This is a genomic window from Mameliella sp. AT18, assembly GCF_028807275.1.
Taxonomy (GTDB): Bacteria; Pseudomonadota; Alphaproteobacteria; order Rhodobacterales; family Rhodobacteraceae; genus Antarctobacter; species Antarctobacter albus.
Genome location: NZ_JARAMO010000062.1, coordinates 1 through 54170, shown reverse-complemented (window position 1 = coordinate 54170; position 54170 = coordinate 1). Strand labels below are relative to the sequence as shown.

57 protein-coding genes, 1 tRNA gene and 1 pseudogene (1 of these 59 running past the window's edge) are annotated in these 54170 nt (G+C 65.4%); 32 read left to right on the top strand and 27 right to left on the bottom strand.

Annotated features, from left to right (window positions below):
- Positions 1–1571, bottom strand: partial view of an isoleucine--tRNA ligase gene (gene ileS, locus PVW46_RS07990; RefSeq protein WP_069209126.1) — the 5' portion only. The gene continues 1378 nt to the left of window position 1, outside the view; 1571 of the gene's 2949 nt are visible here — the first part of the coding sequence; the start codon lies at positions 1569–1571; its stop codon lies beyond the left edge, outside the window.
- A 411-nt stretch (positions 1572–1982) separates the two neighbouring features.
- Here ileS and PVW46_RS07985 point away from each other — a divergent pair, with 411 nt between their 5' ends.
- Entirely contained in the window at positions 1983–2303 is a 321-nt protein-coding gene (locus PVW46_RS07985; RefSeq protein ID WP_069209125.1) for a hypothetical protein, read from the top strand.
- A gap of 160 nt (positions 2304–2463) precedes the next feature.
- Positions 2464–3657, top strand: a complete 1194-nt coding sequence (locus PVW46_RS07980) for an FAD-dependent oxidoreductase (protein ID WP_069209124.1) — start codon at positions 2464–2466, stop codon at positions 3655–3657.
- Between the two features lie 55 nt (positions 3658–3712).
- Here PVW46_RS07980 and PVW46_RS28740 read toward each other — a convergent pair.
- From PVW46_RS28740 to PVW46_RS07955, 6 genes and pseudogenes are all read right to left on the bottom strand, one after another.
- Positions 3713–3964 (bottom strand): annotated as a pseudogene (locus tag PVW46_RS28740) (CBU_0592 family membrane protein); the annotation flags it as partial.
- Positions 3965–4067: 103 nt separating this feature from the next.
- Entirely contained in the window at positions 4068–4775 is a 708-nt protein-coding gene (locus PVW46_RS07975; RefSeq protein ID WP_083242265.1) for a VIT1/CCC1 transporter family protein, read from the bottom strand.
- 83 nt (positions 4776–4858) lie between these two features.
- Positions 4859–7624 carry a DUF2339 domain-containing protein gene (locus PVW46_RS07970; protein WP_274575511.1) on the bottom strand — a complete coding sequence of 922 codons (2766 nt, stop codon included), beginning with the start codon at positions 7622–7624 and terminating at the stop codon, positions 4859–4861.
- Between the two features lie 97 nt (positions 7625–7721).
- Entirely contained in the window at positions 7722–8732 is a 1011-nt protein-coding gene (locus PVW46_RS07965; RefSeq protein ID WP_069211530.1) for a YcjF family protein, read from the bottom strand.
- Positions 8729–9202, bottom strand: coding sequence for a GNAT family N-acetyltransferase (locus PVW46_RS07960; RefSeq protein WP_232786192.1), 474 nt, complete (start codon positions 9200–9202; stop codon positions 8729–8731). The genes PVW46_RS07965 and PVW46_RS07960 overlap by 4 nt, the downstream gene beginning before the upstream one ends.
- Complete coding sequence (locus PVW46_RS07955; protein ID WP_069211529.1) at positions 9199–10614, bottom strand: YcjX family GTP-binding protein; 1416 nt, start codon at positions 10612–10614, stop codon at positions 9199–9201. Before PVW46_RS07955 ends, PVW46_RS07960 begins: the two co-directional genes overlap by 4 nt.
- A 198-nt stretch (positions 10615–10812) precedes the next feature.
- Here PVW46_RS07955 and truA point away from each other — a divergent pair, with 198 nt between their 5' ends.
- Positions 10813–11580: a tRNA pseudouridine(38-40) synthase TruA gene (gene truA, locus PVW46_RS07950; RefSeq protein ID WP_069211528.1), complete on the top strand. Its 768-nt coding sequence runs from the start codon at positions 10813–10815 to the stop codon at positions 11578–11580.
- Between the two features lie 54 nt (positions 11581–11634).
- On the opposite strand, the gene PVW46_RS07945 is transcribed toward truA, so the two are convergent.
- From PVW46_RS07945 to PVW46_RS07935, 3 genes are all read right to left on the bottom strand, one after another.
- Positions 11635–12432, bottom strand: coding sequence for a phytanoyl-CoA dioxygenase family protein (locus PVW46_RS07945; RefSeq protein WP_069211527.1), 798 nt, complete (start codon positions 12430–12432; stop codon positions 11635–11637).
- Positions 12433–12496: 64 nt separating this feature from the next.
- Entirely contained in the window at positions 12497–13018 is a 522-nt protein-coding gene (locus PVW46_RS07940; protein ID WP_274575501.1) for a hypothetical protein, read from the bottom strand.
- Complete coding sequence (locus PVW46_RS07935; RefSeq protein WP_274575499.1) at positions 13015–14664, bottom strand: hypothetical protein; 1650 nt, start codon at positions 14662–14664, stop codon at positions 13015–13017. The genes PVW46_RS07940 and PVW46_RS07935 overlap by 4 nt, the downstream gene beginning before the upstream one ends.
- 101 nt (positions 14665–14765) lie before the next feature.
- Between PVW46_RS07935 and PVW46_RS07930 the strand changes: the two genes are divergently transcribed.
- Positions 14766–15908 (top strand): amidohydrolase, encoded by a 1143-nt coding sequence (locus PVW46_RS07930; RefSeq protein ID WP_069209910.1) that lies wholly within the window; start codon positions 14766–14768, stop codon positions 15906–15908.
- A 56-nt stretch (positions 15909–15964) separates the two neighbouring features.
- On the top strand, positions 15965–16405 hold the full coding sequence (gene ybiA / locus PVW46_RS07925) for a riboflavin biosynthesis intermediates N-glycosidase (RefSeq protein ID WP_069209909.1): 441 nt from the start codon (positions 15965–15967) through the stop codon (positions 16403–16405).
- A 2-nt stretch (positions 16406–16407) separates the two neighbouring features.
- Here the strand turns inward: ybiA and PVW46_RS07920 are convergent, their stop codons facing one another.
- Entirely contained in the window at positions 16408–17445 is a 1038-nt protein-coding gene (locus PVW46_RS07920; protein WP_069209908.1) for a zinc-dependent alcohol dehydrogenase family protein, read from the bottom strand.
- A gap of 21 nt (positions 17446–17466) precedes the next feature.
- A complete protein-coding gene (locus PVW46_RS07915; RefSeq protein ID WP_069209917.1) occupies positions 17467–18447 on the bottom strand; it encodes a membrane dipeptidase in 981 nt (326 codons plus the stop codon).
- Here PVW46_RS07915 and PVW46_RS07910 point away from each other — a divergent pair.
- The 3 genes from PVW46_RS07910 (at position 18446) to argF (ending at position 21966) form a co-directional block, all read left to right on the top strand.
- The gene (locus tag PVW46_RS07910) at positions 18446–19567 is read left to right on the top strand and encodes an acyl-CoA desaturase (protein WP_274575496.1); all 1122 of its coding nucleotides are present in this window, start codon (positions 18446–18448) and stop codon (positions 19565–19567) included. The genes PVW46_RS07915 and PVW46_RS07910 overlap by 2 nt on opposite strands.
- 217 nt (positions 19568–19784) lie before the next feature.
- Positions 19785–20966: an aspartate aminotransferase family protein gene (locus tag PVW46_RS07905; protein WP_069209906.1), complete on the top strand. Its 1182-nt coding sequence runs from the start codon at positions 19785–19787 to the stop codon at positions 20964–20966.
- Between the two features lie 73 nt (positions 20967–21039).
- Positions 21040–21966 carry an ornithine carbamoyltransferase gene (gene argF, locus PVW46_RS07900; RefSeq protein ID WP_069209905.1) on the top strand — a complete coding sequence of 309 codons (927 nt, stop codon included), beginning with the start codon at positions 21040–21042 and terminating at the stop codon, positions 21964–21966.
- Between the two features lie 73 nt (positions 21967–22039).
- Here argF and hrpB read toward each other — a convergent pair whose 3' ends face one another.
- A complete protein-coding gene (gene hrpB / locus PVW46_RS07895) occupies positions 22040–24499 on the bottom strand; it encodes an ATP-dependent helicase HrpB (protein ID WP_069209904.1) in 2460 nt (819 codons plus the stop codon).
- Between the two features lie 110 nt (positions 24500–24609).
- Between hrpB and meaB the strand changes: the two genes are divergently transcribed.
- The 4 genes from meaB (at position 24610) to PVW46_RS07875 (ending at position 27091) form a co-directional block, all read left to right on the top strand.
- Positions 24610–25590 carry a methylmalonyl Co-A mutase-associated GTPase MeaB gene (gene meaB, locus PVW46_RS07890; protein ID WP_069209903.1) on the top strand — a complete coding sequence of 327 codons (981 nt, stop codon included), beginning with the start codon at positions 24610–24612 and terminating at the stop codon, positions 25588–25590.
- Positions 25591–25815: 225 nt separating this feature from the next.
- Positions 25816–26103, top strand: a complete 288-nt coding sequence (rpmB, locus tag PVW46_RS07885; RefSeq protein WP_043136807.1) for a 50S ribosomal protein L28 — start codon at positions 25816–25818, stop codon at positions 26101–26103.
- Positions 26104–26208: 105 nt separating this feature from the next.
- Positions 26209–26556, top strand: coding sequence for a hypothetical protein (locus PVW46_RS07880; RefSeq protein WP_069209902.1), 348 nt, complete (start codon positions 26209–26211; stop codon positions 26554–26556).
- 43 nt (positions 26557–26599) lie between these two features.
- Positions 26600–27091: a copper chaperone PCu(A)C gene (locus tag PVW46_RS07875; protein WP_069209901.1), complete on the top strand. Its 492-nt coding sequence runs from the start codon at positions 26600–26602 to the stop codon at positions 27089–27091.
- Positions 27092–27123: 32 nt separating this feature from the next.
- Here the strand turns inward: PVW46_RS07875 and PVW46_RS07870 are convergent, their stop codons facing one another.
- Entirely contained in the window at positions 27124–27822 is a 699-nt protein-coding gene (locus PVW46_RS07870) for an NAD-dependent deacylase (RefSeq protein ID WP_274575494.1), read from the bottom strand.
- A gap of 46 nt (positions 27823–27868) precedes the next feature.
- Here PVW46_RS07870 and PVW46_RS07865 point away from each other — a divergent pair, with 46 nt between their 5' ends.
- Positions 27869–28318 carry a low molecular weight protein-tyrosine-phosphatase gene (locus PVW46_RS07865; protein WP_069209899.1) on the top strand — a complete coding sequence of 150 codons (450 nt, stop codon included), beginning with the start codon at positions 27869–27871 and terminating at the stop codon, positions 28316–28318.
- Here the strand turns inward: PVW46_RS07865 and PVW46_RS07860 are convergent.
- A complete protein-coding gene (locus PVW46_RS07860) occupies positions 28309–28488 on the bottom strand; it encodes a CTP synthetase (RefSeq protein WP_069209898.1) in 180 nt (59 codons plus the stop codon). The genes PVW46_RS07865 and PVW46_RS07860 overlap by 10 nt on opposite strands.
- 140 nt (positions 28489–28628) lie before the next feature.
- Between PVW46_RS07860 and PVW46_RS07855 the strand changes: the two genes are divergently transcribed.
- Together PVW46_RS07855 and PVW46_RS07850 are read left to right on the top strand one after the other, a co-directional pair.
- Positions 28629–29492, top strand: coding sequence for a DUF1353 domain-containing protein (locus tag PVW46_RS07855; RefSeq protein ID WP_069209897.1), 864 nt, complete (start codon positions 28629–28631; stop codon positions 29490–29492).
- Between the two features lie 93 nt (positions 29493–29585).
- Positions 29586–29864 carry a hypothetical protein gene (locus PVW46_RS07850; protein WP_043136631.1) on the top strand — a complete coding sequence of 93 codons (279 nt, stop codon included), beginning with the start codon at positions 29586–29588 and terminating at the stop codon, positions 29862–29864.
- A 15-nt stretch (positions 29865–29879) separates the two neighbouring features.
- On the opposite strand, the gene PVW46_RS07845 is transcribed toward PVW46_RS07850, so the two are convergent.
- From PVW46_RS07845 to PVW46_RS07830, 5 genes are all read right to left on the bottom strand, one after another.
- Positions 29880–30203, bottom strand: coding sequence for a hypothetical protein (locus tag PVW46_RS07845; RefSeq protein WP_069209896.1), 324 nt, complete (start codon positions 30201–30203; stop codon positions 29880–29882).
- Positions 30204–30422: 219 nt separating this feature from the next.
- Positions 30423–31109, bottom strand: a complete 687-nt coding sequence (locus tag PVW46_RS07840) for a hypothetical protein (protein ID WP_139132329.1) — start codon at positions 31107–31109, stop codon at positions 30423–30425.
- A complete protein-coding gene (locus PVW46_RS28735; protein WP_083242341.1) occupies positions 31072–31641 on the bottom strand; it encodes a Panacea domain-containing protein in 570 nt (189 codons plus the stop codon). Before PVW46_RS28735 ends, PVW46_RS07840 begins: the two co-directional genes overlap by 38 nt.
- Positions 31634–33439 carry a translation elongation factor 4 gene (gene lepA, locus PVW46_RS07835; RefSeq protein WP_043136640.1) on the bottom strand — a complete coding sequence of 602 codons (1806 nt, stop codon included), beginning with the start codon at positions 33437–33439 and terminating at the stop codon, positions 31634–31636. The genes PVW46_RS28735 and lepA overlap by 8 nt, the downstream gene beginning before the upstream one ends.
- A 164-nt stretch (positions 33440–33603) precedes the next feature.
- Positions 33604–34224, bottom strand: coding sequence for a hypothetical protein (locus tag PVW46_RS07830; protein ID WP_069209894.1), 621 nt, complete (start codon positions 34222–34224; stop codon positions 33604–33606).
- 196 nt (positions 34225–34420) lie between these two features.
- Here PVW46_RS07830 and PVW46_RS07825 point away from each other — a divergent pair, with 196 nt between their 5' ends.
- From PVW46_RS07825 to PVW46_RS07815, 3 genes are all read left to right on the top strand, one after another.
- On the top strand, positions 34421–34612 hold the full coding sequence (locus PVW46_RS07825; RefSeq protein WP_069209893.1) for a hypothetical protein: 192 nt from the start codon (positions 34421–34423) through the stop codon (positions 34610–34612).
- A gap of 334 nt (positions 34613–34946) precedes the next feature.
- On the top strand, positions 34947–35744 hold the full coding sequence (locus PVW46_RS07820; protein WP_069209892.1) for a Hint domain-containing protein: 798 nt from the start codon (positions 34947–34949) through the stop codon (positions 35742–35744).
- Positions 35745–35910: 166 nt separating this feature from the next.
- Positions 35911–36264 carry a hypothetical protein gene (locus PVW46_RS07815; RefSeq protein WP_043136648.1) on the top strand — a complete coding sequence of 118 codons (354 nt, stop codon included), beginning with the start codon at positions 35911–35913 and terminating at the stop codon, positions 36262–36264.
- 9 nt (positions 36265–36273) lie between these two features.
- Here PVW46_RS07815 and cuyB read toward each other — a convergent pair whose 3' ends face one another.
- From cuyB to hisD, 3 genes are read right to left on the bottom strand one after another with little or no spacing between them, the layout of a single operon-like run.
- On the bottom strand, positions 36274–36939 hold the full coding sequence (gene cuyB, locus PVW46_RS07810; RefSeq protein ID WP_043136651.1) for a cysteate racemase: 666 nt from the start codon (positions 36937–36939) through the stop codon (positions 36274–36276).
- Positions 36936–37946, bottom strand: coding sequence for a D-cysteate sulfo-lyase (gene cuyA, locus PVW46_RS07805; RefSeq protein WP_069209891.1), 1011 nt, complete (start codon positions 37944–37946; stop codon positions 36936–36938). The genes cuyB and cuyA overlap by 4 nt, the downstream gene beginning before the upstream one ends.
- Before the next feature lie 3 nt (positions 37947–37949).
- The gene (gene hisD, locus PVW46_RS07800) at positions 37950–39263 is read right to left on the bottom strand and encodes a histidinol dehydrogenase (RefSeq protein ID WP_274575487.1); all 1314 of its coding nucleotides are present in this window, start codon (positions 39261–39263) and stop codon (positions 37950–37952) included.
- Positions 39264–39328: 65 nt separating this feature from the next.
- Here hisD and PVW46_RS07795 point away from each other — a divergent pair, with 65 nt between their 5' ends.
- Entirely contained in the window at positions 39329–40294 is a 966-nt protein-coding gene (locus tag PVW46_RS07795) for a LysR family transcriptional regulator (protein ID WP_069209889.1), read from the top strand.
- 147 nt (positions 40295–40441) lie between these two features.
- Here PVW46_RS07795 and PVW46_RS07790 read toward each other — a convergent pair whose 3' ends face one another.
- The 3 genes from PVW46_RS07790 to PVW46_RS07780 are packed head-to-tail and all read right to left on the bottom strand — an operon-like array spanning position 40442 to position 42356.
- On the bottom strand, positions 40442–41206 hold the full coding sequence (locus tag PVW46_RS07790; RefSeq protein WP_069209888.1) for an alpha/beta fold hydrolase: 765 nt from the start codon (positions 41204–41206) through the stop codon (positions 40442–40444).
- Between the two features lie 46 nt (positions 41207–41252).
- A complete protein-coding gene (locus PVW46_RS07785; protein WP_043136660.1) occupies positions 41253–41966 on the bottom strand; it encodes an NUDIX hydrolase in 714 nt (237 codons plus the stop codon).
- Positions 41967–41975: 9 nt separating this feature from the next.
- Positions 41976–42356 (bottom strand): DUF983 domain-containing protein, encoded by a 381-nt coding sequence (locus PVW46_RS07780; RefSeq protein ID WP_043136818.1) that lies wholly within the window; start codon positions 42354–42356, stop codon positions 41976–41978.
- 230 nt (positions 42357–42586) lie between these two features.
- Here PVW46_RS07780 and PVW46_RS07775 point away from each other — a divergent pair, with 230 nt between their 5' ends.
- From PVW46_RS07775 to PVW46_RS07760, 4 genes are all read left to right on the top strand, one after another.
- Positions 42587–43165: an EF-hand domain-containing protein gene (locus PVW46_RS07775; RefSeq protein ID WP_139132328.1), complete on the top strand. Its 579-nt coding sequence runs from the start codon at positions 42587–42589 to the stop codon at positions 43163–43165.
- Between the two features lie 84 nt (positions 43166–43249).
- Positions 43250–43837, top strand: a complete 588-nt coding sequence (locus PVW46_RS07770) for an RNA polymerase sigma factor (RefSeq protein WP_069209887.1) — start codon at positions 43250–43252, stop codon at positions 43835–43837.
- Positions 43830–44204 (top strand): hypothetical protein, encoded by a 375-nt coding sequence (locus PVW46_RS07765; protein WP_069209915.1) that lies wholly within the window; start codon positions 43830–43832, stop codon positions 44202–44204. The genes PVW46_RS07770 and PVW46_RS07765 overlap by 8 nt, the downstream gene beginning before the upstream one ends.
- 3 nt (positions 44205–44207) lie before the next feature.
- Positions 44208–44741, top strand: a complete 534-nt coding sequence (locus tag PVW46_RS07760) for a periplasmic heavy metal sensor (RefSeq protein WP_052244224.1) — start codon at positions 44208–44210, stop codon at positions 44739–44741.
- Positions 44742–44757: 16 nt separating this feature from the next.
- Here PVW46_RS07760 and PVW46_RS07755 read toward each other — a convergent pair whose 3' ends face one another.
- Complete coding sequence (locus tag PVW46_RS07755) at positions 44758–46200, bottom strand: diguanylate cyclase (RefSeq protein WP_069209886.1); 1443 nt, start codon at positions 46198–46200, stop codon at positions 44758–44760.
- 133 nt (positions 46201–46333) lie between these two features.
- Here PVW46_RS07755 and PVW46_RS07750 point away from each other — a divergent pair, with 133 nt between their 5' ends.
- The 9 genes from PVW46_RS07750 to PVW46_RS07710 all read left to right on the top strand — a co-directional run.
- Complete coding sequence (locus PVW46_RS07750; protein WP_069209885.1) at positions 46334–46618, top strand: DUF3572 domain-containing protein; 285 nt, start codon at positions 46334–46336, stop codon at positions 46616–46618.
- Entirely contained in the window at positions 46615–47322 is a 708-nt protein-coding gene (locus PVW46_RS07745) for an HAD family hydrolase (protein ID WP_043136670.1), read from the top strand. The genes PVW46_RS07750 and PVW46_RS07745 overlap by 4 nt, the downstream gene beginning before the upstream one ends.
- A gap of 83 nt (positions 47323–47405) precedes the next feature.
- Positions 47406–48980 (top strand): trimethylamine methyltransferase family protein, encoded by a 1575-nt coding sequence (locus PVW46_RS07740; RefSeq protein WP_043136672.1) that lies wholly within the window; start codon positions 47406–47408, stop codon positions 48978–48980.
- A gap of 111 nt (positions 48981–49091) precedes the next feature.
- Positions 49092–49694, top strand: coding sequence for a heme NO-binding domain-containing protein (locus PVW46_RS07735; RefSeq protein WP_043136831.1), 603 nt, complete (start codon positions 49092–49094; stop codon positions 49692–49694).
- Complete coding sequence (locus PVW46_RS07730; RefSeq protein WP_069209884.1) at positions 49691–50689, top strand: GGDEF domain-containing protein; 999 nt, start codon at positions 49691–49693, stop codon at positions 50687–50689. The genes PVW46_RS07735 and PVW46_RS07730 overlap by 4 nt, the downstream gene beginning before the upstream one ends.
- A 60-nt stretch (positions 50690–50749) precedes the next feature.
- A tRNA-Gln gene (locus PVW46_RS07725) sits at positions 50750–50824 on the top strand.
- A gap of 147 nt (positions 50825–50971) precedes the next feature.
- Positions 50972–52093, top strand: a complete 1122-nt coding sequence (locus PVW46_RS07720) for an aminodeoxychorismate synthase component I (RefSeq protein WP_069209883.1) — start codon at positions 50972–50974, stop codon at positions 52091–52093.
- On the top strand, positions 52051–52698 hold the full coding sequence (locus PVW46_RS07715) for an aminotransferase class IV family protein (RefSeq protein ID WP_069209882.1): 648 nt from the start codon (positions 52051–52053) through the stop codon (positions 52696–52698). Before PVW46_RS07720 ends, PVW46_RS07715 begins: the two co-directional genes overlap by 43 nt.
- A gap of 564 nt (positions 52699–53262) precedes the next feature.
- A partial coding sequence (locus PVW46_RS07710; protein ID WP_274575474.1) for an NAD(P)H-dependent oxidoreductase subunit E occupies positions 53263–54170 on the top strand: 908 nt, incomplete at its 3' end.

Here is a 54170-nt window from a genome sequence, read left to right as displayed (position 1 = left end):
ACGCCCCAGGCGCGCTGGCGCGACAGGACCCAGTCGGGCCGCGCCTCGATCATGGAGTACAGCCGGTTGCGCCCGGTCTGCGGTGTCCATTTGACCAGCTTGTCGATGCTGGTCAGGGCGCGTTCGCGGATCGTCTTGCCATAGGTGTCCTGACCGTCGCCGACCTCGCGGTCGATGGCGGCGAACCATTGCGGCGTGTTGCGGTAGATCACCGGCGCCTTGGAGCGCCAGGAATGCGGATAGCTGTGCGTCATCCGCCCGCGCGCGATCAGCCCGCCGACCTCGACCAGCTTGTCGATGACGGCGGTGTTGGCCTTGCCTTCCTTGCCCTTGGCGGTGATGACCTCCAGCCCCTTGAACAGCGGCACATGGGGCAGGAACTCGCCCGCTTCGCCGATGTTGTGGGTCATCCGGTCCATCCAGCCGCGCTTGACGAAGGCGTCATAGTCCTCCTGGCCGTGGCTGGGCGCGGTGTGGACAAAGCCGGTGCCGGCCTCGTCGGTGACGTGCTCACCATCGATCATCGGCACGTCGTAGTCCCAGAAGTCCTCGCCGCCCTCGACGCCCCGGAAGGGGTGGGCGAGGGTCAGCCCGGCCAGCTCGTCAGCGGACACATCGCGGACACGGGTCCATTGTCCGTCGGACAGGCGGGCCTTGGTCAGCACCTCTTCGGCCAGTGCATCGGCCAGAAGATAGGTATCGCCCACCTTGACCCAGCACTCCTCGGGCGTGCCCGTGACCTCGTAGAGGCCGTAGGAGATCGCCGGGTTGTAGGCGACTGCCTTGTTCGAGGGGATGGTCCAGGGGGTGGTTGTCCAGATCACCACGCGGGCGGACAGCAGGTCCGTGTCCATGCAGGCGCCGGTATTCGGGAAGTCCGCTGCGGAGACAACATCGAACGGCACCCAGATCGTGTGCGACTTGTGATCGTGGTATTCCACCTCGGCCTCGGCCAGGGCGGTCTTTTCCACCGGCGACCACATCACCGGCTTGGACCCCTGGTAGAGCGTCCCGTTCATCAGGAACTTCTGGAACTCTTCCGCGATCACCCGCTCGGCGTGAAAGTTCATCGTCAGGTAGGGATCGACCCAGTTGCCGGTCACGCCCAGGCGCTTGAACTCCTCGCGCTGGATGTCGATCCAGCCCTCGGCGAACCTGCGGCATTCCTGGCGAAAGTCGACAACGTCGACCTCGTCCTTGTTCTGGCCCTTCTCGCGGTACTTCTGCTCGATCTTCCATTCGATCGGCAAGCCGTGACAGTCCCAGCCGGGGACGTAACGCGCGTCGCGGCCCATCATCTGCTGCGAGCGGACGATGAAATCCTTGAGGACCTTGTTCAGCGCGTGGCCGATGTGCAGGTGGCCGTTGGCATAGGGCGGACCATCGTGCAGCGTGAAGGCCGGTCGGCCCTCTTTCTCGCGCAGGCGGTCATAGACGCCGATCTTTTCCCAGCGGGCCAGCCAGTCGGGTTCGCGCTTGGGCAGGCCGGCGCGCATGGGGAAATCGGTTTTCGGCAGGGACAGCGTGGTCTTGTAGTCGGGCACTGTCGTTTCGGTCGTGTCGGCGCACATTTGTGGCGTCCTTTGAATCACTGGTGTCGGTCAGGATGTTGGGGCGGCGCGACGTCTCATACGCCTTGTCCCGGCGGCTCGTATCCTCAGAGCGCCGGGCATGTAATTCGAATGATGAACACATGGTACGTCATCTTGCGCGCCTTATAGGCCCGCCGCGCGGGCGCGTAAAGTGGGCAGGCATCGGCGGGAACCTGCGATGCCGCCCTGCAGCATGGGCGGGAAACGGCTGTCTGGTGACATCCTTGGGTTGTATCCGCCGGAACCCGCCGAGGCGACTCTGCCGTTTCGGCGGGCCTTGACCGATCCGGCTTCTCGTCGGGATCGGCGGGTTTTCCGGGCGCGTAGCTTCCCCATCTTGTGACATAGGCGCCGGCCACTCCCGGCGCGCCAGGAGTAAAGGAAAGCCAGATGACACATCAGACGACAGACCCGTACCTGCGACAACACGAAGCCCGCTATTCGCCCGAAGAGCGCATCGACGATCGCCTTGCCAGTTCGCGCCGTTCCGGTGGGTCGGCACTGGGCATCCTGGTCGCCCTGTTGGTCGGCCTCGGGGTCGTGGCGCTGATCGCTTACGGCTCGGGTTCGACCACGACGCCGGTCGATCCGGCGGCCATTGATCCTGCAGGGGCGCCGACGGCGATGGACCCGACCCTGGGCGCCGCCGCGCCCGAGGCAGAGACAAACGCGCCCATCGCTCCGACGGAACCGGCGGTTCCCGCCGAATGAACCCGCCCGGGCGGGTGGCAGCGCCCGGGGCCGGCATTACCGGTCCCGGGCTTCTTTGCGTCAGTCGCCGCGGTTTGCAGGAAATTCAGGCCTCCTGCGGCAGTGCGCCGCTTGCGCTGTCGTGCCTCTCCGGGCTTCCCTGTCGGTTGGGAGGGGCGGCATGTCCAGAAAACTCGACATCGCGATCGCCGGAGCCGGAATGGGGGGCCTGGCGGCGGCCACGGCGCTGCGGCAGTCCGGCCACGACGTGACCGTCTTCGACCAGTTCGAGGCGCCCGCGCCGGTCGGTTCGGGGCTGGTAATGCAGCCGGTGGGCCTGGACGTCCTGGAACAGCTGGGCGCCTTGCCCGCAGCGATGGCCAAGGGCAACCGCATCCACCGCATGTTCGGCCACGAGGCCAACAGCGGGCTCCCTGTGCTTGACGTGGCCTATGACGCGCCGGGTGTGCCCCGGTTTGGCCTGGCGATCCACCGGGCCGCCCTGTTCCAGGCATTGTTCGACACCGCTATGGCGTCCGGTGCGCGGCTGGAGCCCGGGCATCGCGTCACCGGTGAAAAGGACGGCAAGCTGTTGTTCGAGAATGGCAGCGCAGGTCCTTTCGATCTCATCGTGGATGCCACCGGCGCCGGTTCTCCGCTGTCGCCGATGCGCGCCCGGCCGCTGGGCTACGGCGCACTCTGGGCGACGGTCAACTGGCCGGACAGGACCGATTTGCCACGCAACGAGCTGCGCCAAGCCTATCGCCGCGCCGACCGGATGATGGGCGTCCTGCCGGTGGGGGCCGTTCCCGGGCAGGAGGGATTTCGCAGCGCGATCTTCTGGTCTCTGCCGTCCGGCAGTCATGCGGCCTGGCTGGACCGAGGTCTGGAGGACTGGCAGGCCGAGGCCGTGGCGCTCTGGCCTGATTTCGCGCCCTTCATCAGCCAGATCACCGATCCGGGCCAGATGACGATGGCGCGCTACGCGCATGGTACCTTGAGGCGCCCCTTTCGCGAGGGCGTTGTGCATATCGGCGATGCGGCACATCGCGCCAGCCCGCAGCTGGGGCAGGGGGCGAACATGGCGCTTCTGGATGCCTGGGCCCTGGCGCAGGCTCTGAAGCTGGCACATGATGACCTGCCGCTGGCCGCGCTGACCTATGCCCGGGCGCGGCGCTGGCACGTTCGCAGCTACCAGTTGATGAGCCGGCTTTTCACGCCGCAGTACCAGGGCGACAGCCGCCTGTTGCCGATCCTGCGCGACAGGGTGCTGTACCCGATGTCCACGCTGAAACCGATTCAGGGTATCCTGACGCGGCTTGTCTGCGGGGACCTTCTGCCGCCGTTCGGTTCTCTCGCGCCTCCCGAAGCGTGACGCGCCTTGCCCGGGCAGCCTCTGCCCGGCGGTCGGATCCCCTGCGTACCAGGCGCAGGACAATGGCCGCGATGCCGATGCTGATCCAGAACACCTGGATCAGGGCCGAGGCCAGGTTGAATTCATGGCTGAGGCCGATCAGCACCAGCGACGCGGCCGCCGTATTGCCGACGAAATAGGTCAGACAATCCCCGGTCACCAGCCGAAAGCTGAGCGCCGCGTACACGCCGACATAAAGGAAGAACCCGCAGAGGCCGATGGCGCGAAAGATGTCCTCTGGCTCGGCGGTGGACAGGAAATCGATCATGGGAAAAAGGGTCCGGGCAAATGGGAAAGGGCGGAAACAATAGCGCCATCCTGTGCCGGACTCCCGTTTGGCGCGAGTGAGGTATACCCGACTTCCCTGCCGGCTACCCGAACAAGGAACCGACCCAGTAGGCGATCCCCGCGGCCACGCCGCCGATGGCCAGCGTCTCCAGCCCCGACCGCCACCAGGGGGCCAGCGACCAGATGCTTTTCAGCGATCCGATGGCAAAGAAGGTCACCAGCGTCAGCACGCTGGCCACCGTGAACCCATGCGCGAGCCCGATCAGGAAGGGCAGGAGTGGCACGGCGCCCGCCACCAGGAAGGCGCCGAATGTCACCAGCGCGGCGCGCATTGGATGCGGATCGACAGAGCCGATGCCGTACTCGCCTTCCAGCATGGTCTCGATCCAGATCTGGCGGTTCTTCGCGATCTGCTCTACCGCGTCGTCGAGCGTTGCGCCTGACAGGCCTTTCTGGCGCAGGATCTCGCGCAGCTCGCGGCGCTCTCCATCCGGGTAAAGGCGGATATGGCGTTCCTCGACCTGGCGCAGGCGCAGCTTGTTGTCGCGGTCGGCCTTGGTGGCCGAGAAGTTCCCGGCGGCCATCGAAAACCCGTCCGCCAGCACGTTGGCCAGCCCAAGCGCCACGATCACGAAGGGCGATAGCCCGGCGCCCGCCACGCCTGCGACGATGGCAAAGGTGGTTACACACCCGTCGATGGCGCCATAGACCGCATCGCTCAGGTCGCCACGGCCCGGCGGGTGGGCCAGGCGCTCGGCGATCTCGCCTTCGGAATGGCCATGTTCCGGCAGGTCCATGTGCCCGCTCTCCCTCGTTCGGCCCCTCTTGGTTGGCGCGCCCGACGCCTGCGGTCAAGGGCGCGGGCGTCGCACCCTCAGGCTTCGGGCGTCGGTGTGGCGCGGGTCTGTGCCCAGCGGTTGACCCATGCCAGCCCCGCCAGCGACAGGCCCAGCAACAGGAAGGAAAACACCCTGACCAAGCCCGCCAGTCCCGAGATGTCGATCAGAAAGACCTTGGCCACGGCCAGCGCGATCACGGCGACGCCGGCCCGGCGCAACCCGTCAGAGCTGCGCGCCAGCGACTGGTAGAACAGCCCGGCCCCGGCCAGCAGCAGGCCGACGGTATAGCTGTACAGCTCGCCGTCGGTGATGCCGTTGGCGGTGTGCATCAACGTGCCGCCCTGCCAGGCGTGGCGGATCACCAGTCCCAGCCACAAGAGCGCCAGGAGAGCACCGGGCGCGCCGATCACCACGCGCAGCCAGCGCCGCAGGTGGGTCAGCCGAAGGGCGCCCGCCAACAGAACCGCCGCCGGCAGCAGGTAGGCCGGAATCAGCGTGTTCACCCCGATCAGGCCGTGTACCACCTGTTCTTCGAAGAGCGGGTTGCCCAGGGTTACCCCCAGCGCGACCCAGATCAGCGACACCAGGCCAAAGACAGCCGCCAGCCCGGCGCGCAGCCAGCGCAGCGCGTCGCCCGCCTTCAGGCGTTCCAGCTGGGCCAGCGCGGTGCCGATCCAGATCGTCGCATAAAGACCCAGCGCCCAATGCGCCTCTTTCGGGACGTGGCCCACGTAGGCCTCGATGGCGTGATACAGCGTCAGGCTGACCGTCATGCCGCCCACCGACCAGGCGGCGCTTTCCAGGAAGACCTGCGCGCGGGGGCGTAGCCGGGACTGGCCCAGCATCAGCGCGCCCAGCAGGGCCGTGAGGGTTCCGCCATAGGCGGCCAGCATCTCCAGCACCGGCGCCTCCAGCGCCCAGGGGAGCCCCGGCTGGATCAACAGCCGATAGCCCAACGCCAGCACGCCCGCCGCGACAAAGCCTGTCATCTGTGGCAGGTCGAACCGCCGGTCCAGCGCGGTGGCGCTGACCACGACAGCCGCCAGTGCCAGCGTAAGGGCGGCATCGGTCAGCAGGACGGTCAGGGCAAAGGCGATGCAGGCCAGGGCCGAAACCGTGGCCAGGGCGGGCCGCAGCCGGTCCCCGGGGTCGGCCTGGGCAAACCGCGCCGCCTTGGCCACCATCAGCCCCGCCAGTGCCAGAGCGTGAAGCGCCCAGGGCCAGGCGCCGATCATCATCGCCGGGTGCCAGCCGAATTCCAGCGCCAACCCCGCAAGCGGGGCGATCAGGGCCGCGACCGCGGCCCAGGCGGCGTGGCCCCCGGGTTGCAGGCTGCGCCAGGCCGCAGCCAGCCCCGGTAGCACCGCTGCCAGCAGGATCAGCGTGAAATCCATCAGCATCCGCTGTTCGGTCAGCTCTTGCCCGGCGATGAACCGCGCTGTCAGCACGTCTTGCGCGGGGGCGTTCAGATCCGGCATTCCGATCAGCGCAAGAAGGGTCAGAACCGGCAGTGCCACCAGTTCCTGCAAGGCGGGCGCTCCGCGTGACCACAGCGTCAATGCCACGGCCAGGCCCGAGGCCAATGCAAGAGACAACCGCCAGGTCAATGCGCTTTCAGGCGCGGCATGGACGAGGATCGCGCAGGCCGCTGCCAATGTGCCGAGGGCCAGGATCAGCGGAAAACCGGGCCGTCCGCGAGCGCCGGTCTCCAGCACGGATTGCACGAGGCCGGGTCCCTCATGGTCGGGTGCCAAGCCGCGCGAAGGAATCAGCAGGACCATGATCACCAGCGCGACGCCAAAGGCCGCGAAGCCCGCCATCATCGCCTCACCGCCCGACGTCGCCAGCAGCAGCCCGGCGCCCAGCGCCAGCACCACCGACAGCACGCTGACCCAGGCCCAGCGACGCAGCGTGTCGATGCCCAAGCCCATGCCTGCGAGCAGGCCGAAGTAGACCAGGAACCACTCGGGCGCGTCGTTTTGTCCACCGACGACAAAGGGGGCGCCCATGCCGCCGATCAACCCGATGGCGGCCAACAAGGGGCCATGCCGCCAGCCCAGGACCAGCCCGAACAGTGCGACGCCGAACAGCGCCGACAAGGCGAAACCTGGCCCGACGAGGTCATACAGCAGCCGCGCCGCAAGAATGCCGCCCATCAGCGAGACGAGGCCCGCGCCCGACAGCACGGAGGGCAGGTAGACGGTCGAACTGCTTTCGTCGTCGCCGAACCGCCGTCGGATGGTCTCTCCTCCGGCGATCAGGGCGGCGCCGAACACCAACGCCGCGATCACGCGGGCGGTGGGCGTCAGCAATCCGGTTTCGATCCCGTATTGGACCAGGAAGATCCCGGCCAGCGACAGCGAGACGGCGGCAATGGCGTAGAACCAGTTTTCCTGCAGCCAGCGGCCCAGCCGGTCAAAGGCCGAGGGTGCGGCCGGGGAAGGCGCGGAGGGGCGGGGGGCTTCGGTACGGGCGGGCGCTGGCGGCAGAGCGGGGGGACTTGCCGGGGCCTGTTTCGCGGGCGCCTTGGGGGCCTCTCCGGGCGCGGGCGACAGGTTGGCCGGCTGCGGTGTGGCGGATCGGGCTGCATCCCGCGGCGCGCTGGCGGACACAGGCGCGGGCCTTGGCCGCTCTGTCGGGGCTGGACGGGTGGTTTGCGCAAGGCTGCGTTCCAGGTCTTGCAGGCGGGCCTGCAAGGCGCGCACCTCGCGGCGCGTGCGGACCTGCATGACGACCGTGACGATCACCACGATGGGCAGAGCCAGCAGGCCCAAACCCAGAATAACGAGTAGCGCTTCCATCCGTCGACGGTCTCCGATGTCTTCGGTCGCGCAGTCTAGGACGGGGGGCCGGCGCTGCACAGGTCCGGAATGCCGGACCCCGCGCAAGCCGGCCGTGTCACCCTTTGTCCTGCATCACGAGGCCGCTAAGCGAGCTGCGGATGATCGCCCGGACCGAGGGGCGTTTGCCCTTGCCGAAGGGCAGGGGGCGGCAGACCTCCATCGCCGCGACGCCGACGCGTGCGGTCAGGGCGCCGTTGACCATCCCCTCGCCAAAGCGCCGCGACAGCTTGCCCAGCAGGCCGCCGCCCAGGATCGGCTCCAGCATGTCGTCGCCCACCGCCACGGCCCCCGTGGCGACAAGGTGGGACATCACCGCCCGCGTCAGCCGCCAGCTGCCCAGCGTGCCCGAGCGCCCGCCGTAGATCTCGGCGATCCGGCGGATCATCCGCAGGTTGGCGGTCAGCGCCGCCACCACGTCGGCCAGCGCCAGCGGCACCAGTGCCGTCACGGTCGCCACTTGCCGCGCCGCTGCCTCGACCTCGCGCCGCGCCGCCGTGTCCAGCGGAGCGAGCAGCGAATCCTCGGCATGGGTCAGAAGGCCGGAGGCGTCGAATATCTCGTCGCGCCGGGATTTCAGCTTGTCCCGCCCCCAGCGCGTGTCTTCGCGCCCCTTGTAAAGCGTCACCAGGTCGTCGGTCAGCTTGCGCGCCCCGGCCAAGTCCTCGTCGGCCAGGGCGGTTTCGGCAGCGTGGTGCAGGGCGTCGATCCGTGCAAGTCGCGAGAAGGCCGCGATTTCCTTGATGATGATCATCAGGCAGACAAGCCCGAAAGCGGCGAAGAGCGCGGACACGGCCCAGCCGAGCATCGCGTTGCTGGCGATCAGATCGGTTACAAAGCGCCAAGCCGCGATGGAAACGAGCGTGCCCACCAGCGCCAGCAGCAGCCGCCAGAACCAGCGCGCCAGCGGCGACGGATCGCGCGTGGCCAGCGCCGCGACGGTGGTCATGGCGGCCCCCTCTGGCGGGGGCAGGTGCGGTTCGGGGACGGGGGGCGCTTCGGACGGGCTGGGCGTTGCGCCGTCGTCGTCGAGGTCGATCAGGACGGGACCCTTGGGGTGCTGGCTCATGTCACAGGCTCCTGCAGGGCGCCCGCATCGCGGCGCCAGAGGTAATGGATGTCGGGCAGGCCTTCTTCGTTGTCGCCATCGGTGCGACCCGTCTCGGCAAAGCCGTGGCGCAGGTAAAAGCGCTGCGCGCCCGCGTTCTGCTGAAATGTCCAGAGTTCCAGCCGGTCGGCGCGAGCCTTGGCATGGTCCAGCAATGCGCTGCCCAGCCGCCGCCCCTGCGCCCAGCCCGCCACGAAAAGCGCGTGGATTTCAGACCCCTCGCGGGCGAGGAACCCCGCAACCTCCGGCCCCAGCTCTGCCACTGTGACCCAGCCGCGATCAATCAGCGTGCCCGCGTGCGAGATGTCCTGCGCCGCCGAATGCAAGCGCGGTTTCCATGCGCGGGCCTCGACCGCCTCTGTGATCATCGCGCCAAGCCGTCCGGCATCGCCCGGGTCCGCTGCGCGCAGGGTAATCGTTTCGGCGGTCACAGCCGATCCCCAATCAGGAATTGTGCCGCGCGGTCCAGCCGGATGTGCGGCGGGCCTTCGCCGGGTTTCAGGGTCAGCGGCGCTGGGGCGAAATTCATCACCGAGTAATCCTGATCGAGCCATTTTTCCGCCCCTTCGCGGGCGCTGCCCAGCAGGTGCGTCGGATCTTCCGGCAATTCACCGGGGTAGAAGGCCGCCTGCTTGCCACTGTCCATCAGGGTGCCGCGCACGCAGGGCAGTTCGCTGCCCTGATGGGGCATCATCTGTTCCGTCGTCGCGCGCAGGGCGGCGATGGACATGGCCTGCGTCTCGGCCCCGGCAAAGCGCGCTCGGTCGCGCGCCTCGCGGGTCAGGGCCTCCATGATGCCGGTCAGGCGACCGTGTTGCAGATGGTGCAGGTGATCGGCCTTGGTGGCGGCAAACAGGATCTTTTCCACCCGCTTGCCCATCAGCAGGTTGGTCAGAAAGGCATTGGTGCCGGGGCGGAAGGCGGTCAGGATCTCGGCGAGGGTGCGGCGCAGGTCCTCCATCGCGCGCGGCCCGGCATGGATGGCGCCAAGCGCATCCACCAGCACGATCTGCCGGTCGATGCGGCTGAAATGGTCGCGGAAGAAGGGTTTGACCACGCGCGACTTGTAGCTGTCATAGCGCCGTTCGAATTCGCGGTAGAGCGAGCGGCGTGGCGCGCCACTGACCGCAGGCAGCGGCGCAAAGGTCAGCACGGGCGAGCCTTCCAGTTCCCCGGGAAGAAGGAACCGTCCCGGCGAACAGTCGGAAAATCCGGCGGCGCGGGCGGCGTGCAGGCTTTGTGTATAGGCCTCCGAAAGTGCGCGGGCGCGGGTTTCGTCCAGTTCGGCGCTGCCGTCTTCGGCCCGTATCCGGTCCAGCGTTTCCGGGCCGCCGGGACGAAGCTCCAGCCGTTCCAGCATGTCCTGGGACCATTCGGCATAGGATTTGTCCATCAGCGAGAGGTCCAGCAGCCATTCGCCGGGGTAATCGACGATATCGAGGTGCAGGGTGCGCGGCCCCTGCAGGCCCGCCAGCAGTCCGGCGGGCCGGATTTTCAGCGACAGACGCAGTTCCGACACGGCGCGGGTGCTGTCCGGCCAATGCGGCGTGCGGGCGGTCAGGGCGCCCAGGTGGGTTTCGTAGTCGAAGCGCGGCAGCGTGTCGTCGGGCTGGGGCTGCAGAAAGGCCGAGAGGATGCGCTGTTCGCTTTCGGCCACCAGTTGCGCCATGCGGGCGCGGTCCATCAGGTTCGCCACCAGCGAGGTGATGAAGACGGTCTTGCCCGCCCGGGACAGCCCGGTGACGCCCAGCCGGAGGGTCGGTTCGAAGAAGGTTTCCGACAAGGTGCCGGTGACATTCTCGACGCTCCGGGTGAGCGTGTCGGCGATGGCGCCAATGACCATGAGTTCCGGGCCTTTCCCTTCGGTTCGGATGCGAACTTAGTCATTGCCGCGGTGCGGGGCCAGAGGCGGACAGGGGGAATGTGGGCAATGTTGCGCCCCGCGCGCGGCGCGTCTCCCACGCGCCCATCCCCGTCTTGCCGCGCGCGGGACAGCCCGGCGGGATTGCCCTTGGTCCGGTGTACGGCTAGGAGGCGCGTCATGCCCAGGTATGCGCTTTTGGTGGAATATGACGGCCGTCCCTTCGCGGGTTGGCAGCGGCAGGCGGATCAGCCTTCGGTTCAGGCAGCCATCGAGGCGGCGCTGGCCCGGCTGGAACCGCGCGACCATACCATCGCCGCCGCAGGGCGCACCGATGCCGGGGTGCACGCACGCGGGCAGGTGGCCCATTGCGACATGGACAAGGACTGGGATCCCTTTCGCCTGTCCGAGGCGCTGAACTTTCACCTCAAGCCCGCACCGGTGGCGATCCGCGCGGCATCGGCCGTCTCCGATGACTGGCACGCACGGTTTTCAGCGGTCGAACGGCGCTACCTGTTCCGGCTGTTGATGCGGCGGGCGCCCGCGACGCTGGAGGCGGGGCAGGTCTGGCGGGTCAACCACGAGCTTGACGTCGATGCCATGCGCGACGGCGCGGCCCACCTGCTGGGTCAGAACGACTTCACCACCTTCCGGTCCGTCATGTGCCAGGCAAAATCGCCGGTCAAGACGATGGACGAGATCACCATCAGGCGGGTCGAGGGGCTGGCCGGTCCCGAAGTACATTTTTTCCTGCGGGCCCGCAGTTTCCTGCACAACCAGGTGCGGTCTATCGTGGGCACCTTGGAACGGGTCGGCGCCGGTGCCTGGGCACCGGAGGACGTGAAGACGGCGCTCGAGGCGCGGTCGCGCGCCGCCTGCGGGCCGGTCTGCCCACCGGACGGGCTTAGCCTGATGGGCGTGGGCTATCCGGACGATCCTTTCGCCTGAGACAGCCCACCGCCCTTTGAATTGCTGACCCAAGAGGCGCCCGTCGGACCGGATTCAGCGGTTGAACAGGACCGGGAACCAATCCTCGCGCAGGCGCTGGCCCTCGGTCATGTCGTGGCCGGGGAACGGCGGAGAGGTGGGGCCGGGTCGCGTGGTATAGCGCGCGTCATCGCCCACCAGCCGCAACGAGAAGGCACGGCGCCGCGTCGGGCTGTCATTGCCGCGCGCGCCGTGAAGGACGGCGAAGTTGAAGGCCACGGCGTCGCCTGGTTCCAGCGCCCATTCTCGAACTTCCATGCCGTCGGCGTCCGGATCCGGCACCGGCATGTAGGCATCCGCTTCGGGATAGAAATCCTCCTCGGACAGCCAACGCGTCGGCAGCACGGGCTTTTCCCAGAGGTGGGATCCGGCGACGCAGCGCAGGGTGGCTTCGCGCACCGGGTCCAGCGGGCTCCAGAAACTGACGGTCTGGCGACCCTCGACAAAGTAATAGGGGCCGTCCTGGTGCCAGGGCGTGGGCTTTGACGTACCCGGCTCCTTGACCAGCACATGATCGTGGAACAGCTGCGCGCTGTCCGACCGCATCAGGTCCGCGGCGACCTCGGCCACGGCAGAGCTGCGGATGACCTCTTCGAACTCGGGGATGCGCTGCCAGTTGCAGTAGTCATCAAAGAAACGCCCGGCCTCGCCCTCCTTGAGGTTTTCTGCCGCGTAGGGACCCGGTTCGGACATGTTGCGGGCCACTCCGGCGCGCAGCGTTTCAACCTGGTCAGCCCAGAGCCCCCGCACAACGACCACGCCATTGCGCTGGTAATCGTCGATGTCGGCCTGGGTCAGCAAAGGGTGGGGCATGGGACTCTCCTGAATTTTGGCGGAGAGAAGCACGGGGCGCCGGAATGGGCAAGCCGCGCCCGGGTCAGTCGTTGTCGATGTCGCCCGCTCCGGCGCCGGCGCTGCGCGAGCTGTCCGTGGCCGGGACATATGTCAGGGCCGCGAGGGTGGACAGCCGGTCTATCAGCGCCGGATCTGCCGCGATGCGCGGGGGGAGGGTGGGGGCCGCGCCCTGAACGGGGGCGGTGTCCAGGCACAACCGGGGCAGTCCGTCCTCGCTTTGGCCCAGCTCGGCGCGCGTGATGTGCAGGGCGGTCAGGCGGGCATAGGCCGGGGCCAGCGCCTCGTCCCCCGGTTGCAGGGTGAGGGTGATCTCAGGACCGGCGAGGTCCACCGCGCGCTGGATGTCTTCGACCAGCAGCGGAAGGCGCAGGATCGGGCTGTCATCAGGATCGGAGAGCGCGTCCAGCAGGGCCTGCGCCTCTCCTCCGCTGGCCAGGAATTCCACCGTCGCGGCGCCGAAGACCTGCGCCTGGTGAGGCGGAAAACCAGCGCCGCGCGCGGCCTTCTGGGCCAACGTAGCGATTTCATTGGCGGAGTAGCTCATGCGCCCAACCCCGCAAGCCACCAGTCATCGGCCCGCGCAGTTCCCAGGTCCTCGGGCAGCGGGGCGCCCTGGGCAAGGGTGATGCGTGTCCAGCGATCGGATTTTGGATCGAACTTGGTGGCGCCGAAAAAGGCCAGCTTGCAGCGCAACATGTCGATGGGCAGACAGCTTTCGGCGATCAGGTTGTCGCGGATTTCGGCATAGGGATGCGCGGCCAGGCAGGCAACCCGGGCTATGGCCAGCTCATGCTCGGGCCGGGCGGCGCGAAAGGCGCGCAGGTCCGTGACGCCGTCCAGCGCATGCCAGAGCGCCTGCACGCGCCGCGCAATGTCCAGCGGGCTTTCGCGGTCCGCGCCGGGGTCGTCGAAACGATCGCCCAGCCTGGGTTCAAGCTTTTCTTCGGAGACGTACCAGAAGCGGCGTTGCTGTGCGGTCTCTTCGAAATCCAGCCGCAGCACCCAATCGAAATGCGTTTCGATGGCCGTGCGAAGGGATTGGGCGTCGTCGAACCCGTTTACCGACGGGGCCAGCGGGTCCGTCATGCCCGCGGCGAGGTCGTCCACGATGTCCCCGAAGGGTTCCAGCGCCAGCGCAACACAAAGCTCCTGCGTGTCGACCGAAAAGGCCTCGGACCGGCGGATCAGCGCGTCGACCGGCGAGTCCTGCGGAAGCTCCTCGACAAAGCCGCGGATTGCGGGCCATTCGGCCCGGATCAGGTCGATCCGCGCCTGGTGGTCGGGGGCTGGCACCTGCCATTCTACAAGGTGCGCGGCCACTCGATCGCACAGGGTGGTCAGCCTTGTGCGGTCTTCGCGTCCCAGCGTGGGCAGGGCGCGAACCCTGGCCAGGGCGGTTTCCCGCGCCTGCATCCAGTTGTTCAGCAAAACGGGATGCGAGACCAGAAAGGGCGCCATGCCCAGCCCGGTGGAATTGCCGATTCCAAGGTGGCGTTTCAGGGCCGGATCCAGGGCCGTGCCGCCCAGGTGCTCGACAAGATCGTGGGTAAAGCTGCGGATCATCCAGACCGTCAGCATCTCGGCGGCAAAGGGACCTTCGATCCCCGGCCGGCCCGCGATCAGCCCCCGGTCGGCGATGCCGAACTTGCCGTTCCCGTAAACCGCCGTTGTCCGCATCAGGTAGCCGACCTCGTTGACCAGCGCCTCATCCGGTTGCCGGCCCGCGCGCAGGCGTTCGATCACGTGGGAAAACAGCCGCACGGATTTGTTGGCACGCGACAGGACCAGGTCCCTTTCCGTGTAGCGGGCGGCCTCCTGTTGCGGAGCGGCGGCGCAGATGCGGGCGATTTCATCGGAGTCGGGCACGCCATCATAAAGGACATAGGCCGTGTCCCAGGCGGTCGCGATTACGCGGTCGGTGCGCATCTCGTCTGGCAGATGGGTCGAGACGGCGACAAGGCTGTAGTCGTGCCCGCCCAGTGCAATGGTATAGACCGCATGGCCAAAACCCTCCGCACCGATATTCCAGACCGGGCGCCGCAGCCTGGCGCCTTCGGCGGCCAGGCGTCGGGTCAGAACCCGCAGAAAGCTCAATCGTGTCGGAAAGCTTGCGCCCATGCGGTGCAGGCGCATGACCTGCGACGGCGGGCGCAGTCCGGTCCGGGGCGAGGGGCAGACGAGATCCTTCATGCGGTGACTGTGCCAGCTAGATCGCGAGCTGGGAAGAGCCTGCCGGGCTTGCATCGGGGGCCTGCGCCGTGAAAGGCTGCTCTATCGGCAAGGGGGAAGGCATGTCCGCAGTGGATGCGATCGACGCAAGCGTTTTGCAACGGGCGCGGGCCTTGCGCCATGCGCTGCACCGGGCGCCGGAATTGTCCGGGGCGGAACATGCCACCGCCGTGCGTATCGCCGCGGAAATGCGGGCGCTGGGCGCGTCCGAGGTTATCACCGGGCTGGGGGGCACCGGCGTGGCGGCGGTCTTTGGCAGCGGGCAAGACGGGCTTGTGATCCGGTGCGAACTGGACGCGCTGCCGATCGAGGAAACCGGCGCGCCAGCCTGGCGATCGGAACAGCCGGGGGTTGCGCATCTTTGCGGTCACGACGGTCACATGGCGATCCTGCACGCGGTGGCGCAGGTTTTGTCGCGATCCCCTCCCGCGGGTCGCGTAATCCTGCTGTTCCAGCCGGCCGAAGAGACTGGGGCTGGGGCGCGCGCGGTGCTGGCGGACCCGCGCTTTGCCGCGCTGGGCGCGCGGATGGCAATTTCACTGCACAACCTGCCCGGCTTGCCACTGGGTGCCGTGGCATTGCGAGAGGGGCCAGCCAACTGTGCCTCGCGCGGCTTGCGCGTGCGTTTGAGCGGGCGCACCGCCCATGCCTCGCAGCCCGAGACCGGCATGTCGCCCGGCGTGGCGCTGGCCGCGCTGATCCCAGGTCTGGCCGGGCTCAGCCGTGATCTGCCGACCGATGACGTGCGGTTCCGGCTGGCCACCGTGACCCATGCCCGGCTGGGCGTGCCTGCATTCGGCGTGGCGCCCGGCGAGGCCGAGCTTTATGTCACCCTGCGGACACTGCTGGATGACCAGATGGCGGATCTTGAGGCCGAGGCACGGGGCATGATCGCCGGTGCGGCGCGGGGCTTTGGCACGGAGATCACGGTGCACGAGGCCTTTGGTCATTGCGTGAATGCGCCCGAGGCGGTGGCCCTGCTGGAACGCGCGGTCGAAGGACTGCCGCGCAAGGATGCCGCCGTGCCCATGCGTGCCTCCGAGGATTTCGGGCTGTTCGGCAGCGTGATGCCCTCTGCCATGTTTTTTCTGGGGGCCGGGGAGGAGGCTCCGGCCCTGCACAATCCCGACTATGATTTTCCCGACGAGTTGATCGGGATCGGCGCGGCGATCTTCCTGGGCGCCATCGCCGCGCAGGGGGGCTGAAAACACATCGGGAATTCCGGACTGGCACTGCGGGCGCTTCCGGGGTTTCTGGCGCCATGACCGACACGATCTATTTCTACGCCCAGACCGACCCTTACGGAGAGTTCTCGAACTTCGCGCCCTTTGGCGTGGACAAGGAGGGCCTGTGGTGGCGCACGGTCGAACATTATTTTCAGGCGATGAAGTTCCAAGACATCGCCCACCGGGAACGCATCCGCATGTGTTCGCGCCCGAAGCAGGCCAAGGCGCTGGGCATGACCCGTGACATCCCGATCCGCAGTGATTGGGAAGAAGTCAAGGACGGGATCATGATGGAGGCCGTCCTTGACAAGTTCACCCTGCACCGGAGGCCGCGCGACCTGCTCTTGTCCACGGGGGACGCGCAGATCGTCGAAAACGCGCCGATGGATGCCTACTGGGGCTGCGGCCCGGACGGGCAGGGGCTGAACCGGCTGGGCGAAATCTTGATGCAGGTGCGCGAAGAATTGCGCGGCTGAGGTCAGAACCGGGTGATGACCGTCGCGCCGCGCGCCTGAAAACTGTCCATGTCCATCAACGCAGGCGCCGCCTCTTCAAGGCTGATCCGGTCGCCGACCAACTGGTCTGGGGACAGGGCGCCGCTGGCGATCATGTCCAGCATGGCACCATAACGGTGCGCCTGCATACCGTGGCTGCCGAGGATTTCCAGTTCCCAGCCGATCACGCGATCCATCGGCAGGGGCGGACGGCTCTGGTCGCCCAGCAGCAGGCCGACCTGCACATGGCGGCCGCGCTTGCGCAGGCAAAGGATCGAGTTCGCGCAGGTCTCGGGGTGGCCAAGGGCGTCGATCGACAGGTGCGCGCCACCCCGCGTCAGGTCGCGCACGGCCTCTGGCACGTTCCCGGCGCGCGCGTCCACGACCGCCGTGGCGCCCATGCTGCGCGCCATGTCCAGCTTGTCCGCGTCGATGTCCACCGCCAGGACCCGCGCGCCCATCGCCCGCGCGATCATGATGGCGGACAGCCCCACGCCACCGCAGCCATGCACGGCGACCCATTCGCCGCCGGAGACCCGCCCCTGGTCGACCACGGCGCGGAAACTGGTGGCAAAGCGGCAGCCGAGGCTGGCCGCGGTATCGAACCCCATGTCAGGCGGCAGCCCGACAAGGTTCAGGTCCGCCTGAGGCAGCGCGACGTATTCGGCATAGCTGCCCCAATGGGTGAAGCCGGGTTGAAACTGGTTGTCGCAAACCTGCTGGTGCCCCGCGTGGCATTCCGGGCAGCTGCCACAGGAGCAGATGAAAGGAACGGTCACGCGGTCGCCCTCGGACCAGCGCGTGACGCCGTCACCAACCGCCGCGACGGTGCCGGCCAGTTCATGCCCGGGCACATGCGGCAGCTCGATGTCCGGGTCGTGGCCCATCCATCCGTGCCAGTCGCTGCGGCAAAGGCCCGTCGCCTCGACCTTCAGCACGACGCCGCCCCGTGCAGGCGCGGGATCGGGGAGGGTGGTGATCTTCGGCGCGGCGCCGAAGGCCTCGTAGAGCATGGCTTTCATGGGGGGTCCTTTCAGGCCGGGTCAGGCGGGGCCAAAGCTCGTCTCGTAGAAACGCAGCCAGTTGCCGCCCAGGATGCCATCGGTCTCGACCCGTGAAAAGCCGATCTCTCGCAGCCCGTCGCGGATATTGTCCCAGTCGCGATTGTCCTGGAACCAGTCCGGCATGGGCGGGAACCCGGGCGCCGAGGCAGAGCCTTCGCCGTAGTCCATGTCCTTGGTCCAGCGGCCCACGCGCATCCATTCGACCACGCTGTCCGGCTGGTCCTGGCACAGGTCGCTGCCCATCCCGAGGTTTTCCGCCCCGTAGCGGTCGGCGGCCTCTGCCACCATCTCGCAGAACCCGGTGAGCGAACAGTTCGTGCCGCCCGCCAGGTGATGCGGGTACAGGGAAAACCCCAGCATTCCACCGGAGTTTGTCAGCGCGCGCAGCACCGCGTCCGACTTGTTGCGCAGGGCAGGGTGCCACCAGTCGGGATTGGCATGGGTGATGGCGATGGGGCGGGTGGACTGGTCGATCGCCTCCAGGGTCGAGCGTTCGGCGGAATGGCTCATGTCGATGACCAGGCCGACGCGGTTCATCTCTGCCACCACGGCGCGGCCCATGCGGGTCAGGCCGATGTCCTCTTCCTCGTAGCAACCGGTCGCCAGAAGGGACTGGTTGTTGTAGGTCAGTTGCATGAAGCGCACGCCCAGCTGGTGCGCAATCTCGACGAGACCGATGTCGTCCTCGATGGGCGAAGGGTTCTGAAAGCCGAAGAAGACGGCGGTGCGGCCTGTCTCCTGCGCCTCGCGTACATGCGCCGCCTCGGTGCCGCGCAAGATCAGGTCGGGGAAGCGTTCGAACCAGCGGTTCCAGCGTTCGAGGTTCAGCACCATCTCGCGGAAACTCTCGTGGTAGGCAATGGTGACATGGATCGCGTCCACCCCGCCGGCGCGAAGCTGGCGAAAGACCTTTTCCGAGAAGTTGCAGTACTGCAGGTTGTCGATGAGAGGCGCTGTCATGACGATGACGCTAGCCGCGCGGGCCGTGGCGCGCAATGCCGTCCGCATTGCCCCGGGGTTTCCCCTTCGTCCCGATGGTCCGGACCGGCGTTCGGCGGAATCCCGGACTTGCCTTGAACACAGGCCGGGGCCGATCCTGAGGCAGACACATCAGAAAGTGCAGGTTGCCATGTTCCATGCCACGCAGGGCCCGGCCGTGGGCGCAAGCCCGGCCCCGAGGATCGAGGTTGTCGCGAGCGAGCGGGTAAGGCCCCTTCCGGGCACTGACCCTTGCGCGGGCCGTATCCACTGGGCGCCGGGCAAAAGCGCCTGGTGGTTTGCACATGCCCTGGGCGGTGTTCTGGCGGTCACGGCTTTCCCGTCGTGGAGTGGTCTGGCCGTGTTCCTGGTGCTGACGGGGATCACCATTTGCGCCGGCCACTCCGTCGGTATGCACCGCTTGTTGATCCATCGCAGTTTCGAAACCTCAAAGCCTGTGGAATACCTGCTTGTCTGGTTGGGTGTCCTCGTCGGCATGGCAGGGCCTTTCGGCATGATACGTGCCCATGACATGCGCGACTGGCACCAGCGACAGGCCAACTGCCCACCGCATCCGTCACACGGCGCCGGGCCTCTGAAAGACGCCTGGTGGCAGATGCACTGCGAATTCCGCCTCGCCCATCCGCCGGTTTTCGAGATCGAACCCGAGATTGCGCAGGACCCGGTCTATCGCTGGATGGAACGCCTGTGGTGGGCACAACAACTGCCCGTTGCGCTGGTGCTGTTTGCCGTTGGTGGCTGGGGCTGGGTGCTTTGGGGGGTGTCGCTGCGGATCGTGGTCTCGCTGACTGGACATTGGGCCATCGGCCACGCGGCCCACAAGGGCGGGCAGCAGGACTGGACCATCGACGGACTGCCGGTGCAGGGGTACAACCTGCCGGGTCTTGGCCCGATCACCTTCGGCGAGAACTGGCACGGCAATCATCACGCCTTTCCGCATTCCGCTCGGCTGGGCGTCCTTCCGGGGCAGTCGGATCCGGGCTTTCGCCTTATTCAGGCGCTGGATTGGTTGGGGCTGGCCAGCGGTATCCGCCTGCCGCACAGCGCCCCGCCGCGCACCGGCCTGCGGCGGCTGGACTGAGGTGCCTGCGTTTTATCGCTTTTCTTTCTTCGGTGATCCGTCTATCTGCGCAGCATGATGCACGCGATCCGAACCCGACGAGCCTGAGCTCACTGTTCCCCGCGCCCTGACAGGGCGTGACGTCCTGCGTCTTTTCTCCCTTCAAAACATGGCCCTTCTTGACTTGGCCCCCGGGCCTTGCCACCAATCGGGCTTCCACACTTTCGAGGACTGCGACATGATCCCCTCCGTTCTGCCCACCTACAACCGCGCGCCCCTGCATTTCGTGAAGGGCGAAGGCTGCTGGCTGACAGAGGAAGACGGGCGCCGATTCCTGGACCTGGGCAGTGGCATCGCCGTCAACGCGCTGGGCCATGCGAACCCGGAGTTGGTCAAGGCGCTGACCGACCAGGCGGGCAAGCTCTGGCATGTCTCGAACCTCTACGAGATCCCGAACCAGCAGGCGCTGGCCGACAAGTTGGTGGAAACCAGCTTTGCCGATACGGTGTTTTTCACCAATTCGGGCACCGAGGCCTGCGAACTGGCGGTCAAGATGGCGCGGAAATACTGGTACGAGAAGGGCCAGCCGGAAAAGACCACGATCCTGACCTTCGAGGGCTGTTTTCACGGGCGCTCCTCTGCCGCTATCGCGGCCTCCGGGTCGGAAAAGATGGTCAAGGGGTTCGGCCCGGTGCTGGGCGGATTCAAGACCCTGCCGTGGGGCGATCACGACGCATTGCACGCCGCCATCGACGAGACCGTGGGCGCGATCCTGATCGAACCGGTGCAGGGCGAGGGCGGCATTCGCGTCCTGCCCGACCAGTGCCTGAAGGGGCTGCGCGCGTTGTGCGACGAAAAAGGCATCCTGCTGATCCTCGACGAGGTGCAATGCGGTGTCGGCCGGACCGGACGGCTGTTCGCGCATGAATGGTCGGGGGTGGAACCGGACATCATGATGGTCGCCAAGGGCATCGGCGGTGGCTTTCCGCTGGGGGCCGTGCTGGCCAAGGAAGAGGCCGCCTGCGGCATGACTGCGGGCACGCACGGCTCGACCTATGGCGGCAACCCGCTGGGCTGTGCCGTGGGCAAGACCGTGATGGACATCGTTTCCGACCCGGAATTCCTTGACGGGGTACGCGCCCGGGCGGGGCTGCTGCGGCAAAAGCTCGAAGGCTTGGTTGCGGCGCATCCGGATGTCTTCGAGGGCGTGCGCGGCAGTGGTCTGATGCTGGGCTTGAAATGCAAGGTGACAAACCTGGACGTGGTCAAGGCGGGCTATGACGCCGAGGTCATCACCGTGCCGGCCGCGGACAATATCGTGCGCCTGCTGCCGCCACTGAACATCACCGAGGACGAAATCGGCGAGGCGCTGAAACGGCTCGACGCCGCGGCTTCTGCCGTTACCAAGGCCTCTGCCTGAAACCGGTCTTTGGCCGAAAGGGACATCGGGGGTGGCGCCCGCCGCCCCCCCGAATTGCAAGAAGAACAATGACATGAACCATTTCCTGGATATCCACAAAACCGACAAGGCCGCCTTGCGGTCGATCATCGACCAGGCCAAGTCGATGAAATCCGCCCGCAACGGAAGGCCCAAGGCCGCCCCCGACGACGACCAGCCGCTGGCCGGACGCATGGTGGCCCTGATCTTCGAGAAACCCTCGACCCGGACGCGCGTCTCCTTTGACGTGGGTGTGCGCCAGATGGGCGGGCAGAGCATGGTGCTTTCGGGCAACGAGATGCAGCTGGGCCACGGCGAGACCATCGCCGACACTGCCCGCGTTCTGTCGCGCTATGTCGATCTGATCATGATCCGGACCTTCGATGAATCCGTGCTGGAAGAGATGGCGGAATACGCCAGCGTGCCGGTCATCAACGGGCTGACTGACCGCACACACCCCTGCCAGATCATGGCGGATGTGCAGACCTTCGAAGAGCATCGCGGCCCGATCGCGGGCAAGAAGGTGGTCTGGTGCGGCGATGGCAACAACGTCTGTGCCTCTTTCCTGCACGCCGCCGGTCAATTCGGGTTCGACCTAACCTTTTCCGGCCCGGTTCAGCTGGATCCGGAAATGGAGTTCGTCGGCTGGGCGCGCAACGAGGGCGCGACGATCACCATCGAGCGCGACCCGATGCGTGCGGTCGAAGGCGCAGACCTGATCGTCGCCGATACCTGGGTGTCGATGCACGACGCGCAGAGCGCCAAGGAACGGCGCCACAACATGCTGCGCCCCTACCAGGTCAACGCCAGGTTGATGGAAGCGGCCAAGCCGGATGCGCTGTTTATGCACTGCCTGCCCGCGCATCGCGAAGAGGAAGTGACATCCGAGGTCATGGACGGTCCGCACTCGGTGATCTGGGACGAGGCGGAAAACCGTTTGCACGCGCAGAAGGCCATCATGCGCTATTGCCTGGGGGCCTGAGGGCGGGGCCGGCCGGCGCCCCGGCTGCTGCCGCGCCTGCGCGCGTCAGCGGCCCACCCGCCAGCCACGCCCGTCATGTCCCGCGCGGTTTTGCCCGCAGCGTGGGGTCGGCCTGTGTCGGGTCCTCGGGCCAGGGGTGCCTGGGATAGCGTGCACGCATGTCCTTGCGCACGTCGGCATAGGACCCGGACCAGAAGCCTGGCAGGTCCATCGTGGTCTGTACCGGACGCTGCGCGGGCGACAGAAGGGTGATCCGCAGCGGGGTACGCCCGACCATTGGATGCACTGTCTGGCCAAAGAGCTCTTGCAGGCGCAACTGAATTTCCGGGTGCTCGCCTGAATAATCGATCGGCACCTTGCGCCCCAGCGGCGTGGTGAAATGCGCCGGAATGCCTGCGTCCAGCGCCTGAGTCTGGGTCCAGTCCAGCCGCGCACGCAGGGCCGGCAGCAAGTCAAAGCGTTTCCAGTCGGCGGCGGTGCGGACGCCGCCCAGGAAGGGCAAGAGCCAGTCTTCGAGCGTTTCCATCAGCGCCTCGGGGGACATGTCGGGCAGGTCTTGCCCGGCTTCGCGGGCGAGGGCCACACGGGCAGTAAACCGTCGGGCGGCATCTGACAGGGGGATCCCCAGGTCGCGTACCCCGTCCAGCATGGCGCGGGCCACGGCCTCCTCCGGGGCGTCCTTCCAGATGCGGTCATCCAGCGCGATGGCCCCCAGCCGTTCCTGCTGGCGGGCGATGACACGGCGGTCGCGCCTCGACCATTCGCAGAGGTCGTGCCACGCGATCCGGTCGGCAAAGAGTGCGCGCACCTCGGCCAGGGAGATCGCGATGGCTTGGCGAATGCGCGCCTCGCGCAGGTTGCCGTCCGTATCGGTGACGACGATCAGTCGCTCGCCTGCCAGCGGGTCGTGATCCTCCATCACCGCGCCCTTGCCGCCGGACAGCTGGAAACGGGCAGCCTCGCCCTTGCGGCGCAGACCGATGCGATCGGGGTAGGCCAGGGCGGCCATTTCGGCGTCACTGAAATCCTGCGCCTTTTCAGAAGGTTTGTCGCGCTTCCTGATGCTTTTCGAGAGGCGTTTCGCCTCTGCGCGGATGCGGTCCAGGGCGCCACGATTGATCTGCTCGGGCCTGCGCTCGGAAAATCCGCCCGGATCGCGCAGCGCATCGAGCCGCAGAGCGAGGTCTGTGGATGCCGATGTGAGCGGATCGCGATCAGATAAGAGTGCAGCCAGATTTGCCGCCTTTGCACCCCCCAGAGTCATCATATGTGCAAGCCGAGGGTGAAGTGGCAATGTGGATAAGATCCTGCCGTGCGCGGTGATCCGGTTTTCGTCGTCCAGCGCGCCGAGGAATCTGAGCAGGGACTGGGCTTCGGCGAACGCGCCTTCGGGTGGGGGCGTAAGAAAAGGCATTTCCGCCGGATCGGCGCCCCAGAGCGCGATTTCCAGCGCCAGCCCCGCCAGGTCCGCGGCCTCGATTTCCGCGGGCGGATAGGGTCTTAGCCCGCCTTCCTCACCTTTGGTCCAGAGCCGGTAGGCAATCCCGGGCGCGACGCGGCCTGCGCGCCCGGCGCGCTGGGTCGCCTCGGCGCGGGTGACACGTTCGGTGACCAGCCGGGACATGCCCGAACCGGGGTCGAAGCGCGCCCGGCGGGCCTTGCCGCCGTCCACGACCACGCGAATGTCTTCGATCGTCAGCGAGGTTTCGGCGATTGATGTCGCCAGAACCAGCTTGCGACCCGACCGTTCCGGGCGGATGGCGGCACGCTGCGCGGCAAGATCCATCGCGCCGAAGAGCGGACGCAGAAGCGTGTCCTTGGGCAGGCGTGATTTCAGCAGGGCCTCGGTCCGGCGGATCTCGCCCTCTCCGGGAAGGAAGGCCAGGATACCCCCCTCTGTCTCGTCATGGGCCTGCAGGATCAGGTCGGCCATCGCCTGGTCCAATCTCTGCCGCTTGGGCAGGGGGTGCGGCAGCCAGCGGGTGTCGACCGGAAAGCTGCGTCCCTCGGAGGTCACGACGGGCGCCTGCATCAGGTCGGCCACGGGCTGCGCGTCCAGCGTCGCCGACATGGCCAGAAGCATCAGGTCATCGCGCAGGGCATCGGCGATTTCCAGGCAGAGCGCCAGCCCGAGGTCGGCGTTCAGGGATCTTTCGTGGAATTCGTCGAAGAGCACCGCACCGATGCCGGTCAACTCCGGATCGGACTGGATCATGCGGGTCAGGATGCCTTCGGTCACAACCTCGATCCGGGTTGACTTCGAGGCCTTCGATTCGCCACGGATGCGATAGCCGACGGTCTGGCCGGGGTCCTCACCCAGTTGCTCCGCCAGCCGTTGTGCAGCGGCCCGCGCGGCAAGGCGGCGGGGTTCCAGCATGACGATCTTGCCGGATGTCAGGCCGGCCTCAAGCATCGCCAGAGGCACGCGCGTCGTCTTGCCCGCGCCGGGGGGCGCTTGCAGCACCGCGCGGGAGCGATCACGCAGGGCAGAGATCAGCCTAGGCAGAGCGTCTTCGATGGGCAGTCTGGTCATGGGCGCGTTATGAGCGACCACGGGGCGCTTGGAAAGTGGGCGCCTGGTGAGAGGTCTGACAGCGACGTCGCGGCTCTGGACTTTTCCACGCGGGCGCGGGAAATGGGCACATGGATATCGAGGATCTCAAGACCCGCATCCTGGCGGGCGAACGGCGTGCCCTGGCGCGTGCCATCACGCTGGTGGAAAGCGGGCGGGCGGATCACCGCGCGCAGGCGCTTTCCTTGCTTGAAGCGTTGAAGGGGCATGGCCGCGAGGCGCTGCGCGTCGGCCTGTCGGGTACGCCGGGCGTCGGCAAATCCACCTTCATCGAGGCCTTCGGCATGATGCTGACGGCGCAGGGACTCAAGGTCGCCGTGCTGGCCGTGGATCCCAGTTCGGCGCGTTCGGGCGGGTCGATCCTGGGGGACAAGACGCGGATGGAACGGCTGAGCCGGGACAAGAACGCCTTTATCCGCCCCTCGCCGTCGCAATCGCAGCTGGGCGGGGTCGCGCGGCGCACGCGCGAGGCTATCGACCTCTGCGAGGCGGCGGGATTCGACGTGGTGCTGATCGAGACGGTGGGCGTCGGCCAGTCCGAGACGATGGTGGCGGAAATGTCCGACCTGTTCCTGCTGCTGCTGGCACCTGCCGGTGGTGACGAGTTGCAGGGGGTCAAGCGCGGCATCATGGAGATGGCCGACATCCTGCTGGTCAACAAGGCGGACGGGGCGCTCAAGACCACCGCCGTGCGGACCTGCGCGGACTATGCCGGGGCACTGCGCCTGTTGCGCAAGCGTCCGCAGGACCCGGAGGGCTTTCCGAAGGCGATGACCGTTTCGGCGCTGGAGGATTCGGGCCTGGTGACGGCCTGGGAAGAGATGCAGTCCCTCGCCGATTGGCGGCGTGAGACCGGGCAATTCGCGGGCCGTCGCGCCGAACAGGCGCGATTCTGGTTCGAAGCCGAAGTCCGTGAGCGCCTGCTGGCACGGCTGAAGCGGGAGCCGGTCAAGGGGGCGATGGAGGCACTTGCGCGCGACGTCGAGGCAGGCGGGCTGACGCCTTCGGCGGCAGCAGAGGAGCTGTTGCGCGACTACCTGCAGATGGGATGAGGCCGCCATGCAGGCCGCGGGACGAAAGCCTTGCAACAGGGACTTGACGAAACCCGCGCATCTGCATATGCACCGTCAGACCAGATTCCGGGCGCCCCCCGAATAACCAAAACGGGCGGCGCCCTTTGATATTGGCAGGGTCTTCGATTCGTTTGAACCGGGGTACGCTGCAAGGATGAGACCGGCGGGGCAGAGGCCTTGCCACCAGTGGATGAGGACGAAGCGATGTCGCGTGTCTGCGAACTGACCGGCAAGGGCCCGATGGTGGGCAACAATGTGAGCCACGCCAACAACAAGACCAAACGGCGTTATCTCCCGAACCTGAACGACGTGACCCTGCAGTCCGAGACGCTGGGCCGCGGCATCAAGCTGCGCATCACGGCGCACGCGCTGCGTTCGGTCGACCACCGTGGCGGCCTGGACAAGTTTCTGGCCAAGGCGAAAGACGTCGAGCTTTCGGATCGCGCCCTGAAGGTCAAAAAAGAGATCATGAAGGCACAGGCCGAAGCCTGAAGCTTTCCTGAGGGACAGTGAATACAGCCCCGTGGCCCCGGCCGCGGGGCTGTTTCCTTTTGTCGCTTTGGGGCGCCCGGGCAGGGCGTCTATATCATCGAAGCGATGCTGAAACTCCGGCCCTTCATAGGCGTCTTGCTGGCGATGGTGCTGGCCCTCACGGGCCTGTCAGCCGCCTATGCGCGCGGGCAGGCGGACCCTGCGGGCAGCATCGTGATCTGCCGTGGCCTGACCGTCGTGACGGTTCTCGTGGACGCGGACGGTCAACCGGTCGAGCCTCCGCATATCTGCCCGGACGCGGCAACGGTGCTGTTCGTCGAGACCGGTGTCACCACGTTGCCGCCTGCCCTGGCGCTGACCTGGCGCACCGTGGATTGGGAGCAGCCAGAGACGATTCTGGCCGAGCAGGCAAATGCTCAAGCCCGGGCCCGGGGACCTCCGCGTATTCTCTGACTGACAGACCACATCACTGACAGAGAATACCGAGGATATTGAAATGACCCTGAAAACCCTCTTTGCCGGCGCCTGCGCGCTGGCCCTTGCCACGCCTGCCTTTGCCGAAATCGTCGTCAAGGACCCCTACGCCCGCAGTTCCGGACCGCTGGCCAAAGCCGGGGCCGCCTTCATGATGATCGAGAACACCGGCGCGGAGGACGACCGGCTGATTGCCGCAAAGTCCGACATTGCCGTGCGGGTCGAACTGCACACGCACAAGGATATGGGCGAAGGCGTCATGCGCATGATGGAAGTCGAGGAAGGCTTTCCCGTGCCCGCGGGTGGTGCGCACATGCTGCAACGCGGTGGCGATCACGTCATGTTCATGGGGCTGAAAGGTCCGATGGAACAAGGTCAGACGGTTACCGTGACGCTGACCTTTGAAAAGGCGGGCGACATGGTCGTCGAAATTCCCGTCGATCTTGAACGCCAGCCGAAGCAAGGCATGGGCCACGGTATGGGTCACGGCGCCGGCATGGGCGCCAGCAACTGAAGATGTGATGGGGCAGGCCTTGTGGGCCTGCCCTACACCTGTCGCGCCAGCAGACTGTCCACCCAAGGGGGGACGACCTCTGTCGCCTTGCCCATGCAGTGCCTGGTAAAGGCCCATGACACCTCGGTCCGTTCCAGGTTCAGTTCCACGGTTTCCGCCCCGGCGAGCGCGGCTTCGACGACGAAACCTGCCGCCGGATAGACCTGTCCAGAGGTTCCGATAGCGGCGAATATCGCACAGTCCTGCAAATGTTCTGCGATCTCGTCCATGTGATAGGGGATCTCTCCGAACCAGACCACGTCCGGTCGGGTCGCGGGGGCGGCACAGGCGGGGCAGGGGTCCTCGGGCAGCATCGTCTCTGGTGCGGCCCAGCGGAAACCGCAGGCCGCGCAGAGCGCCCCGGCCAGCGTACCGTGCATGTGGACCGCTTCGCCGCCAGCGCTTTCATGCAGCCCATCGACGTTCTGCGTCACAAGAATCACCTCGCCAGGCCAATACTGTTGCAGGCGGGCCAGCGCTTCGTGGGCGGCATTCGGCGCGGCACCTGCGGATTGACTGCGGCGGGCGTTGTAGAAATCGTGGACGAGGGAGGGGTTACGGGCAAAGCCTTCGGGGGTCGCCACGTCCTCGATCTTGTGTTTCGCCCAGAGTCCGTCTTCGTCGCGGAAGGTACCCAGCCCGCTCTCCGCCGAAAGCCCGGCGCCGGTCAGGATGACGATCTTGCCAGTCATATCCTCGGTCCTTGCCCTGTTCCCCACGGCTCGCTAGGACCGTGACATGGCCCATCGTATCCTCTTTGTCTGCCTCGGCAACATCTGCCGGTCCCCCTCTGCCGAAGCGGTGGTCCGGGCGCTTGCAGAGGCGCGCGGCATGGCGGTGGACCTGGACAGCGCAGGGACCGGGCGCTGGCACATCGGAGAGCCACCCTATGCAGCGATGCAACAGGCAGCGCTTCGGCGGGGATATGACCTGTCTGCCCTGCGTGCGCGGCAGGTCACGGCGCGCGATTTTGCGCGTTTCGACCTGATCGTCGCGATGGACGGGCAGAACCTTCGGGATCTGCGCGTCATGGCGCCGGCAACGGGCGGGGCAGAGCTGCGCCTGATGACGGACTACGCCCCATCACTTGGCACCGACGAGGTGCCCGATCCCTATTACACGCGTGACTTCGACGGGACTCTGGACCTGATCGAGCGCTGCGCCGAGGGTCTGTTGGATCAGTTGTAGAGCTGACGGGCCACCAGCCAGGACACCGGCGCGGCGACCACGAACCCGGCGATGGCGGCTGCGAGGATCGGGTAGAGCGTGTCTTGCCCTGAAACCAGCGCGACAATGATGAAGGTCCCCGCCAGGGAGGTTGAAATCAGGGAATAGAGAAGACTGGCAAGACGAAACATGAAACCCTCCGGACGTGCTTGTTTTCGCGACACATATCCGGAACCGCATGCGAAATCCTTGATCTGGGTCAGGCGCCGCTTGATCGGGATGGACGACTCTCGTAGGTTCGCGCCATCGTATTTGATCCAATGGATAGACCATGCGCAAACTTGCCCTTCTGTCGGCCTGTGTCCTCGCCGTGGCGGGATGCGACCCGACAACCTACATCGCCCAGAGCAGCCGCGCCGAGGCGCCCGAGATTTCCTGCCTGACCCAACCGCAGGGGGGCTGCAGTTTCAGCCAGTCGCCGCTGCGGGTCCTCGACGAGCCGGTTGAGCTGCCGCGGCGCCCGTACAAGTTCTTCCCAACCGCCGATCCGCTGAACTTCGTCGATGCACATGGAAAATCCTGGAACGCTCCGCCGCGGACACTGACGGATGGTGCGTCGATCCCCAAGATCTTCATCAGCATCGTCGGCGATCCGACCTCGCCCGAATACATCAATGCCGCGGCCGTGCATGACGCCTATTGCGGTGTCGGAAACGAACGCGGGCCGATGTTTCACCGCGCGAAATGGGAAGACGTGCACGTCATGTTCTATGACGGGCTGATCGTCGGCGGTACGCCAGAGATCCGTGCCAAGATCATGTTCGCGGCGGTCTGGCTGGGCGGCCCGCGATGGGCCGATCCCAGGGGCGCGGTGGTCTCGACCCAGGGGCAGGGGGCGGCACGCGGGCCGTCCTTCCACAATCCGCTCGACGCGGTCCCAACCTGGGAGAAGCAGGAGGCGATGCGCAAGGCCAAGCGCTATATCGAGCGCAACCGCCCGCCACTGCCGCGGTTGATCGCCTACCTGCGCCGGCTTGAGAATGACCTGGTGCGCAACCAGATGCCCGCCCCGGAGGATGAGTTCCAGCACTACGGCGATGAAGGCTATTATTTCGACTTCATCCTGGATGATCCGGCGACGGGCTATGACTATCCCGAGGTCACCGATCCTGGTCTGGGCACCGGCGGAACCTGACCCGATCGGACGTCTGGCCTGATCCGGATCAAGGTCACCCGCGTGGTCCTGGCCTATCCTCCTCCTGATGTGCGTAGATCCGGGAGGGGAAAGATGATCACGCTGGACGATATCGAGGACATGACCTGCCTGACACGGGAGGAGATCGAGGCCGTTGCCGAACATGACCGACTGCCGGACGTCAGCGCCTCCTGCCTCGCCGAATACATGATGCACCAGCATCACGGTGCCGCGAAGGTGCAGCAGATGATCTGCGAGGACATCCGCGAGGCGCTGCACCGGGGGGACAAGGCGCATGCCAGGGAGCTTTACGGCGTGCTGCACCATTTCCTGAAAGAGCACCCCGACGCGGCGCGCGGCGCCTCGGCCTGAGGGGGTATTCGCGGGTCAGGTGCCGGGGCAGATATAGACGATGGTCAGCCCCGGCCCGTCCAGCGACAGCGCATAGCTGGTGCCAGTCTCGCCCCGGAAGGGGCTGGGCCGCGGTTCGCTGCTGGGGGCGGGGCCGGGCAGGCTCTGCCCGCTGCTGGCATGGATCACCACCTGTCCGGGACCAAGATTGTAGAGCGTCCAGGTATGCGTGGGCGCCAGTAGCTGGATGCGCTGATCGGGGCTTTTCAGGTCATGCCCGATACACTCCCCCGGTTCCTGCGCGGCCAGCGAGCCGGGCAGGGCGAGGGTAAGCAGGGCGAGTCGAAGGGGCAGTCGCATGAGGCCGGGACATTAGGGGTTTGCGTGCCCGGGGCAAAGGGGGGATTCGGATAGGTCGAGTGGTACCTGGGGATGCTGTGGACGGGGTAGTGAGAGGGTGTCGGCGTTGGGAGTCCGCGACGGAGTAGGGAAGAAAGAACCCGCGCTTCGGTCCGGCGGTGTGGCGGGCTGAAGCCCGCCTTACCTGCGGCGCATGGAGCCGGGCATGGGCTAATGAGGCTACGCCTCAGCCGCGTTGGCTTCGCGCCGGTCCCTGAGGATCATCTCCCAGATCGAGTACGTTTCTTGGATTCGCTGGAGGATTTCCTCCAGGTCAAAAACCGGTTCGCCGTCCAGATACTCAAAAATCGCCCTCCGCTTGCCGTTTGTGGTTCTAGGGACACGGAGCAATGCAGCCTGAGCATTGCGCAGATCGCCAATCAACGCCGTATGGTGGATCAGGGACTTGATAAACTCTTTGCCCTGAACCGAAAGGGTCATAGACGAGCGGGGGTCAAGATGAAGAACATAGCCAATACCGTCTTTGACTGCAGCGACATCAGCGCAGTATTGTAGTGTATCGACAGACAAGCGTAATGGCTCTGGCGACACTATCCGGCCCGTGACTGAGTTTTCGTTCCGCCATTCGATTATGGCGTTGGCCACGGCAAGGCAGGATTTAGTCTGCGTTGGTCCTGACTTGCAGTTTTTACGAATTTGATCCAATAGAGCAGCATCGGACCCGGCAGGAAGGTGGCCAAACAATGGTGCTTTAGCCAAGAGCAGCTTTGGCAAAGCATCTACGACCGGTTTGTATCCCCAACGAACATTTGGTTCTTCAATTCGGAGGAGTCGTTGGTGTCGTTTCTCGAGGGGCAGAACAGAGATGTTAGCGACTTCGATTGAAGTCAGGCGGATGATCTTCATACAGGGTCTCCTGCGACTGGTCTACATCGTCAGCCGCCAAGATATGGCGGTTGAACCCCTCCCGGATCACATTATCCGGTATGATGACCTGTGACGCAAGGTTAACTCTGGCGCTCTCCCAAACAGAGTGCCACGGGCCTTTGGCCGCATGAGATTTTCTTCTGAGCTGTGAGGCGGTTAGCGCCCGAAGTTGAAGAACTGTTTCCGCAATGTGTGTGCGACGTTTTGTGTCATTGGGGCCTAAGATTACAGTGACTTCACCAGTAATCAAGTCGACTGATTCGGCCTTATGAGATATCGGGTTGGAGCCGTATCTCTTGAATTCTCGGTACATCAAAGGATGTACTGGTCCGTGTTCCCAAGCCTCGAAGTATCCCTCGCACAGCTTTTCGTTGAAAGAGACTAGGTACTTTCCATACGAAAAGTACGCCAATTTCTGGAGTTCTAGATTTGTAGTCTCATATCCGAAGTGTTCTCGGATTGAGAGAATGTAATTAGCTAAGGCCCGTGGATCTAAAGGTCTTTCACTCATCCATCTTCAACGCTGAAATAAACGCCTCTTGCGGGATCTCCACCTTCCCGAACTGGCGCATCTTCTTCTTGCCGGCCTTCTGCTTTTCCAGCAGCTTCTTCTTCCGGGTCGCGTCGCCGCCGTAGCATTTCGCCGTCACGTCCTTGCGCAGCGCCGACAGCGTCTCGCGCGCGATGACCTTGCCGCCGATGGCCGCCTGGATCGGGATCTTGAACATCTGGCGCGGGATCAGGTCCTTGAGCTTGGCGCACATGGCGCGCCCGCGCATCTCGGCCCGATCACGGTGCACCATCATCGAGAGCGCGTCCACCGGCTCATCGTTGACGAGGATCTGCATCTTGACGAGGTTGTCCTCGCGGTAATCGGTGATCTCGTAATCAAAGCTGGCGTAGCCCTTGGTCACCGATTTCAGCCGGTCGTAGAAGTCAAAGACCACCTCGTTCAGGGGCAGGTCGTAGACCGCCATCGCCCGCCCGCCAACATAGGTCAGGTCTTGCTGCAGCCCGCGCCGGTCCTGGCAGAGTTTCAGCACGTCGCCCAAGAACTCGTCCGGCACCAGGATCGTCGCCTTGATGCGCGGTTCCTCGATGTGGTCCACCTTGGAGGGGTCGGGCATGTCGGCCGGGTTGTGCAGGTCGATCCGCTCACCATCGCGCATGAAGACGTGGTAGACGACCGAGGGCGCGGTGGTGATCAGTTCGATGTCATATTCACGCTCGATCCGGTCGCGGATGACCTCGAGGTGCAGAAGGCCGAGGAAGCCGCAGCGGAAGCCGAAGCCAAGCGCGGCCGAGGTTTCCATCTCGTAGGAAAAGCTGGCGTCGTTCAGGGCCAGTTTCTCGATCGCGTCCCGCAGGTCCTCGAATTCCGAACTGTCGACCGGGAACAGGCCACAGAAGACCACCGGGATCGAGGGTTTGAAGCCCGGCAGCGGTTCGGCGCAGGGTTTCTTGTCATGGGTGATGGTGTCGCCGACCTTGGTGTCGCGCACCTGCTTGATCGAGCCGGTGAAAAAGCCGATCTCGCCCGGGCCCAGTTCCTTGACGTCCTGCATGGCGGGGCGGAAGACGCCCAGCTTGTCGACGCCGTACTTGCCGCCGGTGCGCATCATGCGGATGTTGTCGCCCTTTTTCAGGGTACCGTCCATGATCCGGATCAGGACGACGACGCCGAGGTAGGGGTCATACCACGAGTCCACCAGCATCGCCTTGAGCGGCGCGTCCGGATCGCCGCCGTGGGGCGGGGGCAGGCGCTTGACGATCGCCTCGAGCACGTCGGGGATGCCGATGCCGGTCTTGGCCGAGATCAGGCAGGCGTCCGAGGCGTCGATGCCGATGACATCCTCGATCTGCTCGGCCACGCGCTCAGGCTCGGCGGCGGGCAGGTCGACCTTGTTCAGGACCGGGATGATCTCATGGTCGGCGTCGATGGCGGTATAGACATTGGCCAGCGTCTGCGCCTCGACGCCCTGAGAGGCATCGACCACCAGCAGCGAGCCTTCGACCGCGCGCATGGAGCGGGAGACCTCATAGGCAAAGTCGACGTGTCCGGGGGTGTCGATGAGATTGAGGACATAGGTGTTGCCGTCCTTGGCCGGGTAGTCGATGCGGACGGTGTTGGCCTTGATGGTGATGCCGCGCTCGCGCTCGATGTCCATCGCATCGAGAAGCTGAGCCTTCATGTCGCGTTCGGCGACGGTTCCGGTCAGCTGGATCAGCCGGTCGGCCAGGGTGGATTTCCCGTGGTCGATGTGGGCGACGATGGAGAAGTTGCGGATGCGGGACAGGGGTGTGCTCATGAGGTGCGATATGCTGTGGAACAGGGGTTTGGTCAAGTGGGGATGGGAGAGAGCGACCTTGGCGCGGTGGGGCTGACAGGGCGCAAAGCAGCGACTGCGCACTGGTGCTTGTCGACCCCGGTTTCCTGCCGCGCATAGGTGGCAGTCCCCGCGGTCAATGACCTTCAGAAATCCCGCCGCAATGGCTCATTCGCCGCCCAGGCCTTGCGATCCATGATGTAGGGTGTTTCGCCGAAATCCACGGCCCAAGTCTCGACGATGAATTCCTGCCCTGTGTCCTTCTGATAGATCGAGGCGACCGTGTGGGTCCAGAATTCGCGCGTCATGAAACCGATCGTGACGCGTTGGCCGGGGCGGTGAAAGCGCAGGTCGCCAGCATCGTCCAGCATCTTCAGGTAAACGGCGGTGTTGACCATTTCGTCGACGCAGTCCTGCGCCTTGACGCCCATTTGCAGGGTCGATCCGGCCCTGTCGCTGTCATATCCCGTCTTGCGTCCCACCACGACTTCCAGCTGGCGCAGGGTCTCGGCCAGGGCGCGGCGCTCGGCGCCGGGGGTGCGCGGGCGGCTGCGCAGAGGGGCTCTGGCACTGGACCATTCGGCCGGGCTTAGCGAAACGGCGACGCGCTTGCGGCAGTTGTGGCTGCCGCAGACATGGAAGGCAGAGGGCTTGGGATTTGTCACGCCAAAGTGCTGCCGCGCGCGGTCGAGGCCACCGCCATCGACGTCGCAACCCGTCATACCGAATGTGCCCAGGAGGCAGGCCAGCAGAGCCAATCGCCGCATCTTCGAGGGTCCTTCTTTGCCGGAGGTGTCTTGGCAAACGGACATCCCGGGGGCAACGCTGCACGACCCATGTGACGCGGGGATGGTGAGAAATGGCAACAGGTTGCAGCGGCGGAATGGCACCTCTGTGGGATTTCCGGACTGTGTCGCCGCAATTCGCGCCCATAGGGTCCTCACAGGTGATTGGAGAAGTTTGATGACCCGTATCGTTGCCCTCGCCATTTTTGTCCTTGCCGGCCTCACGGCCATTGCAGTCGAGGCCGCTCCGGAAGCACGCGAGACCACGGATCGAAGCGCCCGGATCGACGGGTTTGCCGGGGCTTCGGGAACGGGCAAATCCGTCGCGGGCGGCTTTGCCAGCGACGGCGGCCTTGGCGGGACGCGCTGATCCCGGGCTTCTGCTTGTTCCGGTCACGTTTTGATCTGCCGTCGAGAAGCATTTTGTATAGATTTCTCAACGATCCGGGCGCGGAAACGTGCGAAGCTCCTGTCCCGACAGGCGCTTTGACAAATGGTTCACGCATTCAACTCGAACGTGCGGCGCCGCGTCAAATTCTCGGTGCCCGGGTTGACATGTGATGTCTTTTGCCAAATTTTTTGTGGGTGTGTTCATCGGGATCTGGGTTTGAAAAATGGCAACGTATGACGCGGGTGGGTATTGGTCATATTCAGGTTCAGCGGGGCTGGCCACGTATTCGTCATCCACCGGCAGCGGCGTCAATTTGGATGATGGCGAGGCAAACGGTACGTTCGAGGTCGGGGACATTCTGATTGGCTCTGACAACGCCTTTGTCGGGACCATCGAGGTCCCGCTCGTGGCGGGCGGCACCATGTGGTTGCCGGTGACGCACAATGGGACCTTCAGCCATATCTGGATCCCTGAAGGCATGAACCTGGGTGACTTCGATGAGCCCAGGACTTTTCGCCTTTTGGACTTGAACACCAGCGATTTCCCGACCTGCTTTCTGGAAGGCACTGGGATCGATACGCCCGAGGGCACCGTGGCGGTTCAGGATCTCGAAATCGGCCAGGTGATCTGTACGGCGACCGGAACGACGAAAGTCAGGTGGATCGGTCGCCAGACGCTCTTTCCCCGGTTCCAGCCCGCCGAAAGGGTGAGGCCCGTCCGCCTCTGTGCCGACGCGCTGGGCCGGGGTGTGCCCCGGCGCGATCTTCTGCTTACTGCCGATCACGCGCTGCACATCGACGGGCTACTTATCAATGCCTCGGCGCTGGTCAACGGCACCAGCATTCTCTGGGAGCCGATCGAGGCCCTGGGAGACAGTTACACGATCTATCATGTGGAAACCGAGGCGCATGAGCTGATCCTGGCTGAAGGCGCCGAGGCGGAAAGCTATATCGACTATGTTGCGCGCAGCTGTTTCGACAATTACGCCGAGTACCTGGAGCTATACGGCGCGGACACCGGAATCACCGAAATGGACTTGCCGCGGCTGAGCGCGGCGCGCCTAATGCCGGAAAGTGTCAGGGTGCGTCTTGAAGGTCTGATGGCGGCCTGACCGTCAAGACGCCCCCTGACGCTCTGGGGACAAATAAGGGCGGGCAATGTTTGTCCCTGAATGCTGGTGGATTCTTGAAGCTGACGGGCAAATCGCGCATGATGCGCCCGAGGGCAGTGCCGGGGCAGACGGAAAATCCGCGTCCGGGCAACGAGAGACAGGTGAGATGAAGCAAGCAGTTATTCTGGCTGCCTGCCTTGGGCTGGCAGCCTGCGGTGGCGGAACAGCATCCAAACGCAGCTATGGGGCAGCGCCGCAGGTGCGCATCAGTTCGGGGCCGATCGCCGATGCCTGCGTGGCGGCGGGCCGACAAGGGGCGACGCGACGGTTGTGCGGATGCGTGCAGGGGGTCGCGGACCGGGATCTTTCGGTCTCGGATCAGAGAATGGCGGTCTCGTTCTTTTCAGACCCGCACCGCGCACAGGAAATCCGCCAATCGGACAACCCGAGGCACGAGGCCTTCTGGCAGAAATACAAGGCCTTCGCCGCCCGCGCCGAACAGGTTTGCCGCGGACAGTAATCCGGATCGTCAGCCGGACTGCGCATGGCCGAGGATCCGCCCCACGAGGCAGTCGAGGCTGTCCGTCCAGGCGATGTCCCGTGGCAACAACGGGGCGGCCAGCGACAGTTCGGTGCAGGCGATCAGGATGTGATCGGTGCGCTCCTGCAGGCGCCTGGCCTCTTCGGTCAGCGCGGGCAGGATTTGTTCGGGCGTCGCGCCGGCCTTGATCGCGCGGATCATCCCAAGCAGGGGCGCGTCGTCCGGCGGCGCGGTGAAGGGCGCATCCAGATAGGTGTCGAATATGCCGGTCAACCTTGTTGCCGGAGAGGCCAGGATACCGATGCGCCCCTTTCCCTCGAGCGACTGCGCGGTGGCGGCCAGCATGTCGAGAAATGGCAGATCGGTGGCCGCGCGGATACCGGCGGCGTAATGATGCGCGGTGTTGCAGGGCATGGCCAACGCGGTGGCGCCTGCAGCGGCCAGGTCGCGGGCCATGCCTTGCAGGACCGGCAGGGGCGAGGGGCCCGTGCCCTCGATCAGGGCGGCGATGCGCGAGGGGACGCCCGGGTTCTGATGCACGATCACCGGCACGTGGTCGGCGTCATCCTGCGCAGGCACCACGTCCAGCAGTTTCTGCATCAGCAGGATGGTGGCCTGCGGCCCCATCCCGCCAAGAATGCCGACCGGCCTCATGCGCGGGATTTCACATCGAAGGCATGCGTGTAGCCGGTCAGCCCTATGGCGCCGCCGGTGTGCAGGAAGACGACGCGCTCATTGCTGTTGAAATGGCCCTGGCGGATCAGGTCGATCAGCCCGGCCGCGCCCTTGGCCGAATAGACCGGGTCCAGAAGGATCGCCTCGTGTCGGGCAAAGAGGTCGATGGCCTCAAGGGTGCTTTCCGCCGGGATGCCGTAACCGTCGCCGACGTAATCGGTATTGGCCACCACATCCTCGCGGGCGACCACCCCCGGACACCCCAGCTTCTCGGCTGTCTTCACGGCCAGGTTAAAGACGTTTTCTTCTTGTTTTGCCTTGGGTGCGCGGACCCCGATCCCCAGCAGCGGTATACCGGCGTTCATCGCGCTGAGCCCGGTGATCAATCCGGCCTGTGTCCCGGCAGAGCCGGTGGCGTGAACGATGTGATCGACGCGCAGCCCGGTCTCGACGAACTGGTTCAGCATCTCCAGCGCACAGTTGACGTAGCCAAGTGCGCCCGTCGCGTTCGATCCGCCGCCCGGGATCGTATAGGCGCGCCTGCCATGCTCGCGCATGGTCTCGGCCACGGCCTCCATTTCGGCATTCATGTCCAGGTCCGGCCCGCGATGTTCGATCGAGGCGCCGTGCAGCACGTCCAGCAGGACGTTGCCGTTGTAGCGATAATTCTCGTGATTGTAGCCGGTGCGGTCCTCCAGCAGGATATGGCATTCCATGCCCAGCTTCGCCGCCGCCGCCGCTGTCTGGCGGGCATGGTTGGACTGCGTTGCGCCCTGGGTCAGGACAACATCGGCGCGCTGCTCCAGCGCCTCGGCCATGAGGAACTCCAGCTTGCGGGTCTTGTTGCCGCCGGTCGACAGGCCGGTGCAGTCGTCGCGCTTGATCCATATCTCGGGGCCGCCGAGAAATTCGGTCAGGCGCGGCAGCGGTTCCAGCGGCGTGGGTAGGTGGGCAAGGCGGACACGGGGAAACTTGGCGAGGTTCATCTTTCAACTTTCGTTTGCGGCGCAGGCGCGTGGGGACAGGTTTGCGAGGCGGGCCTCCGCCGTCAAGGCGTGTCCGGTCATGCCTTCGGCCCGCGAGATGACAGACGTGGCATGGGCCAGGGCGGTTAGGGCCTCGCCTCGGGCCTGTTGCCAGGTGACGGTTTTCAGGAACTTGTGCACCGACAATCCGCCAGTGTAGCGAGCGGCGCCTCCGGTGGGCAGAACGTGGTTGGGGCCAGAGGCCTTGTCGCCAAAGGCGACGGTGGTCTCGGCGCCCAGGAACAACGAGCCGTAGCTGGACAGGCGTGACTGCCACCAGGGAAGGTCGGCACATTGGACATGCAGGTGTTCGGGGGCATGGCGGTCGGCCTCTGCCGCCATCTCCTCGCGGCTGCCGCAGAGGGTGATTTCGCCCATCGCCTGCCAGGCCTCAAGGGCGGCGCGCGCATTGTCGCCGCCAAGCCGGGCGCAGGTGCGCGGCATGATCTCCGCCACGCGGATGGCCAGTGGTTCGTGATCCGTCACCAGCCAGCAGGGCGAGGTTGGCCCGTGTTCGGCCTGCCCGGCCAGGTCCAGCGCAACCAACTCTGGATCGGCGGTGGCATCGGCCAGGATCAGCACGTCGGTCGGTCCGGCGAACATGTCGATGCCCACGGGGCCGAAAAGCTGGCGCTTGGCTTCGGCGACATAGGCGTTGCCGGGGCCGGCCAGGACGTCGGCGGGTGGTGTTCCGAACAGGCCGTAGGCCATCGCGGCGATCCCCTGCACGCCGCCCAGGGTCAGGATCGTGTCGGCCCCGGCAAGCTGCATAGCATAGAGTGTCGCCGGGTCGATCCCCAACGCGGTTCCGTCCACGTCTCGGCGTGGCGGAGCGCAGGCCGTGACATGGGGCACACCGGCGGCGCGGGCGGTGGCAATGGTCATCAGCGCCGAGGCGATATGCGCGTAACGTCCGCCGGGGACGTAGCAACCGGCCGCCGCGACGGGCAGGCTTTTCTGGCCGGTGGTCAGGCCCGGATGAAGTTCGATCTGGAAATCCCGGACCGATGCGCGCTGTGCTTCGGCAAAACGGCGGATGTTGTCGTGAGCATAGGCCAGCGCCTGTTTCAATGCATCTGGCACCTGGCGGGCGGCCTGATGCAGTTCATCGGGTGATACCGTGATCTCTCCGGTCCAGCCGTCGAGGCGCTCGGCATAGTCACGCGCGACCTCTTCGCCGCCGCTCTTGAGGCGGGCCAGCATGATCTGCACGGTGTCGGAAATTTCCGCGATCGAGGCGGGGGGCAGGCCGGGGGCGGATTTGATCAGGCGGGACATGCGTTTTCCTTGACGTAAGCGGACAGGTTCACAAAAACGGAAACTGTGGCCTCGGAGATTCTGCGATGTTGATGAAAGGCGTGACGTTGCGCGGGCTCGAGGTTTTCGAGGCGCTGGCGGAAACTGGCTCGGTCGCCAAGGCGGCCGAGGTGACGGGACTCAGCCAGCCGGCGGTCAGCCAGCAGATGCGCAACCTCGAGGGCGCACTTGGCGTGGACCTTGTGGATCACGGGCGCCGGCCGATGCGGCTGACCCCGGCGGGCCGGTCCTTTCTGGGGCGAACCCAGGCGGTGCTGCGGCAGTTGCGTCTGGCGCAGAACGAACTGACGGTGATGGATCTCACCCATCTCAGCACGCTGAGCCTGGGGGTGATCGACGATTTCGACAATGACCTGACGCCGCGCCTTGTCACCATCCTGGCCGAGAGCATGACGCGCTGCCGGTTCAAGTTGATCACCGCGCCCAGCCACGAGATCTCCGAAGAGATCAAGGCGCGCCGCCTGCATCTTGCCATCGCTGCCAGCAGCGGCGAAGTGATGGAGGGGATCGTCGAATATCCTTTGGTGAGAGACCCTTACATTCTCGTTTGTGCCCGCGGTGCGGTCGAGGCGGCTGGTGGGGTCGAGGCGATGATGCAGGGGTTGCCGATCCTGCGCTATGATCGCGCGCAGCTGATCGGGCGCCAGATCGAGGCCCATCTGGCGCGGCAGAAGCTGGAATTCGCAGAGAGATTCGAGATCGGGGCGCACCTCTCCCTGATGACGCTGGTGGCGCGTGGCATGGGCTGGGCGATCACCACGCCGTTGGGATACATGCGCGCCGGGCGTTACCACGAACAGATGGAGGCGCATCCCGTACCCTTCAAACCCTTCTCGCGCACCATTTCCCTTTTTGCCGGAACGGACTGGGCGGACCGGGTTCCGCGCGACGTGGCGCGCACCATGCGGATGCTGGTGGGCGACATGGTCATTGCCCCCGCGCTGGCGCAGCTGCCCTGGCTGGACGGCGAATTGAGAGTGATGGAAAGCTGACGGCGCGCGGCATCTGCGCGCGCGCAGCGTATTGATCTGTCGCATGACGCCAGATTGCCGCAAGGGCATGGCCTGTCCACGGGGCAATCGTCTGTTTTCGGAAGGAAATGCCGCAGTTTCGGGAATCGTGAAACTGCCCTTGACCCGCTACCCTTCGACGTGATCCACGAAAGCCCGAACCGAGGCCTCGAACCCGCGCGGGTCTTCTGCGTGCAGCCAGTGCCCTGCCTTAGGGATCTTGGCAAACCGTGCTTTTGGGAACAGCTCGCGAATACGCGGACGGTGTTCGGCCTGAACATAGTCGGACTGACCGCCCGAAAGGAACAGCGTCGGCCCGTCGTATCGACCCTGGATCTCGGGAAACCCGAGGATCTTGGGCATTTCCCGGGCCAGCGTGTCCAGGTTCAGCTTCCACCGTTTGTTCTGCACGTCCAGAGACTGGGTGAAGAAGCTTTGCAGGGTCTTGTCCTCGACATGCTGTGCCAGCTGCTCAACCGCGTCCGAGCGTTTTTCGACCCGGGACAGATCAACCGCGCGCATGGCTTCGATGAACTGGATCTGGCTGTGGGTATAGGCCACGGGCGCGATGTCGGCGACGAGGAGCGAGGCAAGCTTTTCAGGGTGTTGCAGTGCCAGGACCATTGCCGCCTTGCCGCCCATCGAATGACCGACGACGTGCGCGCGGCCGCCGTGGGCGTCGATCAGCTCTGCCAGGTCTCCGGCCAGGTCGGGATAGCTGTGGGTTTCGGTCCGGGGACTGTCGCCGTGATTGCGCATGTCCGGGGTCAAAACGTGCCAGCGGTCGGACAGGCGCTTGGCGATCACACCCCAATTGCGCCCCGATCCGTAAAGCCCGTGGACGATGACTAGGGGCGTGCCGCCGGGCGTGCCGTGAGAAAGCGTATTCAACATGGGCAACACATACGATGCACAGTGGCCGAGGGCCAGTGGCGCCGCGTCAGTCGCGCATACCGGCACCATGCAGGCGCAGAAACAGGCTTTCCTCGTCGTCGTTGCGGAAGAAGGGGACGGAATCGGGGGGTGTTTCGTCCGTTGCGCGCGCCGCAACCTCTGCCAGCACGACCTCGGTGATGAAGGGCATGTCATAGTTGCGGATCTCGTCCACGGCGATCCACTGCAGGTGCGAAAGCTCGTCCGTGGCGGCGTCGAAATCATCCGGATCCGAGGCGAGTTCGTCCGCGTCGAGAAGGAAGAACCGCGCGTCAAAGCGGCGTGGTCGTCCCGGCGGGGTGATGGCGCGAAAGATGAACTGCAGTGGTTCGGCCGAGGGGCGGTGCCCGGTGCCGGCGAACTCGAGCCAGTCCTCGGGGATCGATTCGGGCCAGGGGGCCGGAACCCCCAGGATCTGGCCGGTTTCCTCCCACAACTCGCGTACGGCGGCGACGGCCAGCGCGCGGGCCATGTCGGGCGAGGAATCCTCGCTCAGCCGCGCCGCGCAGAGCGGGGGCAGGGCGCGGGCCAGCGGGATCTGTGCGTCCTGCGCATCGACCGCGCCACCGGGAAAGACGAACTTGTTGGGCATGAAGGCGGCCTTGGCACCGCGTTGTCCCATCAGGACGCGCGGACGCGTGGCCCTGTCACGCAGGACAACCACCGTGGCGGCATCGCGGATCGCGGTCTTGTCGATGGTCTTGGTCGTCGTCTCGGTCATCTGCGCCCCTCAGCTTGGGGGCGCAAAACCATGCATGCCGCGTGCCCACTGGAAGGCCACGATCGCCCCTTTCAATCGGGGCAGAAGATAGAGCGAGAGCGCGACGCAGCCAACGCCAAAGATCGTGAACAGGACCAGCGGCTCGGGGCGCCACGTGGTAAAGACCACATGCAGCAGGGGCGCCATGAGGTGCCCGACGATCAGGATGGTCAGGTAGGCCGGGCCGTCGTCCGCCCGGTGATGGTGCAATTCCTGGCGGCAGACCGGGCAATGATCGCGCACGGTAAGGTAGCCCGACAGCATCGGGCCGTTGCCGCAATTGGGGCAGCGTCGCCGCCAGCCCCGCCACAGCGTCGGCCACAGGCTGTCTTTTTCCGGTGTGTCCGGCATGTCGTACATCTCAGTTTTTTCGCGTTTCCAGCTTTCAGGATGGGGGCGCGACCGATGCGGTGGAAGGGTGCAAAACGTCATTGCGTCCGGATGTCACAGATCACGGCGGCGTGAAGGTAGCGCTGCGATTTCTTGCGACGGAATTGCCGGGGTGGGCCGTGATAGACTGCAGAGACGCCCGGAGAGCGGGCGGCTTGGACACCCGAGACTAGCTCTGGAAGGACAAGGAAATGAAAACGACTGCACTCTGGATCACCGGCGCGATGGTTGTGGCGATGGGCACCGCAGGTGTGGCCTCGGCCAAGGGCATGGAATTCGGCGCCCACGGACCGCGCGGCGCCTTCATGCAGGAAATGTTTGCCGAGATCGACGCGGATGGCGACGGCAAGGTGACCAAGGAAGAGATCGAGGCCTTCAAGACCGCACGGTTCGAGGCCACCGATACCGATGGCGATGGCAAGCTCTCTCGCGAAGAGATCGCGGCGGCCCGCGACGCCCGTCGCGTTGCGCGGATGCAGACGATGGTCGAGCGGCTGGACCAGGACGGCGACGGATTGCTGAGTGCCGATGAACTGGCTGCAGGTCCGGCCCGGCGCGCGCCCCAGGACATGTTCGACCGGCTGGATGCGGACGATGATGGCGCGCTGACGCTGGAAGAGATCGAGAAGGCGCGCGGTGCCTTCCAGCGCGGCGGCAAGTCCCGCTTTGGCCATAAGGACCGTAAGCACGGCCATCGTGGTGGGCATGGCCATCACGGCGGCATGGGGTTTCCGTTCTTCGGTGGCCCCGACATGTCGGACGACAGCTGAGTGATGAGACCGGGCGGCGCTGGCCGCCGCCCGGACCGTTGCACGCGGCGAATTGCCGGGATAGCGCGGAACGATGGACAGGACATGCCTTTCGAAGCCATGAGTGCGGCAGCCGATGAAGACCTGCTGGCGGATTACGCCGCCGGCGACGCCAGCGCGGCGCGGGTTCTGACCCAGCGCCTAGCGCCGCGTGTCTTCGCGCATGCCATGCGGATGCTGGGCGGCGACAGGGCCGAGGCTGAGGACGTGGCTCAGGAGGCTCTGTTGCGGCTATGGCGTGCCGCGCCGGGGTGGCGGATGGGCGAGGCCAAGGTTTCGACCTGGCTTTACCGCGTGACCGCGAACCTCTGCATCGATCGCATCCGGCGGCGGCGTGGCGGGACGGACATCGACTCGGTGCCCGAACCTCTGGATGAAACACCCTCGGCAGCGGCGGGGCTGCAGCAACAGGCCCGCGCCGAGGCACTGCAGGGGGCGCTGGACGCCTTGCCCGACCGGCAGCGACAGGCGGTGATCCTGCGTCATATCGAGGGGCTGCCCAACCCCGAGATCGCCGAGATCATGGACATCGGGCCGCGCGCGGTCGAGAGTCTGGTGGCGCGGGGCAAGCGGGCATTGGAGGCGGCGCTGATCGGGCGCCGCGCAGAACTGGGATATGAAGACGATGACTGAGCGCAAGGACAACCGGGACGATGATGCGCTGGGGCTGTTTTTCGCAGCGGCACGCGCCGAGGCTCCGCTTCCCGACGGCGATTTCCTGGCCCGGATCGAGGCGCAGGCGTTGGCCGAGCAGCCGCGCGCGGCGTCCCCGGCGCCGGTTGTGCGGCCGCCCAGGCCGGGCCGGTTGGCGCAGCTGCGCGAAGCCTTGGGGGGCTGGATTGGCGTGACCGGGCTGGCGACCGCCTGCGCGGCGGGGATCCTGATCGGGGTCAGCTCTCCGGAAAGCCTGTCGGTATTCTGGGGGGGCGATGCCGCCGGGCTGGGGGCGCTCGGTGTCGATCCCCTCGGCGGGTTCGACCTTGCTTTGATGGAAGGGTAGGCAATGGCGTCGGAAATGGAAACCTCGGGCCGGCCTGGGCGCTGGCTGCGCATCCTGCTGTTCCTGTCGCTGGCGCTCAACCTGCTGGTGGTTGGCGCGGCGGTGGGGTTTTTCCTCAATGGACCGCCAGCGCCGCGCGGCGACCGGAGCGATCCGGTGCTGCCTTACACGCGCGCCTTCGACGAGGATCAGCGGCGCGAGTTGCGTCGAGGGCTCTGGCGGGCGATGCGCAAGGATGCCGGTGCAATGCGGGCTGGGTATCTTGCGGATTACCAGCGTGGACTGGAGCTGTTGCGGCAGGACCCCTTCGACCAGGCAGCCCTTGCGGCACTGCTTGCGGATCAGGCTGCGCGCGGCGTCGAAGTGCGGACGCGGGGCCAGGAGGTCCTGGTGAAATTCCTGGTCGAGATGAGCGCCGAGGAGCGTCGCGCCTATGCCGACCGGCTGGAAGCCGAGCTGGAACGGATGCGGAGCCGCGGACATGGACGGGACAAGGACCGCGACGGACGCCAGCCGCCGAAACCGCCGCGCGACTGAGCGCGGCGGACTTTTGTCAGGTCTGTCCGGCGCGTCGAGCCTCGGCTTCCTTGTCGTCCTTGGAAGACAGGGTTTTGGCCAGCGGCGTCTGGCCGCGCGTCGAAAGCGGGCGTACCGTGTCTGCCATGACCACTGTGTTGCGGCCCTTGTGCTTGGCCGCATAAAGCGCCCCATCCGCGCGTTCGATCAGTTCCAGCGGGCTGGACTCGTGGCCGGGGCGGCCAATTGCGACCCCGATGGACAGCGTCACGGTCAACTGCTTGCCGTCGGGCAAGGTCACCGGCTGGCGCGACATGATCCGGCAAAGCCGTTCCGCCGTACGTTTGGCCGCGGTTCGGTCGGCGTCCGGCATGGCCACCAGGAATTCTTCACCGCCCCAGCGCGAAATCAGGTCAGCGGCGCGCAGGTTGTCCTTTAGCCGCTGGGCCAGGGTAACAAGGACCGCGTCCCCGGCTGCATGGCCGTGGTTGTCATTGACCTGCTTGAAGAAATCGAGATCTGCCAGCAACAGGGCATAGGGGCGTTTCTGGCCCGTGGCACGGTCCGCCAGCCGCGACAGGTGCGGCACCGCATAGCGGCGATTGTAGAGCCCGGTAAGAGGGTCGCAGACCGCCGCGCGCAGCCCGTCGCGCATATTGGCGCGCAGCCGGTCATTGGTGCGCTTGCGCTCGACCTGTTTCTTCAACCGGATGGCCAGTTCGTCCAGGTCCAGACCCGAGCTGAGCAGGTCGTTCGCGCCCATGTCGAGCGCGCTTGCGGCCTCTCGCTGCTGGTTGGGCTGGGCGATGTAGATCAGCGCCGAATGGCGGGTGTGACGGCTGGCGCGCAGTTGCGGCAAGAGCGTCAGGGCCTCGCCGGAACTGCCCGGCGCCTCGGCGACGACCACGACATCCGGAGCGCGGGTATGCTCGCGCAACGCGTCCTCGGGGTCGACCACCTCGATCCGGTCGGGAATGCGCGCGGCCAGCCCCTCGCTCAGAGCCTTCGTCTCGGGCAGTTTCGGCGGAGAGACCAGGCGGACAAGGCCCGGCGCCACGAATGCTGTCCCCTGTTCGGCAAGGCCGAGCGCGCGCTGAGTGTCGTCGCGCAACTGCAGTTCCGCCTCCGCGTCGCGGGCACGCAGGAGAGAGCGCAGCCGGGCCAGCATGACAAGATCATCGACCGGACGAGTCAGCACATCGTCGGCGCCCGCTGCAAGCGATGCAAGCCGTTCGCCGGGGTCGTCGGCGCCATGCAGGATCACCACGGGAATGCGCACGCTGGCCGGCAACTTGTTGATTTCCGCGCAGAGTGCACGCCCCGTCATGTCGGGAAGGTCGGTGGCGGTAATCACGAGATCGGGCGAGAGTTTGCGCAGCAAGGCCAGCGCGGCCTCTCCGTTATCGGCTTGAATCACGTCGTAGTAGGCGGCGGACAGTTTGACACGCAGGATGATGCGGTTCGTCGGAACCGAATCCACTATCAATATCCTTCCGGTCATCTTTCGATACCCCCGCATATGCAGGTTAGCCGCAGTTAGCCGCGCTTGCACTTTTCTTTCCGCTCAGCTTTGATGACTATTGGTTAAGAAACCCTTTCGGAGAGAGATCAAAATGGATCTGTCGCGGGAAGCCGCCGAAACCGTCGGCTTGCAGGCGGTGGCCTGGCTGGCCGGAAACGACGAGTTGCTGCCGGTCTTCCTGGGCGCGACCGGGGCCTCTCAGGAGGACTTCCGGGAGTGGTTGCAGGACCCGGTCTTTCAGGGGTCGGTCCTTGATTTCCTCCTGATGGATGATGCCTGGGTCATGGCCTTCTGCGAGGCGGAAGGTCTTCGGCCGCAGGACCCTATGGCCGCGCGGATGGCCCTGCCGGGCGGGGAAACGGTACACTGGACATGACTTTAGCCGCGATCGAGGCGGTGCTCTTCGACAAGGACGGCACCCTGTTCGATTTTGCTGAAACCTGGAACGCCTTTGCGGCGCGCCTGATCCTACGGCTGGCCGACGGAGATGACCTGCGGCGGCACGGCTTGGCGCGGGCCCTGATGTTCGATCTCGAGGCGGGCAGTTTCCTGCCTGGCAGCCCGGTGATCGCGGGAACCAACCGCGAGGTTGCCGAACTGATCGCCCCCATCCTGCCCGAACGCGGTATCGAAGAGCTCGAATCGCTGATCATCGCCGAGGCGGCCGACGCCCCGTTGAGCGAAGCCGTGGCGCTGGTGCCCTATCTCGCCGGACTGGCGGCGCGCGGGCTCAGTCTGGGAGTGATGACCAACGACAGCGAATCCGTGGCGCGCGCGCATCTGCGGGCCGCCGGGATCGAGGGGATGTTCGATTTCGTTGCCGGCGCTGACAGCGGTCACGGCGCCAAGCCGTCGCCCCGGCCCTTGCTGGCCTTTGCCACGGCGACAGGTCATGCACCGGACCGGGTGATCATGGTCGGCGACAGCCTGCATGACCTTGCCGCCGGTCGTGCCGCAGGCATGTGGACAGCCGGTGTGCTGACCGGGATGGCGGATGCGGATACCCTGGCACCGATGGCGGACGTGGTTCTGCCCGACATCGGGCATCTTCCGGACTGGCTCTCTGGTCGCGGAACCTGAAAGCGACCAATTTCGTCGGTTTTGCGAAGGAAGGTGCATCGCGGGCGCTGTGTGATGGTGGGCACCAGACACGGAGAGCCACCATGCCGGATGCCGCTGACGCAATCTTGACCGCCCAGAAACGCCGCCGGACCGGGGGGCGCGCGGGCAACCGGCGCCGCGGTGGCGCGGCAATCGAACAGATGCCCTGGCGTCTGCCCGTCAACATCGATCGCCCCACGGAACCGCTGACCGAGGAGGGCGTGGAACGCCTGCACCATGCGACCATGCGTATCCTCGAAGAGATCGGGATCGAGTTCCTGCACCCCGAAGCGGTCGAGATCCTGCGTGCCGCGGGCTGCACCGTCCAGGGCGAGAACGTCCGCATCGGGCGTGACATGGTCATGGAGATGGTCGCCAAGGCCCCGGCGAAGTTCACGCTCATGCCGCGCAACCCGGACCGCAAGTTGACCATCGGGGACGGGCATATCCTCTTTGGCAACGTCTCGTCGCCGCCCAACTACTATGACCTGGAAATCGGCAAGAAGGTCTCCGGCACCCGCCAGCAATGTGCCAATCTGCTCAAGCTGACGCAGTATTTCAACTGCATCCACTTCGCCGGCGGCTACCCGGTCGAACCGGTGGACGTACATGCAAGCGTGCGCCATCTGGACGTGGTCTTTGACAAGCTGACACTGACCGACAAGGTCATGCACGCCTATTCACTGGGCAAGGAGCGGGTCGAGGACGTGATGGAAATGGTCCGTATCAGCCAGGGGATCAGCCACGAGGAGTTCGAGGCGGTTCCGCGGATGTACACCAACATCAACTCGACCTCGCCGCTCAAGCATGACTACCCGATGATGGATGGCTGGATGCGCATGGCGCGGCGCGGGCAGGGACTGGTGGTGACGCCCTTCACGCTGGCCGGTGCGATGGCGCCTGTGACGATGGCGGGCGCGGTGGCGCAATCCCTGGCCGAGGGGCTGGCGGCGGTGGTTCTGGCGCAGATCATCAATCCCGGTGTTCCCTGCGTGATCGGGACTTTCACTTCGAACGTCGACATGAAGACCGGCGCGCCGGCCTTCGGCACCCCGGAGTACATGCGTGCCACCCAGATGACCGGCCAGATGGCGCGGTTTTACGGATTGCCGATGCGGTCATCGGGGGTCTGCGCGGCCAACGTGCCGGACGGGCAGGCCATGTGGGAGACAGAACATTCACTCTGGGCCGCGGTCCAGTCGGGCACCAACATGGTCTATCACGCTGCGGGCTGGCTGGAGGGCGGGCTGGTGGCCAGCCCGGAAAAGTTCATCATGGACTGCGAGGTTTTGCAGCAGATCCAGCGTTACCTCGAACCCGAGGTCTGCGATGTTTCGGACGATGCACTGGCGGTCGAGACGATCCGCGAAGTCGGCCCCAATGGCCATTTCTTCGGGGTCGATCACACGCAGGAACGCTACGAGACCGCCTTTTACCAACCCTTCCTGTCGGATTGGAAGAACTTCGAGGCCTGGGAAGCGGCTGGCGCTGTCTGGACGGCCGAGCGCGCGCATACACTGTTCAAACGTATCATGGACGAGTTCGAGGCGCCGCCCCTGGACGTGGCGATCCGTGAGGAGCTGGAGGACTTCGTCGCGCGCCGCAAGGCAGAGGGCGGGGCGCCGACGGATTTCTGAGACTGGTCTTTGTCCGCAGGCTTCCCCGCGGAAATCCGGGCAATTGTACCTGTTTCCGGATTTTTAATCGCTGACCGCCATGCTCCGACCAAGGCGTTGAGGTATGGCATGATGCATGGGTTGATCCTGCGGACCTTCCAGGTCTTTGTGGAGGATACATATGGGCCCGGGATATGGGCCGACATTGCCGAGAAGGCGGGCCTTGAGGTGCCCGACTTCGAGGCGATGTTGAACTATGCGCCCGAAACCTACAGCGCATTGATCGGTGCGGCGGAAACCGTGCTGGACAAGCCGGCCGAGGCGATCTGGGAGGATGTCGGCACCTACCTCGTGTCGCACCCCAACAGTGAAGGCTTGCGCCGCCTGCTGCGCTTTGGTGGTGTCGATTTTATCGAGTTCCTGCATTCCCTGGACGATCTTCCGGACCGGAGCCGCCTGGTGGTCGCCGATCTGGTTCTGCCTGACCTTGAACTGACGGACAACGGAAACACCCAGTTCAAGCTGCGGGTGGGCGGTGGCCTGCCCGGGTTCGGCTACGTCATGATGGGCGTCTTGCGGGCGATGGCCGATGACTACGGCGCGCTGGTTCTTCTGGATACCGAAAGCGGGCACCGGGGCGAACAATACCTGATGGTGACGGTGATCGAGACCGCCTATGCCGAGGGGCGAGAGTTCGAACTGGCTGCGGGCAGTGGCGGGGCGGGCGAGGGATGAGCACGCTTCCCGAGGAAATCCTGCACCTGATCTGCCCGATGCACTTGCTGTTGGAGCCTTCGGGCCACATCCGCCAGGCCGGCCCGACCCTTCACAAGATCAGCCCCGACCCGCTGGAGGGCGCCCGCTTCCTCGAGGTGTTCGAGGTTTTTAGGCCCCGCGCCGTAACCTGCATGAAGCAGCTGCTGCAGACCGAAGGCCGCAAGATCCGTCTGCGGCTGCGCGGCGGTGTCCGCACACAGCTTTACGGCGTGCTTGTTGCCGATGGACAGGGTGGCGCGGTGGTCAACCTGTCTTTCGGCATCCATGTGATGAGCGCGGTGCGGGACTATGCCCTGACCAGTTCGGATTTTGCGCCCACGGATCTTGCCGTCGAAATGTTGTACCTGGTCGAGGCAAAGTCCGCGGCGATGGATGCGTCCCGGAACCTGAATACCAGGCTTCAGGGAGCGATGGTCGCCGCCGAAGAACGGGCGTTCACGGATACCCTGACCGGGCTGCGCAACCGCCGGGCGCTTGACGCGGTGCTGGAACGTTTCAAGCGCGGAAGGGAACCGTTTGCCCTGATGCACATCGACCTGGATTTCTTCAAACAGGTCAACGACACCTTGGGGCATGCGGCCGGCGATCTGGTGTTGCGGCATGTGGCGCGCATCATGACGGACGTTATCCGCAAGGATGATACCGCAGTCCGGGTCGGCGGGGACGAGTTCCTGATTGTCTTCGGTGGCCTGATGCGGCCCGAGCGTCTTGGTGAGATTGCCGCCGATCTCATAGACCGGATCGAGGAACCGGTAAGCTACGACGGCCGGGAGTGCCGGGTTTCCGCCAGTATCGGCATCGCCACCGCCAGCGGCGGCATCGACAATCCTGACGAGTTGCTGGAGCAGGCAGATATGGCACTCTATGCCTCCAAACGCGCCGGGCGGGCCCAGTTCCGCTTCTTCGGAGAGGCTCCGGCAGAGGGTGGTCCGGCGCAGATGGCGGGTAAGTGAAATTCCTGAAACTTTGGTCTTGATCCCGCTGAAACCTCATCGTAAGTAGCGCGCCACGGTTGGGGTGTAGCCAAGTGGTAAGGCAACGGTTTTTGGTACCGCGTACCGTAGGTTCGAATCCTACCACCCCAGCCAAGTTTCACAGAAGTGAGCGATTATCGATCTTCTGAAGAGCCACTTCAGCTCTTCGTGAATTTCCCTTGAGTGAAATAATTTGAACCCGAGGCCGTCCTGCTGTATCGCTCCCGACTCTGGAAACGGGTCTTCTGGGCAGGGCGCAGGATGGAAATACGGTTCGATTTCGGCCCCGGCTATGCGGCAGCAGAATTTGCCAACCCGTCGCGCCTGATCCGTGCCGACAGCACAGAGGACGTGCCGACGGCACTCGCGGAGCTCGATGCTGCGCGCCAGGCGGGGCAGTGGCTTGCCGGCTATGCCAGCTACGAACTGGGCTATGCGCTGGAGCCGCGCCTTGAAGACCGGATGCCGGGCAGGCGGCGCATGCCGCTTTTGTGTTTTGGCGTCTATCCCGCACCCGGACCCGCCTCAGCGCCTCGGGGCGGAGATTTCAGTCTGGGGATCTTCCGACCGGACTGGGATGCGACACGCTACGCCAGCGCCTTTGCGCAGGTTCATGACTGGATTGGTTCCGGGGACATCTACCAGGCCAACCTGACCTTTCCGCTTTGCGCGCCCTGTTCAGGTGACTTGAGGGCACTCTACGGTGCGCTCTCCGCCCGTCAACCAGTGTCGCACGGCGCGCTGGTCATGCCTGATGATGGCCCGGCTATCCTGTCGCGCTCGCCCGAGCTGTTCTTCCGCGTCGACGAGAACGGCCGAATAGCGACGCGCCCGATGAAGGGAACCGCGCCGCGGGGACGAACGGCGAAAGAAGACGCGGACCTGCGCCGTTGGCTGGCTGGGGATGAAAAGACCCTGGCCGAAAATCTGATGATCGTTGATCTCTTGCGCAACGACCTGTCCCGGGTCGCGACGCCCGGAACCGTATCCGTGCCGGAACTGTTCAAGGTGGAGACCTATGAAACCGTGCACCAGATGGTCAGCCAGATCGAGGCGCGGCTGGCGCCCGGCATTGAACTTTCCGATATCTTCCGGGCCCTGTTTCCCTGTGGATCGATCACCGGCGCGCCCAAGATCCGCGCGATGGAAGTCATCAACGACCTGGAGACGGCCCCGCGCGAGGCCTATTGCGGCGCCATCGGCTGGGCGGCACCCGACGGGCGATCGGAATTCAACGTGGCGATCCGGACGCTGTTGGTCGAGAATGGCACAGCGGTACTGAATGTCGGCGGTGGCCTCGTCTGGGACAGCCGTGCAGACAATGAATACGAGGAGGCGCTGTGGAAGAGCCGTTTCGCGACGTTCCAGCAGGAACCGGCCTGATCGAAACCATGCTGTGGCAGCCGGGGCAGGGCGTGGTCCTGGCGCGTCGGCATCGGGACAGGATGTGCCTCGCGGCCCGCAAGCTGGGGTTCCGCTTTGATCCCGGGGCATTTGATGGTGTCTTGGCGGGGATCGATGGGGCAGACCCGCTGCGGGTGCGCGCCGTATTGCACAGCGACGGGCGGCTCGAGACGACAACGGCGTCCTTGCCGCCCCCTGCGGCTGTCTGGCGTGTTGCCATCGCGCCGGCAACGCTCGATTCGAAAGACCCTTGGCTGCGGGTGAAATCCACGCGCCGACGTCTCTACGATGACATGCGCGCAGCACTTCCCCAAGGCGTGGACGAGGCGGTCTTTCTGAATGAGAAAGGGCATGTCTGCGAAGGCACGATCACCAACCTGCTGGTTCGTCAGGGGGATCAGTGGGTGACACCGCCCCTGTCGGACGGGGTCTTGCCGGGGGTCATGCGGGCGCAGCTGTTGTCGACCGGAAAAGTGCGGGTTGGCAGCGTGACCCCGGATGACCTGCGGACAGCCATGGGCCTGCGAATGTGCAATGCATTGCGCGGCCAGATAGAGGCAGAACTGGTGAACTGGCCCGGCTGACCCTGTTCCGGCGCAGGTCCTGCCAAAAGCGGTTCCACCCCTGTGCGAGTCTTCGCCGCCAAGTCGATTCTCCAGCCTGATTCCCGGGCTTTCAGGCGTCGGATGACAACGCGTTTTGCTCTCTGGGCGCGCGACAACGGTCACCAATCTCATCGGCAAGGGCGGGTCGAAAGCCCAGGCAGCGAGGCTTGCCGCTGAATTTCACTGGCATTGTTAATTGAGCGCTTCAGATCGACCGGTTGTCACCGCCATCTAAGGAGTGGCGGCGGCCAGATCTATCGCGCGAAGAACACGACTGAATGTGCGACCCAGTGTTTCGTGTTGAGACGTGTGGTTCGCGTCAAGTAATTGATTATAAATTAAAAAATATAAATTTCCTATCCGCGAAATTTGTTTCTCTGCGAAGGCAGGCGCCGTTCGGATCGACCGCGCCAAGTGCACGATTCCATCCTCTTCAGCGATGCCCTTTTCCCTTCGGTGCCAAAATTTGGTGTTGACCGTGGGTAAAATAAATTGATTATTGGGAAAGTATTGAAGGTCTAAAAACCGAGAGGATCGTTGAACATGTCGCTCGATGACGTGGGTATCTGGAAGACAGGCCGAGGCAAGGGGCGTCACACGCCGAAAGGCCGTCAGTATGATGACGAAGCACTGGCCGAGGTTCGTTCTCTCCTCGGGGATGCGCCGCGCCGCCGTGACCTGTTGATCGAGCACCTTCACCGGATTCAGGACCACTTTGGACATCTTTCGGCCCGGCACCTGCGGGCCCTTGCCGAAGACATGCGCCTGAGCATGGCCGAGGTCTACGAGGTCGCGACCTTCTATGCGCATTTCGACGTCATCAAGGAAAACGACACCCCGCCGCCCGCGCTGACGATCCGTGTGTGCGACTCGCTGTCCTGCGAACTGGCGGGTGCGGAACAGCTGCGCGCGGCGCTGGAAAAGGGGATGGACCCGACCCAGGTGCGTGTCCTGCGGGCGCCCTGCATGGGGCGTTGCGATGCCGCGCCGGTGCTGGAACTGGGGCACAATCACATCGATCATGCCACGCCGGAAACGGTGCAGGCCGCGATCGCTGCGGGTGAAACCCATGCCCGCATTCCCGACTATGAAACCTTTGACGCCTACAAGGCTGAAGGTGGCTACAAGGTGTTGGCCGACCTGCGTCAGGATGGCGATTGGGAAGCGGTCCAGGACAAGGTCCTGTCCGCCGGCCTGCGCGGGCTTGGCGGTGCTGGTTTCCCGTCCGGCAAGAAATGGGGCTTTGTGCGCGCCAATCCGGGCCCGCGTTACCTGGCGGTAAACGGTGACGAGGGTGAACCCGGCACGTTCAAGGACCGTTACTACCTTGAACGCACGCCGCATCTTTTCCTCGAGGGGATGCTGATTGCCGCCTGGGCGGTCGAGGCGGAAACCTGTTTCATCTACATGCGCGACGAATACCCCGCCGTGCTGGAAATCCTGCGCCGCGA

Excerpts from the sequence above, each read along its gene's own strand:
- meaB (WP_069209903.1), top strand. The coding sequence starts at position 24,610 with ATGGATATCGAGGATCTCAAGACCCGCATCCTGGCGGGCGAACGGCGT.
- PVW46_RS07945 (WP_069211527.1), bottom strand. The coding sequence starts at position 12,432 with ATGCCCCACCCTTTGCTGACCCAGGCCGACATCGACGATTACCAGCGC.
- PVW46_RS07740 (WP_043136672.1), top strand. The coding sequence starts at position 47,406 with ATGCCGGATGCCGCTGACGCAATCTTGACCGCCCAGAAACGCCGCCGG.
- PVW46_RS07770 (WP_069209887.1), top strand. The coding sequence starts at position 43,250 with ATGCCTTTCGAAGCCATGAGTGCGGCAGCCGATGAAGACCTGCTGGCG.
- PVW46_RS07920 (WP_069209908.1), bottom strand. The coding sequence starts at position 17,445 with ATGAAAGCCATGCTCTACGAGGCCTTCGGCGCCGCGCCGAAGATCACC.
- PVW46_RS07940 (WP_274575501.1), bottom strand. The coding sequence starts at position 13,018 with ATGAGCTACTCCGCCAATGAAATCGCTACGTTGGCCCAGAAGGCCGCG.
- PVW46_RS07875 (WP_069209901.1), top strand. The coding sequence starts at position 26,600 with ATGACCCTGAAAACCCTCTTTGCCGGCGCCTGCGCGCTGGCCCTTGCC.
- PVW46_RS07830 (WP_069209894.1), bottom strand. The coding sequence starts at position 34,224 with ATGCGGCGATTGGCTCTGCTGGCCTGCCTCCTGGGCACATTCGGTATG.
- PVW46_RS07720 (WP_069209883.1), top strand. The coding sequence starts at position 50,972 with ATGGAAATACGGTTCGATTTCGGCCCCGGCTATGCGGCAGCAGAATTT.
- cuyB (WP_043136651.1), bottom strand. The coding sequence starts at position 36,939 with ATGAGGCCGGTCGGCATTCTTGGCGGGATGGGGCCGCAGGCCACCATC.
- PVW46_RS07905 (WP_069209906.1), top strand. The coding sequence starts at position 19,785 with ATGATCCCCTCCGTTCTGCCCACCTACAACCGCGCGCCCCTGCATTTC.
- truA (WP_069211528.1), top strand. The coding sequence starts at position 10,813 with ATGCCCAGGTATGCGCTTTTGGTGGAATATGACGGCCGTCCCTTCGCG.
- PVW46_RS07780 (WP_043136818.1), bottom strand. The coding sequence starts at position 42,356 with ATGCCGGACACACCGGAAAAAGACAGCCTGTGGCCGACGCTGTGGCGG.
- PVW46_RS07790 (WP_069209888.1), bottom strand. The coding sequence starts at position 41,206 with ATGTTGAATACGCTTTCTCACGGCACGCCCGGCGGCACGCCCCTAGTC.
- PVW46_RS28735 (WP_083242341.1), bottom strand. The coding sequence starts at position 31,641 with ATGAGTGAAAGACCTTTAGATCCACGGGCCTTAGCTAATTACATTCTC.
- PVW46_RS07855 (WP_069209897.1), top strand. The coding sequence starts at position 28,629 with ATGCGCAAACTTGCCCTTCTGTCGGCCTGTGTCCTCGCCGTGGCGGGA.
- PVW46_RS07870 (WP_274575494.1), bottom strand. The coding sequence starts at position 27,822 with ATGACTGGCAAGATCGTCATCCTGACCGGCGCCGGGCTTTCGGCGGAG.
- PVW46_RS07880 (WP_069209902.1), top strand. The coding sequence starts at position 26,209 with ATGCTGAAACTCCGGCCCTTCATAGGCGTCTTGCTGGCGATGGTGCTG.
- hrpB (WP_069209904.1), bottom strand. The coding sequence starts at position 24,499 with ATGACCAGACTGCCCATCGAAGACGCTCTGCCTAGGCTGATCTCTGCC.
- PVW46_RS07985 (WP_069209125.1), top strand. The coding sequence starts at position 1,983 with ATGACACATCAGACGACAGACCCGTACCTGCGACAACACGAAGCCCGC.
- PVW46_RS07930 (WP_069209910.1), top strand. The coding sequence starts at position 14,766 with ATGTCCGCAGTGGATGCGATCGACGCAAGCGTTTTGCAACGGGCGCGG.
- PVW46_RS07955 (WP_069211529.1), bottom strand. The coding sequence starts at position 10,614 with ATGGTCATTGGCGCCATCGCCGACACGCTCACCCGGAGCGTCGAGAAT.
- PVW46_RS07845 (WP_069209896.1), bottom strand. The coding sequence starts at position 30,203 with ATGCGACTGCCCCTTCGACTCGCCCTGCTTACCCTCGCCCTGCCCGGC.
- argF (WP_069209905.1), top strand. The coding sequence starts at position 21,040 with ATGAACCATTTCCTGGATATCCACAAAACCGACAAGGCCGCCTTGCGG.
- PVW46_RS07730 (WP_069209884.1), top strand. The coding sequence starts at position 49,691 with ATGAGCACGCTTCCCGAGGAAATCCTGCACCTGATCTGCCCGATGCAC.
- PVW46_RS07745 (WP_043136670.1), top strand. The coding sequence starts at position 46,615 with ATGACTTTAGCCGCGATCGAGGCGGTGCTCTTCGACAAGGACGGCACC.
- PVW46_RS07735 (WP_043136831.1), top strand. The coding sequence starts at position 49,092 with ATGCATGGGTTGATCCTGCGGACCTTCCAGGTCTTTGTGGAGGATACA.
- lepA (WP_043136640.1), bottom strand. The coding sequence starts at position 33,439 with ATGAGCACACCCCTGTCCCGCATCCGCAACTTCTCCATCGTCGCCCAC.
- PVW46_RS07795 (WP_069209889.1), top strand. The coding sequence starts at position 39,329 with ATGTTGATGAAAGGCGTGACGTTGCGCGGGCTCGAGGTTTTCGAGGCG.
- PVW46_RS07865 (WP_069209899.1), top strand. The coding sequence starts at position 27,869 with ATGGCCCATCGTATCCTCTTTGTCTGCCTCGGCAACATCTGCCGGTCC.
- PVW46_RS07815 (WP_043136648.1), top strand. The coding sequence starts at position 35,911 with ATGAAGCAAGCAGTTATTCTGGCTGCCTGCCTTGGGCTGGCAGCCTGC.
- PVW46_RS07935 (WP_274575499.1), bottom strand. The coding sequence starts at position 14,664 with ATGAAGGATCTCGTCTGCCCCTCGCCCCGGACCGGACTGCGCCCGCCG.
- PVW46_RS07840 (WP_139132329.1), bottom strand. The coding sequence starts at position 31,109 with ATGAAGATCATCCGCCTGACTTCAATCGAAGTCGCTAACATCTCTGTT.
- rpmB (WP_043136807.1), top strand. The coding sequence starts at position 25,816 with ATGTCGCGTGTCTGCGAACTGACCGGCAAGGGCCCGATGGTGGGCAAC.
- PVW46_RS07915 (WP_069209917.1), bottom strand. The coding sequence starts at position 18,447 with ATGACAGCGCCTCTCATCGACAACCTGCAGTACTGCAACTTCTCGGAA.
- PVW46_RS07750 (WP_069209885.1), top strand. The coding sequence starts at position 46,334 with ATGGATCTGTCGCGGGAAGCCGCCGAAACCGTCGGCTTGCAGGCGGTG.
- PVW46_RS07850 (WP_043136631.1), top strand. The coding sequence starts at position 29,586 with ATGATCACGCTGGACGATATCGAGGACATGACCTGCCTGACACGGGAG.
- hisD (WP_274575487.1), bottom strand. The coding sequence starts at position 39,263 with ATGTCCCGCCTGATCAAATCCGCCCCCGGCCTGCCCCCCGCCTCGATC.
- PVW46_RS07910 (WP_274575496.1), top strand. The coding sequence starts at position 18,446 with ATGACGATGACGCTAGCCGCGCGGGCCGTGGCGCGCAATGCCGTCCGC.
- PVW46_RS07965 (WP_069211530.1), bottom strand. The coding sequence starts at position 8,732 with ATGAGCCAGCACCCCAAGGGTCCCGTCCTGATCGACCTCGACGACGAC.
- PVW46_RS07980 (WP_069209124.1), top strand. The coding sequence starts at position 2,464 with ATGTCCAGAAAACTCGACATCGCGATCGCCGGAGCCGGAATGGGGGGC.
- PVW46_RS07765 (WP_069209915.1), top strand. The coding sequence starts at position 43,830 with ATGACTGAGCGCAAGGACAACCGGGACGATGATGCGCTGGGGCTGTTT.
- PVW46_RS07760 (WP_052244224.1), top strand. The coding sequence starts at position 44,208 with ATGGCGTCGGAAATGGAAACCTCGGGCCGGCCTGGGCGCTGGCTGCGC.
- PVW46_RS07860 (WP_069209898.1), bottom strand. The coding sequence starts at position 28,488 with ATGTTTCGTCTTGCCAGTCTTCTCTATTCCCTGATTTCAACCTCCCTG.
- PVW46_RS07825 (WP_069209893.1), top strand. The coding sequence starts at position 34,421 with ATGACCCGTATCGTTGCCCTCGCCATTTTTGTCCTTGCCGGCCTCACG.
- PVW46_RS07785 (WP_043136660.1), bottom strand. The coding sequence starts at position 41,966 with ATGACCGAGACGACGACCAAGACCATCGACAAGACCGCGATCCGCGAT.
- cuyA (WP_069209891.1), bottom strand. The coding sequence starts at position 37,946 with ATGAACCTCGCCAAGTTTCCCCGTGTCCGCCTTGCCCACCTACCCACG.
- PVW46_RS07970 (WP_274575511.1), bottom strand. The coding sequence starts at position 7,624 with ATGGAAGCGCTACTCGTTATTCTGGGTTTGGGCCTGCTGGCTCTGCCC.
- PVW46_RS07775 (WP_139132328.1), top strand. The coding sequence starts at position 42,587 with ATGAAAACGACTGCACTCTGGATCACCGGCGCGATGGTTGTGGCGATG.
- ybiA (WP_069209909.1), top strand. The coding sequence starts at position 15,965 with ATGACCGACACGATCTATTTCTACGCCCAGACCGACCCTTACGGAGAG.